Below are 56,473 nucleotides of genomic sequence, written 5' to 3'. Positions count from 1 at the left end.
CGAGCTGACCGCTTTTGCGCCTGCGCGCTCGCGCGGAAGATAAAATTTTTCCCGTGAGAATCTGGACAAGTACATAAGCGCCCTATACAATGCGGCCTCTTTTCCCTGATAGCTCAGTTGGTAGAGCGACGGACTGTTAATCCGCAGGTCCCTGGTTCGAGTCCAGGTCGGGGAGCCAGAACAAGCGAGATGTTATCGCACCACCAGGCAGCGTGATCGAACGCAGCCTGTTGACGCAAGAGTTGTACCTTTCCCTGATAGCTCAGTTGGTAGAGCGACGGACTGTTAATCCGCAGGTCCCTGGTTCGAGTCCAGGTCGGGGAGCCAGAACATGCAGTATCGAAAAGCCCAGCCTTGACGGTTGGGCTTTTTGCTTTCTGTGCCGGTTTTTGCATGCCGGTTTGAGGCGGCAGCGCAACTTGCAGTAAAATACGCACTGAAAATATGGTTACGAGCAATCGTAGCCATTTTTTATTCCCTCTTCAGCCCGCTCTTGACGAAATCACCATGTCCCATGCCCTGCATCATCAGTTCCTGCGTTTTGCCGCTGTCGGCGCTTCCGGCACGGCCGTGCAGTACAGCGTGCTGTGGGCGGGCGTGGAGTGGCTGGGCGCCAGCGCGGCGGCCGCTTCCGGGCTGGGCTATATACTCGGCTCGGTGGTCAATTACATCCTCAATTACTTTTTCACTTTCAAGAGCGAGAAGGGCCATGCCGAGGCGGCCACCAAGTATTTCAGCCTGCTGGGCGTGGGCTGGTGCATTAATACCGGCCTGATGTGGCTGCTCGTGCATCAGTTGCACTGGTACTACTGGCTGGCGCAGCTGCTGGCTACCGGCATCGGCCTGGTCTGGAATTTTGCCGGCAGCCGCTGGTGGGCTTTCAAGCCGGCCAAGTCATAAGAAAACACCAAAAACAAGGGGTAAAGCATGCAGTTCCTGGAACGCTATTTCAAACTGAAGGACAACGGCACCAATGTGCGCACCGAGCTGATGGCCGGGCTGACCACATTTTTGACGATGGCCTATATTATCTTCGTCAATCCCAGCATCCTCGGCGACGCCGGCATGCCCAAGGATTCGGTGTTTGTTGCCACCTGCCTGGCCGCCGCCATCGGCACGCTGATCATGGGCCTGTATGCTAATTACCCGATCGCGCTGGCGCCGGGCATGGGCCTGAATGCGTATTTTTCCTATACGGTCGTCAAGGGCATGGGCATGAGCTGGGAAGTGGCGCTGGGCGCCGTGTTCATTTCCGGCTGCCTGTTTATCCTGGTCAGCCTGTTCAAGATCCGCGAGCTGATCATCAACAGCATTCCACCGGCGCTGCGCACGGCCATCACGGTTGGTATCGGTCTGTTCCTGGCGATTATTTCGCTCAAGAGCGCCGGCGTGGTGGTGTCCAACCCAGCCACCATTATTGCGCTGGGCGACTTGCACCAGCCGGCGCCGATCCTGGCCATTATCGGCTTTTTCATCATCGTGGCACTGGACCGCCTGAAAGTGCCGGGCGCCATTCTGATCGGTATCCTGGTCATTACCGTGGCCAGCTTCTTTGTGGGCGGCAATGTGTTCAATGGCGTGGTGTCGGCGCCACCGGCGATCGAACCGACCCTGTTCAAGCTCGATATCATGGGTGCGCTGTCGTTCGGCATTATCAATGTGGTGCTGGTGTTTTTCCTGGTCGAGCTGTTTGACGCCACCGGCACGCTGATGGGCGTGGCCAACCGCGCTGGCCTGCTGAAAAACGGCAAGATGGCGCGCATGAACAAGGCGCTGCTGGCCGACAGCACGGCGATTGCCGCCGGTGCCTGCCTCGGTACGTCAAGCACGACCGCGTTCGTGGAAAGCGCCGCTGGCGTGCAGGCCGGCGGGCGCACCGGCCTGACCGCCGTGGCGGTGGCGATCCTGTTCCTCGGCAGCCTGTTCTTTGCGCCGCTGGCCCATACCGTGCCGCCATATGCTACCGCACCAGCGCTGCTGTATGTCGCCTGCCTGATGCTGCGCGAACTGACCCATATTGACTGGGAAGACAGCACCGAAAGCATTCCTGCCGCGATTACCGCGCTGATGATGCCGTTTACCTATTCGGTATCGAGCGGCGTTGCGTTCGGCTTTATCACCTACGCCGTGCTCAAGCTGCTGACCGGCAAGGGCAAGCAGGTGACGGTGGTGGCCTATGTGATCGCCGCCATTTTCCTGTTCAAGTTCATTTACCTGGGCGCTGAATAAGCTGCTGGACAGGCATCAGACGGCTGTATATAATACGGCCTCTTTTCCCTGATAGCTCAGTTGGTAGAGCGACGGACTGTTAATCCGCAGGTCCCTGGTTCGAGTCCAGGTCGGGGAGCCAGAACACGTAGTAATCAAAAAGCCCAGCCTTTATCGGTTGGGCTTTTTGCATTGTAAAGCAGGAATGGCCGTTAAATTTCTCGCCAGTCATGCTGGCGCTCGCTACACTGGCGCCATGACAACACACTCCTTCCTGCAGCAAGGCTGGCGTTCGCTGTGGGAACTGCGTGCGCATCACGATGTGCCGCTGTCTGCGCGACTGCTGGCGGCGTCGTTGGTGGCCATTGCGCTGGCGCTGGGCCTGATGAGTTTTGTCGGTATTTTCGGCCGCATCGACCGGCCCGGCTGGTGGTGGGCTTCGCTGCTGCCCAATATCGGCATCTGCCTGTGCATCGTCCATACGCTGTTTGGCGCGCTGCGCCTGGCCGAACGGTGCCTGCCGGCGCACCTGCTCGAGCGCATGGCCAATGTGCGCGACATGCGCGCCGGCATGGCGTTGAGCATGCTGGCGCTGGGCGCCATTATCGTTGGCATGACCATCGGCTTTACCATCGTGCCGCTGCTGGTGGGCTTCAATGTGTGGGGCATGTTCATTTCGCTGCCGGCCGCACTGACCAAATTTGCCGTATTTATCCTGTTCGTGCTGGGCGTCAACTGGGCCTGGTGGCGCGCGCGCTTGCGCCAGCAGCAACTGCAGGGCGAAGTGACGGAAGCGCGCCTGCGCCTGCTGCAGGGGCAGATCGAGCCGCACCTGCTGTTCAATACGCTGGCCAATGTGCAAAGCCTGATGGATTATGACCCGCCGCGCGCCAAGCGCATGATCGAAACGTTTTCCAGTTATCTGCGCGCCAGCCTGTCGCAACTGCGCCAGACCGACAGCACGCTGGAAGCCGAACTCGATATGGCGCGCAACTACCTGACTCTGCTGCAGATCCGCATGGACGACCGGCTGCAGTTTCGCATAGAGGCCAGCGACGATGCGCGCCAGGCCTGCATGCCCACGCTGATGCTGCAGCCACTGGTCGAGAACGCCATTCACCATGGCCTGGCGCCCACGCTTGATGGCGGCAGCGTGCTGGTACGGGCCGAGGTGCATGAGGGGCGGCTGGCAGTGCGCGTGCACGATAACGGGGTGGGGCTCGATGCGCCGGCCACGCAATTGCGCCCCGGCAGCGGCATGGCGCTGGCCAATCTGCGTTCGCGCCTGCAAACCCAGTTCGGATCTGACGCCAGCTTGCAGCTCAATGCGCTGGCAGAGGGCGCCGAAGCAGTGCTCGATCTGCCTTACCGCCGCGCCGGCACGGCTGAACCATGACGGCCGCACCACGCGTGCTGATCGCCGATGATGAACCGCATCTGGCACTTTACCTGCGCGACCAGCTACTGCTGCTGTGGCCGCAACTGCAGATCGTGCATATGTCGCGCAATGGTGTGGATGCCGCCGCGCGCATTGCCGAGCTGTCGCCGGACCTGGCCTTTCTCGATATACAGATGCCGGGCCTGAACGGCCTGGAAGTGGCGCAGTCCATCGAGGGGGCCACGCGGGTGGTGTTCGTGACCGCCTACGATGAATTTGCACTGCAGGCGTTCGAGCATGCGGCGCTCGATTATGTATTGAAACCGGTCAGCGAAGAGCGCCTGGCGCGTACCGTGGCGCGTCTGCGCGCAACGCTGTCCACGCCGCCACCCGACGCGGCCATGGCGCAGGCCTTGCGCCAGTTGCTGGCGCCAGCGGCCTTGCCACGGCTGCGCTATATACTCGCTTCGCAAGGTGAGCGCACGCATCACCTCGATGTGGCCAGCGTGCGTTTCTTCCAGTCCGACGACAAATACACGGTGGTGGCCAGCGAGCAGGGCGAGTTCCTGATCCGCACACCGATTGTCGAGCTGGCAGCGCAGCTCGACCCGGAGCAGTTCTGGCAGGTACACCGCTCCACGCTGATCAACCTGGCCTGGTTGGAAGGCACGCGCCGCGACGAGGCCAGCCGGCTGTTCCTGCGCGTGCGTGGCCATGCCGGCGAGCTGCCGGTCAGCCGCGCCTATGTGCATTTGTTCAAGGCCATGTAGCGGCGCCGCCGGCTTGCCATTCATCGGCCGTGCTGTCGATTCGTCGCAATGGCCGTGCGCTGCAAGGCCGCGACAGCCATGCTGCGTTTTTCTTCAGTGAGACGCCCATGTTCAAATCTTTTTCCTTGCTGCTGGTTTTTTCCCTGGCTGCCTGCGCCGCTGCCGTGCCAGGTTCTGCCCGTCTCGACCGTATCGATGGCCGCCAGCTTGAAACGCTGACTCTTCGCCATGCTGCTGGCGCGCCGGTGGTGGTGTTCGAGGGTGGCTCGCGCGGCACCATCGACAAATGGGGAACGGTGCCGGAACTGGTTGCCGCGCATGCCACGGTGTTTGCCTACAACCGGCCCGGCTATGGCCGCAGCAGCGTTGCCGATACGGTGCGCGATGGCGCCACCATTGTCGAAGAGCTGCGCAGCACGCTGCGCCAGAAAGGCCTGGCGCCGCCGTATGTGCTGGTCGGCCATTCGATGGGCGGGCTGTACATGCAGCTGTTTGCCAGGCGCTATCCGCAGGAAGTGTCGGCGCTGGTGCTGATCGATGCGCTGTATCCGGGCATGATCAAAAAAATGCAGGATTTTCCGTGGACCACGCGCTTGGCTGGCCAGCTGGCATTTTCACGTTCGGTGTGGCGTGAAATCGAACAGATCGATGCCACCGGCGAGATGGTGCTGGCGCTGCCCGCTATCGATAACAAGCCCATTGTGCGCCTGGTCAATCAACCGGTTTCCAGTACCGCCATTGCGGTTGATTTCGGCGCCTTCAGGCTGGACCAGGCAACGCGTGACGCGGCGCGCGCACTGTATCCGAAGGCCACTAACATCGTCGTCGATTCCAGCCACCAGATGGCGCTGACCTCGCCAGAGATCGTTACCAGCGCCATTCTGCAGGTGCTGCCGGTCAATCGCGGCAACACCGTGATGTCTCAATGACGGCGTGCTTCAGGGATCGACAAACACATCGAAGCGCACATTGAGCGGACTGCCCCACGAGATTTCCACCCAGGCGCGAAAGCCGCCGTTGTAGGGCGCGATATTGTAGACGGCCATGCGGGCCGAGCCGACAAAGCGGTCCTGCGCATTGGCGGCGTATTCGCTGATATTGACGAACACGCGTGAGTTGGCCTTGACGTTGGCGTTGCTGAAATTTACCGGATGAATCACGCCGTTGGCGCGCCAGGTGTAATAGGTGGTAAACGAGGCCGCGCTGACGCCCAGTTCCTGTGCCGAGGCATCCTGGGCGGTGTTCTCGCCCTGTTGCATCGGCTCGTCGCCGATTTCCTGTTCCTGGTCACTGCCGCGACTTTCTGTTTGCATTTCCATGGTGTACTCCTGATCAAGTAGTTTGGACACCTTGCCGTTGAGCGCGACGCTGCCGTCGCGTGCCGGCTGGCAAGGAAGCCGGCGCAAGCCAGATCGAGCCTTTATTCTAGGTGGGCGGCACGCCAGGAAAGCGTCACGGCAGGCTGAAAACCGCGCCAACTTTGCGGCAGAACAAACTTGCTGCGGGTGAGCGATGGCGAATTTTCCAAAGGGATATTTTTAAGAGTCAGAGGCGTGGGCCTGCAGACAATGGCACAATGCACGGGCCGACAGACTCAGCAGCCAACTGCTCCAGCCCATGCCATTTTTGAACCTGAATGCCGATGATGATCTGTATTACGAGCTGATCGAGGGCGACCCTGCCCGGCCTTGGCTGGTGTTCCTGCATGAAGGCCTGGGCAGTTGCGCCATGTGGAAGGATTTTCCGGCCCAGCTGTGCCAGCTGACCGGTTGCCGTGGTCTGTTGTATGACCGCCTCGGCTATGGGCAGTCGTCACCGCTGCGCGCGCAGCGGCAAATCCATTACCTGCACGACTACGCGCTGCGCGAACTGCCGCAGGTGCTCGATCACCTGCTGCCGGGCCAGGAGTATTTTCTGATCGGCCACTCCGACGGCGGCAGCATTGCGCTGATCCATGCGGCCCAGCAGCCGCCACGCCTGCGCGCCATCATTACTGAAGCGGCCCATGTGTATGTCGAAGCTGTCACGCTCGACGGCATCCGCGCGGCCGACGCCGCGTTTGGCGCCGGCAAGCTGCGCGCTCTGAGCAAATACCATGGCGAGAAAACCGAGGCCATCTTCAAGGCCTGGTCGCAAACCTGGCTCAGCTATGGCTTCCAGTTCTGGAATATCGAGTACCTGTTGCCGTCAATCGAATGCGCCGCCCTGATCGTGCAGGGCAGCGAAGACCAGTATGCCAGCGCAGCGCAGGTCGATGCCATCGTGGCGCAGGCGTTGAACGCCATGCCGGCCATGATCGAGCAGTGCGGCCATGCGCCGCACCATGAACAGCCGCAGGCATTGCTGGCGTTGATGGACGGTTTTCTGCAGGGGCGCATGAAGACCTGCGCCTGAGGCCGTTCAAGGGCGCGGTTGATCGCGCGCTGCCGGGTTGATTGCGTGGCCATGCGCCACCATGGCGCGCAGCAAGATCACATCGGGGTCTGTCGGGGCGGGGGTCTTGCGTGGCGGTGATCGCCTGGCAGGCTTGTGCGCGGATGGTTGTCGCGCCGTTGCCGGCATGGCGGCCAGTGGCGCTGCCGGCACGCTGATGATGGTGGCCGGCATCTGCACCGGCTGCGCAGGTGGCGCGGGAGTGGGCGATGCTGGCGGCGCAGATGTTGCCGGCGCGCGGGCAATGGCGGGTGGGGCGTTGACGGCTGCCATGCCGGTTTCGGAACTGCGCCAGTGTTGCCAGGCGACTGCCGCGCTCACCAGCACGGCTATCGCCGCCAGCAAGGCGACCGGCAACTTGCGCAGCCGCAGGTGTGCGCGCATCGGCGCAGTTGGCATGGTTCGGCCCTGTCCCTGTTCGAGCTGCGCCAGGATCGACGGCCCGCTCGCTGGTGCGCCATGGCTGGCCAGCAAATCCGGCCTGCCTGGCGTGTGGTTCGATATGTGTCGTGCCATGCTGTACCTCCCGAGCCAGTCGAATTGATGAAGTATTGATCCATGCCGCGTTGGCGGCTGCTTTGCGCCCCTACGATTTGACGAAGCCTGCCGGCCATGCCGTCAGTCGCCCTATCCACGCAGGAGGTCGCCATGTTGATTGCGCTGATACTGATGTACTTCCTGCTTGCCTCGTTTGCCTGCTGGCTGCTGCTGTTTCCAGCCGGCCGCACCGTGCTGCTGCAGGCCATGCTCAACTTGGGCTGGCGCCTGCACCGCCGCACGCGGCGCGTCCGGCACGACGGCGTCATGCACTGGCGCAGCATGCAGCGCAACAGCGGTCATGGCCTGGCCTGGCTGTGGCAGTTGCTGCGCCAGCACCGCTGGCTGGCGCTGGCCGGCGCGCTGCTCATTGCCGTGCCGCCGTTGCTGGCCTGGCTGTCCGGCGAGCGCATGGAACTGGGCGGCTACGAGCAGCGCCAATATGTCAGCAACGAACAGGTCAGCCATCTGCTGCGCGGCGAACAGCTGGTGCCGCCACCGGCCTTGCCGCCGCTACTATTTACCACCGCTGAAGTGACGCAGTTGCGCCCGCTGCTCGGTGGCGCCAGCCGTAACTGGGAACTGCTCGACGCCGGCTTTGCGCAACGATTGCTGCTGGTGTTCAAGATCATGAAAGACATGCACGGCTACGACATGGTGCTGCTTGAAGGCTACCGCAGCCCGGAGCGGCAGAATCTGCTCGCTGCCAGCGGAGCGCAGGTGACCAACGCCAGGGCATTCCAGAGCTACCATCAATACGGCCTGGCGGCAGACTGCGCCTTCATGCGCCAGGGGCAAGTCATTATTTCCGAAAAAGACGCCTGGGCCATGCGCGGCTACCGGTTGTATGGCGTCACGGCCGAGTCGGTGGGGCTGCACTGGGGCGGGCGCTGGACCATGATGGACTTTGGCCATGCCGAACTGCGCCAGCCCGGCGTGCTTGGAAAATAGGGCGTCGCTGGCCATTCTAGCGCGCGCTCGCGCACTGTTGGCATCGGCGTCAGTCGAGCTTGTGCAGCGTCAATGCGCCACTTCAAACCTTGTCGAACATCAACAAATCCCGGGCAGCTTGCTGTCAGCATGGACAGGCTGCGCCACCGCGCGGCGCCTCCATTGCTGACACCACCGACGGGACCGATCATGTTGCGACGCATCTGGCATTTCGTGAGCGACAGCCGCCACCTGACCATCGCCGGTTTCGTGGCGCTGGCCGTGCTCCTGACTGTCGGCGCCGACGCGCTGGAACTGGCGCTGATCTGGGTGGTGGCGCTGATGTCGCTGGCGCTGCTGGCCTGGCTGGTGGTGTGGCTGCTGCGGCGGCGCCGGGCACGGCGCGATGCGCAGGCGCTGGGGCAGGCCATCATCAACCAGGCCGAAGCTGCCGAGGCTGCTGCCGCTGCCAGGACGATGCACGCTGGCGGCGCTGGCCATGGCGAACTCGATGCCGTGCGTACCGGCCTGCTTGGCGCCATCGACACCATCCGCAGCTCGAAGCTCGGTCTTAAATCGGGCGCCGGCGCGCTCTATGAATTGCCGTGGTATCTGATTATCGGCAATCCGGCAGCGGGCAAGAGCAGCGCCATTTTGCATTCGGGCCTGCAGTTTCCGGTAGCAGGGGCCAGCGTGGTGCAGGGCGTGGGCGGCACGCGCAACTGCGACTGGTTCTTTACCACCGACGGCATCGTGCTCGATACGGCCGGGCGCTATGCGGTGCAGGACGAGCATCGCGGCGAGTGGTTCGGCTTTCTCGACCTGCTGAAAAAATACCGGCGCAAGGCACCCATCAACGGCATCCTGATTGCCGTCAGCATTGCCGAACTTGGCGCCAGCCCCGACAGCGCGGTGCAGCTCGCACGCAGCCTGCGCAAGCGGGTGCAGGACGTGATCGAGCGCCTTGAAGTGTTTGCGCCGCTCTATGTCATCTTTACCAAGGCCGACCTGATTGCCGGCTTCGGCGAGTTCTTTGCCGATGCCGAGCGCAGCGAGCGCGAACGCGTGTGGGGCGCCACCATGGCCTACCAGCGCAAGCAGCCCAGCGCCGGCGTGCTGGCGTTTTTCGACCAGAGTTTCGATGAACTGCAGGACGGTTTGAATCAGCTGAGCCTGGCCAATATGGCGCAGCGCCAGCGCAAGACCATGGCGCCGGGCGTATTTACGTTTCCGCTCGAGTTTGCCGCCATCAAGCCGGCCCTGCGCGCGTTTATCGCTACGCTGCTGGAAGAAAATCCGTTCCAGTTCCAGCCCGTGTTTCGCGGCTTTTACCTGACCAGTGCGCTGCAGGAGGGCACGCCGGTCAGCGCCTCGTTGCTGCAGGTGGCGCGCCGCTTCGACCTGGCCAGTGCTCCCGCGCCGGCCGCACTGCCCGGACAGGCGCCGCTGCCCCAGCACGGCTATTTTTTGCTTGAGCTGTTTCGCAAGGTGATTTTTGCCGACAAAGCGCTCGTCTCGCACTACGCCAGCCGCGCCAGGGTGCGTCTCAAGTATGCGGTGTTTTTCGGCGCCACCATCGCCCTGGGCGCCAGCCTGGCCTTGTGGAGCTGGTCTTACCTGGGCAACCGGCAGTTGCTGGCCAATGTGGCGGCCGACATGGACAAGGTGGTACGGCTGCAAGCGCAGCGGCTGGACCTGCAGTCGCGCCTGGAAGCGCTGGAGATACTGCAGGACCGCATCGAGCAGTTGCAGGCCTACCGCGCTGGCAAACCGTGGTCGCTGCGCATGGGCCTGTACCAGGGCGAGCTGCTCGAACGCAAGCTGCGTGCAGAGTATTTCGCAGGGGCGCGCCATGTGATGCTCGAACCGGTTACCGCCAGTCTCGAAGAGCTGCTGACCGAGATGAATGCCCACGCCGAGCTGCTGCAGCCGGCCGCGCGCTCGCCCGTGCTGCCGGTCAGCGCGCCAGGCGCACCGTACCAGGCAGCCAGCGCCACCAATGTGGAAGACGCCTATAACGCGCTGAAAACCTATCTGATGCTGGCCGATAAAACCCACGCCGACAGCAGCCATCTGAACGACCAGCTGACGCGCTACTGGCGCGGCTGGCTGGAGGGCAATCGCGGCAATATGCCGCGCGAGCAGATGATACGCAGTGTCGAGCGCCTGATCACGTTTTACCTGGCGCAGACGGGCGACCCGGCCTGGCCGCGCGTGGCGCCCCGGCTGGCGCTGGTCGATGCGGCGCGCGAGAACCTGCGCCGCGTGGTGCGCGGCATGCCGGCGCGCGAGCGCGTCTATGCCGATATCCGCGCGCGCGCCGCCACCCGTTTTGCCGGCGTGACGGTGGCGCGCCTGGTCGGCGAGCAGGACCAGGCGCTGATCGCCGGCAGCCACGCCATTTCCGGCGCCTACACGCGCGAGGCCTGGCAGCAATACGTGCAGGGCGCTTTTCGCGACGCTGCCAACCGCGAACTGAGCAGCGCCGACTGGGTGCTGAAAAGCGCCAGCACCGATGACCTGACGCTCGAAGGCAGCCCGGAGCAGATCGAAAAGAACCTGGTGGCGCTGTACAAGGCCGACTATGCGCGCGAATGGCTCAAATTCGTGCAGGGCGTAACGGTGGCCGACATGCAGGGTCTGGACGGCGCCGTGCGCGCCATGAACCGCCTGGGCGATCCGCAAACCTCGCCGCTTGCGCGCCTGCTCACGCAAATCGCACAGCAGACCGCATGGGACAATCCGGCACTGCATAACGCACAGTTGCACCAGGTCGAGCGTGGCGTCATCGCCTGGTTCAAGGATACTTTTTTGCGCCGCGCGCCGTCGCAGCTGACCGGCAATGCCGGCCTGAACGCGCAGCCGGGCCCGGCGCGGCTGGACCAGCCAAGCGGCCCGGTGGGCAGCGAATTTTCCGGCGTGGCCAGGCTGGTGGCCGCGCGCGACAAGGACGCGTCGCTGCTGCGTAGTTATCTTGAGGCGCTGTCCAGACTGCGCAGCCGCCTGAACATGCTGAAAAACCAGGGCGACCCTGGCCCCGGTGCGCGCCAGCTCATGCAGCAAACGTTAGAGGGCAGCGGCTCGGAGCTGGCCGATGCGCTCAAGCTGGTGGACGAGCAAATGCTGACCGGCATGAGCGAGGCGCAAAAGCAGGCCATCCGGCCCATCCTGGTGCGACCGTTGATGCAGACCTTTGCCGTGATCGTGGCGCCGGCCGAACGGGAGGTCAACCAGACCTGGGCTGCGCAGGTGCATGAACCGTTCCAGCGCTCGCTCGCGCATAAATATCCGTTTACGCCCAGCGCGCGCATCGAGGCGAGCAACCTGGAGATCGGCCAGTTCTTCGGTCCCGATGGCCTGGTCGCCAAATTTGTTACCAGCGCCATGGGGCCGCTGGTGGTGCGCCGTGGCGATGTGCTGGCGCCGCGCACCTGGGCCGGCATGGGCATCAGCCTGTCGCCGCAGGTGGTGGCGCGCTTTCCCGGCTGGATTGCACCGCTGGGCGCCGGCGGCGTGGCGGCCACCTCGAGCGCGGCGCAGACGGTGTTCCAGGTGCAGCCCTTGCCGTCGCCGGGCACGCAGGAAACGATGCTGGAAATCGATGGCCAGCAGCTGCGCTACCGCAATACGCCGCCGCAGTGGACCAATATGGTGCATCCGGGACCACTGGGCCCGCCAGGCGCGAAGATCAGCGCTGTCACCTTTGACGGGCGCACGGTGGAGCTCTTCAACGAAGCGGGGCAGTTCGGCCTCAAGCGCATGATCGATGCGGCCAGCAAGCAGCGCAAGGACGGTGGCGTGTATGCGCTGCGCTGGACGCGTGGCGAGGTGAGTGTGGCGCTGGAGCTCAAAATCATCAGCAGCGCCGAGACCTCCGGTGCACCGGCCGATGCAGCGCTGCCCGAACGCGGCTTTCGCGGCATGCAGCTGCCCGTGACGATAGTCGGCCATGACGCCACCCCGGCCGCCACTGCCGCTACTGCCGTGGCGGCGGCGCCATGACGCGCCTGGGCTACTTCGGCAAGCTGCCGGCCCATGGCGACTTTGTCCGGCACTGCGACAACCATCTGCTGGTGCAACTGCTCGACGCCTGGCTGGCGCAGGTCATGCAGGCGCTGCCGGTGTCGCCGCGCTGGAAGCGCCATTACGACGCCATGGCGCCGCTGCGCTTTGCCTTTGTCGGTCTGCAAAGCCGTCTTGCGATTGCGGGGCGCATCGAGGCCAGCTGTGATCTGTCGCAGCGCCGCTTTCCCTTCGTGACCATGGGCGCCGTTGCCATCGACGATGCTGCCGCCTTTGTGCCGTGCAGCCCGCTGGCGCTGGCACCGCTGTGGCAGCGCATCGGGCAACTGGCCGATGGGGTAGTGGATAGCGCTGAGCCGGCGGCCGCCTTGCTGGCGCTATCCTGTGAGGAACTCGCGCTGGCGCCTGGCGATGCCGCCCACGCGGCGCGCCTCAATGCTTTTTTGCAGTCGCACGGCGTCGGCGAGCTGCAGGCAATGCTGTCCACTCCTGCCACTCTGCATGAGCTGCTGCTGGCGCTGGGCGTGCTGCTGCGTCCAGTATGGAGCAGCGGCTGTGCCCGGTTGCAGCAAAGCCTGGTGCTGCCGCTGCCATCGTGTGTGCAGGAGCAGGCGCTGGTGGCGAGCTTCTGGCTGCATCTGATCGCGCCGTTCCTGCGCGCGCAGCCGTTCGAGCTGGCGCTGTTCATGGCCACGCTGAACGATGCACCGGTGCTGGCCGTCGGCTTTGGCGGCGCCGACCCGCATCTGCTCCATGCGCTGATTGATCCGCAGGCTGCCGGCGAGCGGCTGATCGTGCTCGACCAATCTGGCTGGCTGGCGCCGCAGCTGGAACAGGACGCGCCACTGCGCCAGCTGTCAGCCTGCCTGCAGCAGCCGCAGTTGTCGCTGCAGACGGCCTGCAGTTTGTTTTTCGACGCTTTTGCCTGCAAAGGAATGCCATGAAACCGGTCTGGCTCGCGCCCTTGTGTCTGTTCTCGATCCTGCCGGCCATGGCGCAGACGCCTGTGCCGGCCACGCCGCAGCCGGGCCAGATACTGGTCAGCGGCATGGTGGCCGACGAGGCGGCCAAGGCGGCCGTGCTGGCCCGTTTGCGCGCCTTGTATGGTGCCGATCTGGTGGTGGACCAGCTTGCGATCGGCGCGGTGGCGGTGCCGGCCAACTGGAACGCCCATGTGCAAAAGGTGCTGGCGCCGCAACTTAAAATGATTACGCGCGGCCAGCTCAGTATCGACGGCACCACCGTCAGCCTGCGCGGTGAAGTGGCCAACGAAGCGCAGCGCCAGCAAATTGCCAGCGACATGGCTACCAGCCTGCCGCCCGGTTATGTGATCAGCAATGCCTTGCGCATCAAGCCGGCCCAGGCCGAGCAGCAGCTGCTCGACGCCACGCTGGCCAGCCGCATTATCGAATTTGACAGTGGCCAGGCCAGCATCACCAGTGCCGGCCTGGCCATCCTTGACGAGATGGCGGCCGCACTGCTCAAGCTCAAACAGCGCCAGGTGGAAGTGATCGGCCACACCGACAACACCGGCCTGCGCACCAGCAACCTGGCGCTGAGCCTGGCGCGCGCTGAAGCCGTGCGCAACTATCTGGCCACGCGCGGTATCGCCAGCACCTCGGTGCTGGTCGCCGGCCTCGGCCCGGACCGCCCGGTCGCCAGCAACGCCAGCGCAGAAGGACGCGCCAGGAACCGGCGCATTGAGTTTCGGGTGGTGCAGTAGGGCTGGCCCCAGTCATGCATCAAGGCAGCGTAATGGTCACATGCGCCTGGCGTGGTGCCAGCTTGACCAGGTCAGCATAGGCTGCCAGCGTGGCTTGCGTATTGCGCGTCAGATGGGTTTTCAGTCCCACATAGGCGCACAGGGCCAGCATCGAGAACATGCTGCACAGGGCCCATAGCGGCACGTCGCTGCGGCGCTTGTTGATGACCTGGTCGGGGCGCTCTGCGCGCGGTGCGAAACCGCGGCTGCGCCCTTTGATGTGGGCGATCTCGTCGCCCAGGCGTCCCGTCAGGTAGCTGAGCTTTTCGCCGCCATCGATGGCGTACTTGCCCTGGAATCCCAGCAGCAGGCACAGATGAAATACCTGCAGTGCCTGGACCCGCATGGCGCCCTTGCCGCGCAGCGCATCGAGACGGTCAAAAAAATGTTCGCCGGCCAGCTGGTCGCCAAAGATCAGCAACTGCAGCGGACGGCGTTCCCACTGTGCGCGCAGCGGGTAGGGCGACGCGAGGACGATTTCATCGACGGCGGCGCAGAACGCATATTTGGCCGCGTCGATGTCGTCGGTATCGACGCGCATTTTCCTGGCGGTGCTCTCAAAATCGGCCAGGAAAGCGCTGATGCGGTCGATAAAACCCTGTTCATCGCCGGGCGCCGAGCCATTTTTAAGCAGGAAGAGCATGTAGAAGCCTTCATGCATCAGGTCGACCAAAGCGCTGCCTGGCTGCGGCGTGGCGCCGCTACGCGCGTTGGGTCCGGACGCGGCACTGCGCCGCTCGATCAAGCCGCCGGGCTGGTTCATGCCGCCACCGCGATCAGTTCGAGCTGCAGGTCGCGGATGCCAGCCGGCACATAGACCGAGATCGACTGCGCCTTGAGCATCTGTTCATACAGGTGGCCGCGATTGTCGAGCGCAAAGTAGTAGGTATCGGGGCGCACGGCGATGGCGGCCGGCACCTGCGGCGCATGCGCCAGTTTCACGCCGGGCAGGGCCGACAGCACGCATTGCTCGACGTCGTCCGGTGCGCCGACCTTGATGCGCAGCGGCGCCACGTCCACCAGTTCAAGCGCCGGCATGGCGGCGCGGATGGCCAGGTACAGCGTGGTGTGCTGGTCGATCCTGTCCGAATCGAGCTTGCCCAGGTGGTAGCACGGTTTGTCTTCGGTCAGCGTGATGGCAAAGTATTTCGACGAGATGACCGTATCGAGCAGTTCGCGGATCACGCCGTCGATGGCCTCGAAGCAGGCGCCTGGGCGCGCGTGATCATAGGCGGGCAGGCTGGCCAGCGTGTAGTGGCGCGAATAGCTGAGCAGGCCGCCGGCCAGCATCAGCAGCGTCTCGTACAGCCGTTCGGGATGCAGCAGCGGGTGGCGTACATAGTGCATCAGCGCAGCGGCGGCCGTGCTGGCCGTGTGCAGCAGCCAGAACGACGAGACATCGCCGGAGCGAAATTCAATCACATTGCGGCTCGGCTCGCGGTGGTGGCCATGCAGTGCGCTGACCTTGGCCTGCAGCGCTTCGAGCAGCAGTTCAAGCAGGTGCTGCAGGCGCGGCGCCGCAGCGATCGACAGGCTGGGCGCCATGAAAGACGGCGCCGGCTCGAAGGCGCCTGTGACGCTGCGACGCAGGGCAATCAGCGGCAGGCAGTCATGGGCGCCGCGCGCTTCGGTATCGGCGATCAGGCGCACGGTTTTTTTCAGGTAAGCCACCTCGGTTTCGGCGGCTTCGGTAAACAAGTCGGGCGTGGCGCGCAGCGCGTGCTGGTAGCGCGCCTGGCTGGCTGCACCGTCGCCGGCGGACGCCAGCCGATAGTTGCTGCCCTCGCTGCTGAGCAGCGGCAGCGCCGCGTAAAACGTTACCTCCTGTACCGTCGGCGGCAGTGCTTCCAGATCGACCGGCGGCGGCAGCAAGTCGCTGCCCGGTGCGTCGAAGACTTCTCCATCGCGAAAGATGGCCGACAGCGCGTTCACGCGCAAGCTGCCATTTTTCAGCGCCGCCAGGTCCCAGTCCAGCTGCGCCACGCCCCACGAGTAGGGCTGCAGCGCTCTGGCGGTCTGATGCAGGCGCGCTTCATGGTACTGGTCCTGGCGCTGGAAGTGCTGCGGCCGCAGGAACAGGCCTTCACCCCACAGGACTTTTGATGCAAGAGCCATCGTGTTCTCCTTGTCGTGACGTTGGAACCGGCTACTCGCAGCGCGGCAGGATGCTATCCATGCCGGCCACGCTGATGGCGCACGCATGCAGGCCGATGGTGAGGCCGTCGCTTTCGGCGTCTTGCGCGGCGACCGTGGCGCGCCAGCGCTGCGCGGCCGGTGCGCGAAACAGGGCGACGACGCCGATAAAGCCCGCTTCGCGGCTCACTTTTTCCTGCAGGTCCAGGCGCTGGCCCGGCACCAGCAGCACCTCCTTGACTTCCAGCAGATCAGGCCCCAACAGCGCTTTTTCCTTCTGCGCGTCGAGAAAGCTGGCATAGGGCGCCTGCTCGAAAGCGGCGCGCTGGCGCAGCTTGTAGATGCGCGCGACCAGCGCCAGCGACTGGCCCTGGGCATCGGTATTGAGGCGCTGGCCTGCATGGAGCTGCAGGTGGACCGTACGTGGCGGCTTTTGTGCATCTGGCACCTCGGGCGGCGGCTTGGTCAGGCCGACCATCTGCAATGCGGCACTGGCCAGGCCGCCGCCGGCGCAGCCCACCAGCAGCAGGCAGGCCAGGGCCGCTGTAAAAGCCAGGCGCAGCGCAGGTGACATGGTCAGTTGCTCCCAAGGATGACGATTGACGCAAAGAAATCGGCTCCCGTCATTTAAGCGCATGGCACCAAAGGCTGCTTGTGCTGGCGCAAACACCAGCGGCGAGGGTGCCATCTCCCTGCGCCAGATCAGCAAGGCACAAGGACTGTGCCAATGGCAGGAAGCCGGCGGCGGTTTTGCTGATCTGGCGCAAAAAGCCAAAGACGGGCTGGTCAATAATGGCCTCCACCACGGCGCCGCCCATCTTTCCCAGCGGTAGCGTCCTGCACATGAAGGAATCGCGATGAAGCCAGAAACTGTCCTGTCCCGCCTGGCCGCCATGGCCTGCGCTGCCTTGCTGAGCGCCTGCGCCACGCCGCCCGTGCCAGCGCCCAAGCCACCTGCCGCGCCCACGCTGGCGCAATGGCTGATCGAGGCCGATGCTGCCGCCAAAATGGGCCAGTACGATCAGGCGACAAGCCTGCTTCAGCGCGGCAGCGCCGCCTATCCCGCCGACAAGGCGCCGTGGCTGCAGCTGGCGCAGATGGCGTTTGATCGCGGCCAGTACGGCCAGGCCGTGCTGCAGTCGCAGCAGGCGCTTGAGCGCGATCCGGAAGACAAGGTTGCCAGCAGCATTATTGCCGTCAGCGGACTGCGCCTGTCGGGCAAGGCGCTGGCCGATTTGTCGCGCCAGAATAATCTCAACGGCACGGTGCGTTCGGAAGCGCAGGAGCTGGCCAGGCTGCTGCGCGCTTCGCTGGGCGAAGAGGTGCTGGTGCCACCAGCCAGGCGTCCGGCTGCGGCGGCGCGGCGCGCAGCAGGCAGCGCCAATGCCGGCACAGCGCCGGCAGCACCGGCAGCGAAGAGCGGCAATAGCGCCGACCCGTTCAGCGGCCTGAAATAAGCGGCCCGCATCCGACTTTCTCACTTTGCAAAGGAGATCCCATGGCCAAGCCTGACAGCGTGCAAAAACGCCTGCAGCAGGTGCGCGCACCGCGCGTGCAGATGACGTATGACGTCGAGATCGGCGACTCGGTGGAAAGCAAGGAGCTGCCCTTCGTGGTCGGCGTGCTGGGCGACTTCGGCGGCAAGTCCGGGGTGGAGAAAAAACGCCTGAAGGACCGCAAGTTCGTTGCCATCGACATGGACAATTTCGACGAGGTGCTGGGCAGCGTGGCGCCGGCGGCGCACTTTCGCGTGCCCAACCGGCTGGGCGAAGAGGGTGGCTCGTTCGAGGTTGATTTGCGCTTTCGCGCCATGAGCGACTTTCGCCCCGAATCGGTGGTGCAGCAGGTCGAGCCGCTGCGCCGCCTGTTGGAGGCGCGCACCAAGCTGGCCGACCTGCGCAACAAGCTGGCCGGCAACGATCGGCTGGAAGACCTGCTGACGGAAGTACTGAACAATACCGACAGCCTGGCTGCCCTGCAGCTGCCACGCCCGAGCCAGGAGGACTGAGATGAATGCACCAATGGCAGCACTCCAGGCTGCACCCGCCGCAGCAGAAGCTGGCGGCGTCGATCTGCTCGACCGGATCGTCGAGCAAAGCCGGGTGGCCAAGTCGGACGTCGAGCATGCGCGTGCGCGCGACCTGATCGCCGAACTGGTGGCGCAGGTGCTCGATGGCACGGTGCTGATGTCGAGCAGCCTGTCGGCCACGCTCGACGCGCGCGTGGCGCAGATCGACCACCTGATCTCGACCCAGCTCAGCGAAGTGATGCATGCGGCGCCGTTCCAGCAGCTCGAGCAGAGCTGGACCGGCCTGCACTACTTGGTCGGCAATTCGGAAACCGGCACCCGGCTGCAGATTCGCATGTTCAACGCCACCAGGCGCGAACTGGTCAAGGACTTCCAGTCGGCGCTCGAGTTCGACCAGAGCAGCATGTTCAAGAAAATCTATGAAGAGGAATTTGGCACCTTCGGCGGCGCGCCGTTTGCCGCGCTGCTGGGCGACTACGCCATTTCGCGCCAGCCCGAAGACATGTATTTCATCGAGCAGATGTCGCATATTGCCGCGGCCGCCCACGCGCCGTTTATCGCCTCGGCCGCGCCCGAGCTGTTTGGCTTGGAAAGCTACGGTGACCTGGGTAAACCGCGCGACCTGGCCAAGGTGTTCGACACCATCGAATACGCCAAGTGGAAGGCGTTTCGCGAGTCCGAAGACGCGCGCTACGTGGGCCTGACGCTGCCGCGCTTCCTGGGCCGGCTGCCGTTCAATCCGGTCGACGGCACCACCGTCGAAGGCTTCAATTTTGTCGAGCAGGTCGACGGCAGCGACCACCAGCAATACCTGTGGTGTAACGCGGCGTATGCGTTTGGCAGCAAGCTCACGCGCGCCTTTTCCGACTATGGCTGGTGCGCTGCGATCCGCGGCGTGGAGGGCGGCGGCCTGGTCGACGACCTGCCCACGCATACCTTCAAGACCGACGAGGGCGATGTGGCGCTCAAGTGCCCGGCCGAAGTGGCCATTACCGACCGGCGCGAAAAGGAGCTGTCGGACCTCGGCTTTATCTCGCTGGTCCATTGCAAGAACACCTCGTATGCGGCCTTCTTTGGCGCCCAGTCGACGCAGAAAAGCCGCAAGTACAACAGCGAAGCGGCCAACGCCAATGCGCTGCTGTCGTCGCAGCTGCAGTACATCTTTGCCGTCTCGCGCATCGCCCACTACATGAAGGCGATGATGCGCGACAAGATCGGCAGCTTTGCCGCCGCCTCCAACGTCGAAGACTTTCTCAACCGTTGGCTGATGAGCTATGTGCTGCTCGACGATAACGCCAGCCAGGAGCAGAAGGCCCAGTTTCCGCTGCGCGAAGCGTCGGTGCAGGTGCATGAAGTGGCCGGTCGGCCCGGCGTGTACCGCGCTGTGTCGTTCCTGCGTCCGCACTTCCAGCTCGATGAATTATCCGTATCGCTCCGACTGGTCGCGGAGCTGCCCAAGTCGACCAATTCCTGATGTTTCATGAAGTCCAACCGAGGAGCACACCATGGCAATCGATGTATATCTGCAGATAGACGGCATCAAGGGTGAATCGACCGATGACAGGCACAAGGACTGGATCGAGTGCAAGTCGGTCAGCTGGAGCGTGGAGCAGCCCAGGTCGGCCACCGCGTCGACCGGCGGCGGCCACACGGCCGAGCGCTGCGAGCACAAGGATATCGTGATCTCCAAGCTGGCCGACCTGTCTTCGCCGGTGCTGCTGCAGACCTGCTCGGCCGGCAAGACCATCCCGAAGGCGCGTTTCGAATTCATGCGCGCCGACGGCCAGGGCGAGCGCGTCAAGTATTTTGAAATCGAAATCGAGAATGTACTGATCGGCGCCGTCACGCCCAACGTGGAAGAGGGCGATATCCTGGGCGAGCATGTCGGCTTCAAGTTCTCGAAAGTGAAGTGGAAATACACGCAGCAAAAGGTCACCGGCGGCGCCGGCGGCAATACCTCGGGCGGCTGGGACCTGGCCGCCAACCGCGTAGCCTGATGCAGCGTGGCGGCGCACCGGGCCAGGTGCCGGTGCGCCGCATTTTTTTGGAGCGGCCCATGCAAGGCTATCTGCCAGGATTGTTCGACCGATTGATGGGTGGCGACAGCGCACCGGCCACGCGCCTGTCGGTCGCGCAGCTCAAGGACGCCATTGCGCGCGACCTGGAAGAACTGCTCAACACGCGCATGGCGCTGCCGGCCGGCGCGTTAGAGCGCTATCCCGAGTGCGCCGCCTCGATTGTCAATTACGGGCTGATCGATTTTGCCGGCATGTGCCTGTCGAGCAGCGACGACCGCGTCCGCATCTGCGCCGCCCTGAAGGCAGCCATCGAGCGCCATGAACCGCGCCTGCGCCATGTGCGCGCGCGGCTCGAACGCGAAGCCGGCACCGTCAACCGCGTGAACTTCGTTATCAGCGCCACGCTGGCTGTGCCGGGCGCCGGCGACACCGTCAGTTTCGACGCCGTGCTGCAGCCGTCGTCGCTGCGCTATTCGATCAACCGCAAGGGAGCCGCCGGATGAGCAACCACCACCTCAAGACCCTGATCTCCAAGCTCAACGACACCAGCCGCGCCGCCGCCACGCGCGCTGCCGCCATCTGCGTGAGCCTGGGCCAGTATGAAGTCGAGATCGAACACCTGTTGCTGGCGCTGCTCGAACAGGAGCGCTGCGACTTTGCGCTGATCGTGCGCGCGAGCGATATCAGCCCGACGGCGCTGCAGGCGGACCTGCAGCGCGAAGTGGCCACCTTCCGCTCCGGCAGCGCACGCACGCCGGTGTTGTCGCGCCGCCTGCCGCTGCTGCTCGAGCATGCCTGGCTGATCGCCTCGCTCGCTGCGCAACCGGCGACTATCCGCAGCCGCCACCTGCTGCTGGCGCTGCTGACCGAGGCGGAGCTAAGCCAGCTGGCGCAGCGCTGTTCGCCGCTGTTTGCGCGCATCAGCATCGAACAGCTCAAGCACCATCCGGACAAGCTGACGGCCGGCTCGCAGGAGCAGGACAGCTCAGCCATGCCATCGAGCCCGCCTGCCGATCCGCTGGCCAGCCTTGCTGGCGCGGCTCGCAGCACGCCGGCGCTGGACCAGTTTACCGCCGACCTGACGCAGCTGGCGCGCGACGGCAAGCTCGATCCGGTAGTCGGGCGCGAACGCGAGATACGCCAGGCGGTCGATATCCTGCTACGCCGGCGCCAGAACAATCCCATCCTGACCGGCGAGGCGGGTGTGGGCAAGACGGCGGTGGTGGAAGGGCTGGCGCTGCGCATTGCGGCCGGCGATGTGCCGGCGGTGCTGCAGGGCGCGCATATCCACACGCTCGACATGGGCCTGCTGCAGGCTGGCGCCAGCGTCAAGGGCGAATTTGAAAGCCGGCTGAAAAACGTGATCGACGAAGTGGCCGCCAGTGCTCATCCGGTGATCCTGTTTATCGATGAAGCGCACACCATGATCGGCGCCGGTGGCCAGGCCGGCCAGAACGATGCGGCCAATCTGCTCAAGCCGGCGCTGGCGCGCGGCGCATTGCGCACGATTGCCGCCACCACCTGGAGCGAGTACAAGAAATACTTTGAAAAGGATGCGGCGCTGGCGCGACGCTTCCAGGTGGTCAAGGTGGAAGAGCCCGACGCCGACATCGCCTGCGCCATGCTGCGCGCCATGGCGCCGCTGATGGAGCGCCATTTCGGGCTGCGCGTGCGCGATGACGCCATCGTGGCGGCGGTGCGCCTGTCGCAGCGCTATCTGAGCGGCCGGCAACTGCCCGACAAGGCCGTCAGCGTGCTCGATACCGCCTGCGCGCAGGTGGCGCTGGGCCAGAACGCGACCCCGGCGCAACTGGAAGACTGCGCCTGCCGGCTGCAGCGCCTGGGCGTGGAGGTGGCCGCGCTGGAGCGCGAGGCGGCCAGTGGCGAAGGCAATGGCGCGGCGCCCGCCCGCCTGGCGCTGCTGCAGGCGCAACTGGCAACCGGGCGTGCCGAGGCCGACGCGCTGGCGCAGCGCTGGCATGCTGAAAAAGCGCTGGTGGCGCAGATTACGGCGCTGCGCGCCGAATTGCGTCACGAGCGTCCGGGCGAGGCCGGTGCGGCGCGCCTGCTGGCGCTGAAAAATGAGCTGGCTGCCTTGCAGGGCGCCGCGCCGCTGGCGCCGCTGGAAGTCGACGGCCAGGCGGTGGCCGGCATCGTGGCCGGCTGGACCGGCATCCCGCCGGGCGCGATGGCCGGTGCGATGGCGGATGATGAACTGCGCGGCGTGCTGTCGCTCGAAGCGGCCTTGCGTGAGCGCGTGCTGGGCCAACAGCATGTTATCGAAGCGGTGGCGCAGCGCATCCGCACGGCGCGCGCCGGACTGGGTGATCCGGACAAGCCGCAGGCGGTGTTCCTGTTTACCGGCCCGTCCGGAACCGGCAAGACCGAGACTGCGCTGGCGCTGGCCGAGCTGCTGTATGGCGGCCAACGCAAGCTCATTACCATCAACATGAGCGAATACCAGGAAGCGCACAGCGTGGCCGGCCTGAAAGGCTCGCCGCCCGGCTATGTCGGCTATGGCGAGGGTGGCGTGCTGAGCGAAGCAGTGCGGCGCCAGCCTTACAGCGTGCTGCTGCTCGATGAAGTGGAAAAGGCGCACCCGGACGTGCTCGAGCTGTTCTACCAGGTATTCGACAAGGGCGTGCTGGACGACAGCGAAGGGCGCCAGATTGACTTTCGCCATACCGTCATTATCGCCACCTCCAACCTCGGTTCGGCCGCCATCATGGCGGCCTGCCTGAACCAGCCGCCGGAAACCCTGCCGACGCCGGCCATGCTGCAGGAACTGCTGCGCGCGCAACTGGTCAGGCATTTCAAGCCGGCCCTGCTCGGGCGCATGACGGTGCTGCCGTTCTATCCGCTGGACGACACAGTGCTGGCGCAGATCGTCGAGATGAAGCTGGCGCGCATCGGCCGGCGCCTGGCGGCCAGCTGCCAGGCGCGCTTCAGCCATGATGCGGCGCTGGCCGATGCCGTGCTGGCGCGCTGTACCGAGGTCGACTCGGGCGCGCGCAATATCGATCAGATTCTCGAGGGCAGCGTGCTGCCGGGCATGGCCTCGGCGCTGCTGGCGCGCCTGGCCGATGCGCTGCCGGTCAGCGAGGTCCATGCCGGCGTCGACGCCGGCGGCCAGTTTGTATGCACGCTCAACTAGCAGACGCGCGGAGGCCCCATGTTCAATCTCGAGCAATTGCTGCAACCGGTCAGTGCAGTCCATCCCTGTGGCGACGATATCAGCTTCAGCCAGGAGCTCGACGCCATTGCGCGGGCGCGCGTCTATGACGAACCGGGTCTCGACCAGGGCGCATGGGTGGCGGCCCTGAAGGAGGCCGACTGGCCGTTCGTGGCGACGCGCTGCGAGCAGCTGATCGCTTCGCACAGCAAGGACTTGCGTCTGGCGGTGTGGCTGGCCGAGGCGCATGCCAGGACGCGCCATTTCCGCGGCCTGGGCGACGGCTACGCGCTGCTGGCCGGCTTGTGCGAGCGCTACTGGGATGGCCTGTATCCGGCGACCGACGACGGCGACATGGAGCCGCGCATCGGCAACCTGTCCTGGCTGCTCGCACGCACGCCGCAACTGGTCGGTGCCATGCCGCTGACCGATGGTCGGGACGGCGCCTGCAGCCAGCAGGACTTTATCGCTGCGCGCCGGCGCGCAGCGGCGAGTCTGGCTGCGGGCGAACAGAACTGGGGCGCGGCGCCGCCCGATGACGCGCCGACGCTGGCCCAGCTGGAGGCGGCGCGCCAGCGCAATACGCGCCAGTTCAACGAGGCGCTGCTGGCGGACGCACAGTATTGCATGCAGTGCCTGCTGGCGTTCGAGCGCTGCGTCGATGCGCGCCTGGGCGCCGACGGGCCGAGCTTTCTGGCGGCGCGCGAAGCGCTGGAAAACGCCATTCATTTTATCGCGCCGCTGTCGCCCGACCAGGTCGCGGCGCACGACCTGCCCGTTGCCGGCGTCACGGCGCATGGCGCCAGCCACAGCGGCGCCATCGTGCAGCGCCAGCAGGCGCTGGCCCAGTTGCGCCAGGTGGCCGATTTTTTCCGCCGCACCGAACCGCACAGTCCCGTTGCCTACCTGGCCGACAAGGCGGCCAGCTGGGGCGAGTTGCCGCTGCATCTGTGGCTGCGCGCCGTGGTCAAGGATCAGGGCACGCTGGCGCAGCTCGACGACATGCTCGGTACCGGCCAGGCCGGCACGTGAGAGCGTGCTGTGCAGGGTGCGCAAATGCTGCGACAGTAAAGCCGCGCCTGCCTTATGATCTTGCTTTGAGCGACGCCTCACTTGCCTGGAGAACCAGATGAAAAAACTGTTAATGCTGTGCGCAGTGCTGTCTGCTGCGCTGCTGGCCGGCTGCGTCAGCCGTCCCGATAACGTCCACCCGGTCGGCAATTTCAATACCACCAAATACCTGGGCAAATGGTATGAAATTGCCCGCCTCGACCATTCCTTCGAGCGCGGCCTGAGCCATGTAACGGCCGACTATTCGCTGCGCGAGGACGGCGGCCTGAAGGTGCTCAACCGTGGCTACAAGGACGCCGATTCTATCTGGAAAGAGTCCGAGGGCAAGGCCTATTTTGTCGACAAACCCGATGTCGGCTACCTGAAGGTGTCGTTCTTCGGCCCTTTCTATGGTTCCTATATCGTGTTTGACCTGGATCAGGAAAACTACAGCTATTCCCTGATCAGTGGACCCGACAAGTCGTATCTCTGGCTGCTGTCGCGCACGCCGACCATGGACGCCGCCGTGCAGGCGCGCCTGATTGAAAAGGCCCGCAGCCTCGGCTTCGATACCTCGAAATTGATTTACGTCAATCAACAATAAGATTGTTCCTGCCCCCTTCGTGCCGCCCGTTCGCGGCGGCACCTGACCTTCCTGATAATGTTCCGGCGGTGTTGCTTTTCTGCATGTGAGTTTCTGTGATGATTCTTGCGTTGCCTCAACGATTGGCACACAATCGGACACAGCGCAGTGCTTCTTACCAGGGACTTTGACCATGAAAAACCTCAAGATCGGTGTACGTCTGGGCGGCGGTTTTGCCGCCGTTCTGTTGCTGTTGACCAGTCTGACGGTGGTAGGCATCGTGCAGATGCAAGATGCCAGCCGCGAGACCGATGCGCTGGTCAACGTCAAGGTGCGCAACGAGCGCCTGATCGGCGAGTGGGCCAAGGTGATCGAAGTCAATGCGGCCCGCACGGCCGCCGCCTGGAAGGTCAGCGACGCCGGCCATCAGAAACAGTTTGAACAGGAAATGGCGGTCTCGTCCGCGCGCGCTACCGAAATCCAGAACGAGATCGGCAAGAGCGAGCTGAACGAGCAGGAGCAGGCCTTGTTCCAGCAGGTGCTCAGTACCCGCAAGGCCTACACGGAAGTGCGCAAGGAAGTCTTCAAGGCCAAGAATGCGGGCGACCTGGAACTGGGCAAGCGCCTGTATGAAGGCGATATGGCGGTCAAGCGCGATGTCTATCTGGCGACCCTGAACAAGCTGGCGCAACTGGAAACGCAGCTGCTCGATGTGGCGGCCGGAGAGATCCGCACACGCTATGAAAACGGCCGCCTGCTGCTGGTGTCGCTGGGCCTGGCCGCCATCGCGCTTGGCATCGCCTGCGCCTACTGGATTACGCGCTCGATCACGCGGCCCATCACGCGTGCCGTGGAAGTGGCCGAAGCGGTCTCTACCGGCGACCTGACCAGCCATATCGTGGTGGAGAGCCGTGACGAGACCGGGCAACTGATGCATGCGCTCAAGAACATGAATGACAAGCTGGTGGGCATCGTCGGCCAGGTGCGCGCCAGCACCGATTCGATCAGCACGGCGTCGAGTGAAATCGCTGCCGGCAACCTGGACCTGTCCTCGCGCACCGAGCAGCAGGCCAGCTCGCTGGAAGAAACCGCCTCGTCAATGGAAGAGCTGACCTCGACCGTCAAGCTCAACGCCGACCATGCGCGCAGCGCCAACCAGCTGGCCATCGACGCCTCGCAGATCGCCAGCAAGGGCGGCGCTGTGGTGTCGGAAGTGGTCAGCACCATGGGCTCGATCAACGATTCCTCGCGCAAGATTGTCGATATCATCAGCGTGATCGATGCGATTGCCTTCCAGACCAATATCCTGGCCCTGAATGCGGCGGTAGAAGCGGCGCGCGCCGGCGAACAGGGGCGCGGCTTTGCGGTGGTGGCCTCGGAGGTGCGCAACCTGGCGCAACGCTCCAGCCAGGCGGCCAGGGAGATCAAGGACCTGATCAACGACTCGGTGCAGAAAGTGGAGGCCGGCTCGCAACTGGTCGACAAGGCCGGTCGCACCATGGATGAAATCGTGCAGAGCATTAGCCACGTGACGCAGATCATGAACCAGATCAGCGACGCCAGCGACGAGCAGCGCACCGGCATCGAACAGGTCAACCAGGCCATCGGCCAGATGGACCAGGTAACCCAGCAGAACGCCGCGCTGGTCGAGCAGGCTGCCGCGGCGGCCGAATCGATGCAGGAGCAGGCCAGCCGGCTGACCGACGTAGTGGGCCTGTTCAAGCTCGATGCGGCCAGGCTGGGCGCCGTGCAGCCCGACAGCGTTGTAATGCCGACCGCCGCGCCGCTGCGCCGTGCGGCAGTCGGCGTTCGCGCCATGGCGCCGGTGGTGCGCCCAGTGTCTGCGGCGAAAGCGGGCAAGGCGCCGGTAGCTTCCGGCCAGGATGAATGGGAAGAGTTTTAAGGTGACGCAGCTGGCGCTGCAGGCGCTACAATCGCGGCCCCGATTGAAGAGCCGCCACCATGACCTTGAGTAATATTTCATCCTCTTTGGCGCCAGCCCGGCGCGCGCGCTGCCAGGCCTGCCTGCGCGCCCAGGCCAGCTGCATCTGTGCGTGGATTGCGCCGGTGTCGCACAGCGTGGAAGTATTGATTCTTCAGCATCCGCTGGAAGTCATGAACGCCAAGGGCAGCGCGCGCTTGTTGCACCTGAGCCTGCCGCACAGTCGCCTGCTCACCGGTGAGCAGTTCGATCCGACCGAGCTGGCCTCGCTGCTGGCCGGCAAGCACAATCTGCTGCTGTATCCCGACACGCCCGACGACCGCTCACTGGGCATGGCGCCGCCGCCGGTGCTCGACGCGGCCCTGCTGGCCGAGCCGTCGCAGCTGCGGCTGGTGGTGCTGGACGGCACCTGGCGCAAAAGCCGCAAGATGCTGTATCTCAATGCCGCCCTGCAGCGACTGCCGCGCCTGCCCTTGCGCGCGGTGCCCCCTTCGCACTACCTGATCCGCAAGGCGCAGGCGCCGGACCAGCTGTCGACGCTGGAGGCGACCTGCTACGCCCTGATGCAGCTGGAACACGATACGGAGCGCTTTGCCCCCTTGATCACCGCGTTTGACGGTTTCGTGGCGCAGCAGTTGAGCTATATCAGACCATTGCTGGAAAAAGACTGAAACGCGGCGCAGACACCGCTTGATATTGCGTCGGCGGCAGCATAGTATACTGTATGTATATACAGTTATCGAGGCTGCCATGAAAGCATTTTTCCCCAAGCATGATGACGTCAGTCCCCCCTCCTACAACCTTACCGCAATATTTCCTAGCCGATTTACGTATCAATTTAGCTTTTTTCGATCTATTCGCAGGATCAGACATCGTCGCCCTAACGGTCATGGCGGATTTTCCGCCACCCCATATAATGAAACATGTAATTCCCGCCGGTCTAGTTAGAGGCGTCAGGGGTGACGCTTGGTAAGATGACGAGAATTACACTACCATTTTCTTGCATCGCTGCAATATATTGCTGGCGAGGGGGCAGCCTTCGCCATCACTACGGTTGTTTCACGTTAAAGCAGCGCGGAAGCTTGTAAATCAATAGTAATCAGTCAATAAATTTGCTTTCCGTTAATTAGTATGGCAGTCTTGAAATTGCACACCATGTCATAGTGTGTAAATTACAAAAGGGGTGCCATATGCCATTTGATCCGCAGATGTATAACAGCAATGCCGTTTACCAAAGCTGGGTAGATCACCCATTTCGTTTTGTTGAACCAAGTGACAGAAATGAGCAACGGGGGTTACGTCGGCCACAACTCGGCGCGTTATATACCTTGCTTGCCCACTTAACCTCATCTTCCAGAGAGGGGCCGGTGACTGTCGTCATGCCTACTGGGACGGGCAAAACCGATACTATCGCGGCTTTATTGCTGGCAGGGCCATTCCCGCGCACCTTCGTGATCGTGCCATCAGATGCACTGCGTGAGCAAATTAGCGGAAGTTTAGCCATGTTAAAAAATTTGCGAGCAATGGCAGCAATATGTGCTGAAGTTAAGGCACCTATCATCCGAAAAATCGACACACGGATGACGGTTGACCAAATAAAGACTTTGAATGAGGCCAATGTAATTATCGCTACCCCTCAAGCTCTTCAAAATTTTTCCGAGGTCGAGTTAGAAGCTTTAGCATCATTCTGTTCACATTTGATCTTTGACGAAGCACATCATGTGGCTGCGCATACGTGGTCAAAAGTTCGGGCCGCTTTTGATGCAAAGCCATGTATTCAATTTACTGCGACCCCATTCCGAGAAGATAAGAAGAGTCTGGATGGTAAAATAATTTATCAATATGCTTTGCGGGATGCTCAAGCTGATGGATATTTTAAGGAGATAGAATTTCACCCAGTTCGCGAATACAATCCCCTTTTTGCAGATGTGGCAATAGCTAAAAAGGCAGTTGAACTCCTGCGGGCGGATTTGGCTGACGGAAGGGATCATCTGATGATGGTCCGCGCAAAGTCTCAGGCAAGAGCAAAAAAGCTCTACGATATTTACAAAGAATTTGATGAAATTCCCTCGATTCTAATTCATTCCAAAGTAAAGAATAAAGATGAAATATTGAAAGATATAAAGCTAAAAAAATATAAAATTATTGTATGTGTAGATATGCTGGGAGAAGGCTTTGATTTGCCTGAGCTGAAAATCGCTGCGATTCATGATCAACATCAAACTCCGGCTGTTACACTCCAGTTTATTGGGCGCTTGACACGAGTTAACGATAATCTGGGAACAGCCAAATTTGTCGCGAATATCGCAAACCAAAAAATGGGTTCTCAAATGGCTGCGCTTTATGAGGAAAGTGCTGATTGGAGCGCCATTATTCGGGAGGTAAGTGAAGAAAAAATTGATCGAGAAATCTTACGTGAGGAGTTTGCAGAGCAGTTTGATGATCAAGGCGGCAAGTCTATATTGGCATTAAATCCAAGTCCTAACATAAGTGCCAGAGCATATAAGTTAAGGAGGGATGATTGGTTGCCCGGAAATATTCAATATTTTTCAGGTTTTAATGAAGACGTGGAATTTTATTCAGTTAGCGATAAGAAGAATTTAGTTATCCTTGTTACTAGGGCAGATGTTTCAGTTCCTTGGGCAAATACTTCGGAAATATCTAATGTGGTCTGGGTTCTGTATTTGGCTTATTACCACGAAAAAAAGGCAACCTTATTTATTCATTGTTCCGGTGATGATGGTCAGGCAAAAAATTTTCGCTCTCTTATATCCAAGAATGCTCAATTAATTGCTGGCGAAAAAACATTCCGGACTTTAGATGGATTGAAGCTCTTAAAATTGCAGAATGTTGGGCTATCTAGAAATCAAAAAAATATAAGGTTTACGATGCATGTTGGGCGAGATATTAATTCAATTATCGGTGATCTCGAAAACAATACTGCTATAAAATCTAATATTTTTGCGGCTGGCTATTTGGACGGCGAAAAATCCAACGCAGGCTGTTCGCACAAAGGGAAAATTTGGGAGATGGATTCGGGGCCCATAGATGATTGGGTAAATTGGTGCGATAGAGTTGCAATTAAACTCAATGACGACACTATTGATGTTCAGAATATAATTAATAATGTCATGCGTTCTGAGCAAATAGTAAACACCTGGCCTACCGGTTTATTTTATGCGGATTGGCCCGAAAGTTTGCTCATTGAGAATGAGAGCAAAATAGTTATAAAATCAGGAGAACTATCTTACAATTTACTTGATTTGGAATTGGGGTGTCCGACGTTGGCTTCTCCTACCGAATTAAAGATTCCATTGCTTTTTGAGAAAAATTCTGATGAAAAGATAATTTTGTCAATTATTACTCTACGGTTGGTTAAGGATGACTTTTCTTATTCGTGTGGGGATTTAAAAATATCTGTTCAAGGAGAGATTAATCTTTCTGATTATCTTTATGAGAATCCTATTAAACTTTTGAAACAGGATGGGTCTATGGTTTTTGGGAACTATAGATACTACTCACCCGCCACGCTAAATATTCTTCTTCCGCAAAGATTGCTTACTGTCTGGGACTGGAAGGCGACCAAAATCCAAGCTGAATCAATGAGGCGGGATAGAGATCTAGATACCGTGCAGGGCTTCACATTTCAGAAAATTTCAGAAAAATATACCATTATTTTCAATGATGATGGCGCTGGCGAAATTGCTGATTTAGTCGCAATAAATGTGCGTGGTGGCGTAATCGAGGTGGATTTATATCATTGTAAATATTGCGTGGCAAAGGATGGTATTGCAACGCCAGGCGGGAGGGTAGATGACACATATGTGGTATGTGGTCAAACTTCCCGCTCGACCAAATGGATGCACTCCGGAGAAGCTCTGTTTAATCGATTAATTGGTAGGTATCAAAAATCAATCGTGTCAGGATTTGATCGGATGCTTAAGGGTAAGATAGACGATGTTGATTTGGCGCGCCATAAATCCGTTGACCACGAAATGATTCTGGGCTTTTATATTGTACAGCCAGCCATTTCTAGAGCGCAGATTACAGATGAACAACTTGCAGTTTTGGGGACTAGCTATACTTACGTAAAAGCAATTTCCGGTTCGGATCTTAATGTAATTATTAGTAAATAATATTTTAAATTTTACTGACGTAGATTGTCTAACCAAAAGGGGGGGGCTGTTATGGGAAAATCGGCGACTACTCTTAATTCCGGAGCAAACTGGTAACGCTAGGAGCCTCATGTGCATGCCCCAGGCACAATTTTAAATGATCAGTTTAAAGGAGATTGGGCCTGGTTACCTTGATGCGCTTGAAAATGCTGAACCTCCAATCAGAGTCATCGGCTGTAACTGATTATTATGTGTTTGATACTTACTAACCTTCAAGAAAGTAGTCCCAGTTCCTGTATACTGCTTGAATGAAATGTAAACGAGCTTCTGACGGCCGCAAACTGGATCACCACACGCTTCAAGTGCTACGCCAACAAGCGGTGAAAGTTGTGTGCGGGGGCCAAGCGGTAGCGGACGTGGCCCATGCGTTTGTTCTGAACATCCGCACTGTGTATGAATGGTTGGCGAAGTTCGCGGATGGTGGCCAGAACGCCTTGCTGGCAAAGCAAATTCCAGGCCGTCCGCCGAAAGTGAGCGCAGAGGAAATGCGGTGGATTGCCCAAGTGGTGAAGGACAATACGCCGCAGCAGTTCAAGTTTGAGTTTGGTCTGTGGACGCTGTCGATGTGACGCCAACTGATCAACCGCGAGTTTGGCAAATCGCTGTCGTTGGAGTCGGTTCGGCGCGTGATGAAATTGCTCGGCTTCTCCGCGCAGAAACCGCTGTACCAGGCTTGGCAGCAAGATCCGGCGCGTGTCCAGCAGTGGGAAGGAGAAACATACCCAGCCATCAAAGCGGAGGCGAAAGCCATCGGTGCGAGTATCTATTTCGCTGACGAGGCCGGCATTCGCTCCGACTATCATACAGGCACGACATGGGCGCCAGTGGGCGAAACGCCGGTCGTGTCGGTAACTGGGCGTCGATTTTCCTTCAACATGATTTCAGCGGTCAGTCCACGCGGCGACTTGCGATTTATGATCCATGAAGGTACGGTCGATGCTGTTGTGTTCAAGGAGTTCCTCAAGCGCCTGATGGTTGGCGCTACCAAGCCTGTCTTTGTCGTCGTCGATGGTCATTCGATTCACAAGTCCAAGCTGGTCCGTGAGTATGTCGACAGCCTCGTCGGCATGCTCAAGCTGTTCTGCTTGCCGCCGTATTCGCCGCACCTCAATCCGGATGAGCTAGTGTGGGCTCACGTAAAGCGCCAGGTCAGCAAGCAATTCGTGCAAGAGAAGGCTGACATGAAGAAGCTCGCACTGAGCGCCTTGCGCCGTATTCAAAAATTGCCGGATCTGGTCAAGTCGGTTTTCCGCCAGCAAGAGATTCGGTATGCAGCTGACTAATGGGGCTACTTTCTAGAAGGTTAGTAACTGAAAATTTCGGAATCCGCGCCGAGCTAGCTGAGGTGTTGACGGCAATGCTGCTGCCTAGGCTTTGTTGCATAGCGCTTGGCTTGTGGCGCAGCAGTTGAGCTATATCAGACCATCGCTGGAAAAAGACTGAAACGCGGCGCAGACACCGCTTGATATTGCCTCGGCGGCAGCATAGTATACTGTATGTATATACAGTTATCGAGGCTGCCATGAAAGCATTTTTCCCCAAGCATGATGACAACGACGCCAGCCAGGTCATGCTGCCGCCGGCGTCGCTGAAGGCGCAAAAGGGACGTGGCGCCGTTTCCAACCTGCAGGGCCGCCATGAAGTCCATGCGCGCAGCAGTTTCGACGACGGCTGGGGCGCGCCTGACGACGCGGTTGGCAGCAGCGACACGGCAGCGTGGAAAACGCAGGTCAGCGAAGAGATGGCGCGCAGTATTTTAAGCCGCAACAGCTCGCCGGATTTGCCGTTTGGCGTCTCGCTCAATCCCTACCGGGGATGCGAGCACGGCTGTATCTACTGCTTTGCGCGCCCCACCCACAGCTATCTGGGCCTGTCGCCAGGGTTCGATTTTGAAAGCCGCATCGTGGCCAAGGTCAATGCGCCCGAGTTGCTGCGGCGCGAACTGGCCAGGTCTGCCTATGTGCCCGAGCCGATTGCGCTGGGCGTCAATACCGACGCCTACCAGCCGTGCGAACGTGAGCGCCAGCTGACCCGGCGCGTGCTTGAAGTGCTGCATGAATGCAATCATCCGGTTGGCCTGATCACCAAGTCGTCGCTGATCGAGCGCGATCTCGATCTGCTGGCGCCGATGGCGGCGCGGCGCCTGGCGTCGGTGGCCATCACCTTGACCACGCTGGGCCCGGCCATCTCGCGCACGCTTGAACCGCGCGCGGCGGCGCCGGCACGGCGCCTGCGCACCATCCGCACGCTGACCGACGCCGGCATCCCGGTGGGCGTGAGCATTGCGCCGATTATTCCTTTCGTCACCGAGCCTGAAATCGAACGGCTGCTCGAAGCGGTGCGCGACGCCGGCGCCATCAATGCCCATTACGTGGTGCTGCGCCTGCCGTGGGAGGTCAACCCGTTGTTCCGGCAATGGCTCGAAGCGCATTTTCCCGAACGCGCGCAACGGGTGATGAACCGCGTGCGCGAAATGCGCGGCGGCAAGGATTACGACAGCAGCTTCGGCTCGCGCATGCACGGCGAGGGCGTGTGGGCCGATCTGATACACCAGCGCTTCGACAAGGCCATGCGGCGGCTGGGCATGCATGGCAGGGGCGGGCGTTTCAGGCAGCTCGACTGTACCCAGTTCCGGCGGCCACTGGCAGTGCCGGCGCCGGTGCCCACGTCCCGTGATCGCAATGCGGGTCAGCTCGACCTGTTTCAGAGCGGCTGACGGCTGCGTGGCGAGGGCGCCCACCAATAATGGCTACTGATATAATACCTTCATCGACATTCACACGACTTTACCGACCCGGTAGCTCTCGCCCTTTTCCGCGCACTGCAAGTTCCGCCCATGAGCTCCCTTTTCGACTACGAGATCATCGAACAACTGCACAGCGGACCGCGTTCGCAGGTCTGGCGCGCCAGGGCGGCCGATGGTGCGGCGCTGGTTGTCAAGGTACCCAATCAGCAGTTTCTTTCGTTTCAGCAATTGACCAGTTTCAAGCGCGAGTATGCCGCAGCGCGCCGTTGCCGCCACCCCGGCGTGGTGCAGCCACTGGCGCTGCAGCGCCATGGCGGGCGCTGGACCATGCTCCTGGAAGACGGTGGCGGCAGCGCGCTCGACGCCTTGCTGCGCGAGCAACTGGCGCTGCGTGGCGCGCCGTCGCAACCGGTGCTGGCGCTCGATGACTTTTTCGAGATCGCGCTGCAATTGTGCGCGGCGCTGGAGGCGGTTCATCTGCAGGGCCTGGTGCACCGCGATATCAATCCGTCGAATCTGGTCTGGAATGGCCAGCGCCGCCAGTTGCAGCTGATCGATTTCGGCATCGCCTGCGAACTGCCGCCGGCAAGCCAGGCAGAGCACACTGAGCACGGCGGCCACCCGCCTGAGGGTACGCTGCGCTATATGGCGCCGGAACAAACCGGGCGCATGAACCGGCGCATCGATTACCGTGCCGACTTTTACGCGCTGGGCGCGACGTTCTACGCGTTGCTGACCGGCCATGCTCCGTTCGAGGCCGACGACGAGATGGAACTGGTGCATTGCCATCTGGCGCGCAGCCCGGACTGGTCGCATCCGGCGCTGGCCGCCTTGCCGGGACCGTTGTTGCCGATCATACAGCGCCTGCTGGAAAAAAATCCCGAGCAGCGCTACCAGAGCCTGCAAGGCTTGCGCGGCGACCTGGCCGCTTGCCGCGCGCCGCTGCCTGTCCCGCAACGCACGCTGTCCGCGCATGATGGCCGTTTTGTGGTGCCCTCGACGCTGCGTGGACGCGACGAGGCCGTCGCCAGCGTGCTGGCGGCGTTTGAGCGCAGTACGGCCGGCGCATGCGAGATGCTGCTGGTGTGCGGTCAGTCAGGGATAGGCAAGTCGGTGCTGGTGGCCGAAGTGCAAAAGCCGGTGCTGGCCCGTGGCGGCTATTTTTTGTCCGGCAAGCTCGACCTTTTGCAGCGCGACGTGCCCTATGCGGCGCTGGTGCAGGCTTTCCAGGCGCTGGTGCAGCAGTTGCTGGGGCAGCCGGCAGAAGCGCTGCAGCAGTGGGCCGGCAAGTTGCGCGAGGCGCTGGGCAGCGGCATGGCCGCCATGGTCGAATTGATTCCACAGCTGGAACTGGTGGTGGGCGAGGCCGAGGCAATGCCGGAAACCAATCCGGTCCAGCTCCAGTCGCGCCTGGATCGTCTGTTTCCCCGCTTCGTTAACGTCTTTGCTTCGGCAGGGCCGCCGCTGGTGCTGTTTCTGGACGACCTGCAATGGGCCGATGCCGCCACGCTGAGGATGCTCGAACTGCTGTTGGTGGCGTGCGACCAGAGCGGCATGCTGATTATCGGCGCCTATCGCGACAACGAGGTCGATGATGCGCATCCACTCGCTGCGCTGCGCAGCAAGCTGCTGGCCCGCGGCGCGCGCGTGAGCACGCTGGCGCTGCAGGCGCTGAGCGAGCAGCAGGTGGCGCAGGTGGTGTCGGCCGCCGTGCGCGTGGACATGCCCCGCTGTGCCGACCTGACCCGCATTTGCTATCGCAAGACCGCCGGCAATCCTTTTTTCCTCAGGCAGTTTCTTGCAGCGCTTCATGACGACGGCCATTTGCGCTATCGCGCACCTGACGATTGCTGGGAGTGGGATCTGACAGCCATCGAGCAGGCCAGGTATACCGACAACGTGGTCGAGGCGCTGCTGGGCAAGATCCGCCGCCTGCCGCTGGCAACGCAGCAGCTGCTGCAACTGGCCGCGTCCAGCGGCAACCGCTTTACGCTCGGCACGCTGGCGCTGGCAGTGGCGCGCACGGCCGCCGGCGCGCGGCAGGACCTGGCGCCGGCGCTCGACGCCGGCCTGATCCAGCCGCTGCCCCATGCTGACGAGGCGCCCGGACACGATGCGCGTTACCAGTTCCTGCACGACCGGGTGCAGCAGGCGGCCTATCTGGGCGTGGATGCGCCGGCGCGTGCGGCCAATCATCTGCTGCTGGGCCGCTTTCTGCTGGCGCAGGGCGACGGCCGGCAGCGCGACGGCAGGCTGTTTGAAATCGTCGAGCAGCTCAACGCCGGCCGCGCGCTGATTGGCGACCGGCACGAGCGCCTGCAACTGGCGGCGCTGAACTTGCAGGCCGGCGCCAAGGCGCGCCGCTCGGCCGCGTTCCAGGCGACGCTCGAGCATATGCGCACCGGGCTTGCGTTGCTGCCGACCGATGCCTGGCGCAGTGACGCCAGCCTGTGGCTCGACTTGCAGCTGGGGGCGGCCGAAGCAGGCTACCTGTGCGGCCAGTTCGACGCTGCCGAAGCGATCTACGCCCTGCTGCGCGCGCGCCCGCTGGCGCCGTGCGAGCAGCTGCGCTGTATCGCGATCCAGGCGCACCAGTATCAGTTGCAGGGCCGCCTGCCGGACGCGATTGCCGTGCAGCGTGAAGCGCTGGCGCAACTGGGCATGCCGGTGCCGCACGAGGTGGCGCAGATCAAGGCGCGCTTCGATGCCATTCGCGCCGAAATCGCACACCTGCCGTGCGCCCGTGCGCCGGGCGTCCTGCTGGCGGCCGTCGAGATGGACGATCCGCTGGCGGTGGCCGCGATGCAGATGATGCACGGTCTGTGGATGGCCAGCTACTATGCCGGCCAGCAGGATCTGAGCGCGCTGATGGTGGTGTCGATGACGCGTTTGTCGATGCAGCGCGGCAGCAGCGATTTCAGTGCTATCGCCTATGTCGGCTATGCCTATATGGTGGCGCTGTACGAAGGCGACGCCGCGCGTGGCTACCAGATCGGCGCCATGGCGCTGCAACTGGCCAGGCGCCGTGCCAGCCTGCAGGCGCGCGCGCAGGTCGGCCTGATGTTTGCTGCGCTGACCAGCCACTGGACGCAGCCGCTGCGCCATTCCGATGCGCTGTACGAAGAAGCGCTGGGCTGGGCGCTCGAGATCGGCGACTTCGTCCAGGTCGGGCTGGTGGCCGCCGTGCGCGCGACCGAGCGGCTGATCCTCGGTGACCATCTGCCGCACCTGCTGCTCGATATTGAGCACGATTTGGCGCTGATGCGCGCCAACGGCCAGCAGGCGATGGCCGATTGCTGCGTGGCCGGCGCCGTCGCACCGATCAGGTGCCTGATGGGTCTGTCGCCGCGCGCCGACAGCTACGACGATGCGGCGTTCAGCGAGGCCGCCTTTCTCGCGCAATACGGCCACTCGCAGCTGTACCACGCCTATTTCCTGCAAGGGAAAATCCGCAATGCCTATCTGTTCGACAGCGCCGACGCCGAGCAGCTGGCGGCCCGGCTGCACCTGGTGACCGGCATCATGCGCGGCCAGGCCAAGGTGGTCGAATCGAGCTTTTATGCGGCGCTGACCTGGCTGCGCGCCTTGCGCCGCGACCCCGGGCGGGCCGATGCGGCCGAGCTGCTGGAGCAGATCGCCACGCTGTGCACCAGCCTTGCCGCCTGGGCGGCGCAAGGCGCGGATCATAGCGGCGCCAGGCATCTGCTGGTGCAGGCCGAACTGGCGCGCCACCACAACGATGTGCAGGCAGCGACCGATCTGTACCGGCAGGCGATCACTGCAGCCGGCCTGGCCGGCTATGTCAACGTGCAGGCGCTGGCCAATGAATTGTGCGGCGAATGCTGGCTCGATCAGCAGCAGCCGCGCGTGGCGGCCGTGTTCCTCGACGACGCCATCGCCCATTACGAGCAATGGGGCGCGCACGGCAAGGCAGCACAGCTGCGCGCGTGCCATGCCGCGCCGCTGTCGGCAGCGCAAGCGCATGCCGTGCGAGCGCATGCCGGCGTGCGCACCAGCGGCGTGGCGGCGCTCGATATGGTCTCGCTGATGAAGGCGGCCACCATCCTGTCGAACGAAGTCGGGTTGCGCAACGTGCTGGCGCGCCTGATTGCCATCGCCTGCGAAAACGCTGGCGCTCAGGTGGCGCGCTTGCTGCTGCTGACCGATGGCGCCTATCAGGTCGAGGCCGAGATCGACGGCGCCGCGATTGCTGTGCTGCAGTCGCGCCGGATCGACCTCGACGCTGCCAGCGACCCGCAGTTGCCGCTGTCGCTGTTGCGCTACGTGATCCGCACGGGCATCGAAGTGATCGAAGACAGCGCTGACGGTGCGGCGCGCTTTGCCGCAGACCCTTATCTGCAGCAGCACGCGCGGACCGTGATGTGCCTGCCGATCCGGCACGGTGGCCGGATCGACGCCATCCTGTATTTTGAGAACCGGCTGGCTGCTGCATCGTTTACCCACGAGCGCGTGACCTTCCTGCGCATGCTGGGCATCCAGGCCATGATCTCGATTACCAGCGCCAGGCTGCACGACAATCTGGAGTTGCGCGTGGCCGAGCGCACGCAGCAACTGGAAGAAGCCAACCGCAAGCTGGCCACCCTGTCGATTACCGACGGCCTGACAGGGCTGGCGAACCGGCGCCATTTCGACGAGGTGCTGTTGCGCGAACAGGCGCGTTCGGCGCGCGCCGGCCAGCCGCTGGCGGTCATCATGCTCGATGTCGATCATTTCAAGCAATATAACGACCGCTATGGGCACCAGGCCGGCGACGCCTGCCTGAGCCGTATTGCACAGGCGCTGCAAGCCGGCATGCGCCGCGCAGGCGACCTGGCGGCGCGCTATGGCGGCGAAGAGTTTTCCATCGTGTTGCCCAATGTCGGGGCGCAGGAGGCGCAGCAGGTCGGCGCCGCGCTGCGCGCCGCCGTCGAGGCGCTGGATATCGTCCATGATGCTGCGCCGGCGGGGCGAGTGACGATCAGCGTCGGCATTGCCGTCCAGCCGGCGCCGGGCGGCGCCGATGGCGACGCGCTGATGCGCCTGGCCGATGCCGCCCTGTATGGCGCCAAGGGGGCCGGGCGCAACCGCGTGGTGCTGCGCGAGCTGCTGCCTGGCTGAATCTGTGCCGGCCGCGCTTTCGGTACTGTTGCGGCGTCAGCGAGGCAAGTTGCTTGCGGGCGCCAGCTGCGCCAGGTGCTGTTCGATGGCAAACACATGCGCATCAGTCTTGCCCAGTTCGCGCAGCGCGCTGGCCAGGTGCAGCAGGTATTCGCTGTTAGGGCCGCTTGGGCCGCTGGCGCCGGCAATCTGGCGCGCGATATCGGATTCGGATGCGGCGCCCAGGAACGCGGCGTTTTCTTCGTTGGCGATATAGACCAGGCCTTCGGCGCTGTCGCCGTCGTCAAAGGTGATGTGCGTCGCCAGGCGCAGGTAGCCGTTTTTTTCCCGATGATCGAGGTGGGCAAACACCTGTGGCGTGATCAGGTAGGCCATGCCGTCGCAAACGGCGCCCGCTTGCGGCACCAGCGTGGCCACGCGGCCGGGCGCGGCCGGCGTGCCGCGATGGTCGTGCGAGCCTTGCCAGAAGCGCCGCGTCCAGCCATGGATGCTGGCGGGGCGGCGTTCGATAAACGCAAAGTCGGCTTTGTAGATCAGCGAGCCATAACCGAACAGCCAGACCTGCTCATGGCCGTCGAAGCGGTGCATGCGCTGGTTGCGGGCAATGGTGGCGGCGTCCTCGGGCGTCAGCACATAGGCATGCTCATCGGTCGCGGCGGGCGTGGCATCGGAAGGAAAGGTGTCTTTCATGGGGGCTTTGCGAAAACAGTCTGCCAGCGATTATAGCGGCGTGCCGGCCACGCTGCTGCCGATGTTCCATTCGTGCGTTTCCACGTATTTGAACAGGAAAGCCATAAAGCTTTCGGCGGCCGGCGACAGCGAACGGCCGGTCTTGGTGTAGACAAAAAAGCGCCGCGTCAGCTCCGGTTCGTGCAGTCTGCGCATCTGCAGCCGGTAGAGCTTAACCATCGGTTCGGCGTACGGCAGGCAGGCGGTAATGCCGAGATTGGCGCTGACCATCGCCAGCGCGGTGGTCATGAACGTCACTTCGTTGTAGGGATTGAGCGACAGCTCGCGAAAGCTCACATGCATGTCGCGCAGCAGCCGCTCGGTAAATTGGCCCTGCAGCGAAATGAACGGGTAGTTGGCGACGTCGGCCCAGGTAACACGCGGCTGCGATTGCAGCGGGTGATCCTGCGGATAGACCAGCACGAAGGGCATCTCGAACAGCACCTGGGCAGCAATTTCCGCCGTCGGATCGCGCTCGGGGCCGATACCGAAATCGACTTCGCCGCTGAACACGCGACCCGATACGCTTTCCACCGGGCAGTCGACCAGGCGCAGCTGCACATCGGGATGCGCCTGGCGGTAGGCGGCAATCACTTCCGGCAGCAGGGTGCAGGCCATCATCTGCGGCGCGGCAATGCGCACCAGGCCGGTCTTGAGCGCCTTGCGCTGGGCGATGCCGGCCATGGCCCCATCGAGGTCTTCGATCAGCTTTTCAAACAGCGGAAACAGCTCGCGGCCGATCTCCGACAGTTGCGCCTTGCGCGTGCTGCGCTCGACCACGCGCACGCCGAGCACGCTTTCCAGCTCCTTGATCAGGCCGCTCAAAGCCGATTGCGTGACATGCAGGTATTCGGCGGCCAGCGTAAAACTGCCGGTCTTGGCCAGCGCGACCAGCGCGCGCATCTGGCGCAAACTAGGACTCATAAGATTATCCGATAAATCAACCAATAAATATTGTTTGCATGATAGACCCATCGGGATTCTAATGGTGAAAAAACCGCTACCGGAGACACCGCATGAAAATCAAGCAGATCCACCACGTTGCCTACCGTTGCATCGACGCCAAGCAAACCGTCGACTGGTATGTCAAGCACCTGAACATGAATTTCGTGCTGGCCATTGCCGAAAACGAAGTGCCGTCCACCAAGGCACCCGACCCGTATATGCACGTGTTTCTCGACGCCGGCCACGGCAATGTGCTGGCTTTTTTCGAGCTGCCGACCCAGCCGGCCATGGACCGCGACCGCAACACCCCGGCCTGGGTGCAGCATCTGGCGCTGGAAGTGGCCAGCATGGACGAACTGCTGGCAGCCAAGGAGCGCCTGGTGGCAGCCGGCATCGACGTGATCGGCCCGGTCAATCACGCCATCTTCAAGTCGATTTATTTTTTCGATCCGAACGGCCACCGGCTGGAACTGGCGGCCAATATCGGCACGCCGGAAATGATGGAAAAACTCGATGCCGTCAAATGGGACATGCTGGAAGAATGGTCGCAAACGCGCCGCGCGCCCAAGCATGCCGCCTGGATGCACGCACCAGAGCAGGCGTAAGCCGCCGCCCCGCACACTATAGCTAAGGAATTGCCATGAAATTTGCCACCTTGAAAAACGGCAGCCGCGACGGCGCGCTGGTCCTGGTCAGCCGCGACCTGCAGCATTGCCTGCCGGTGCCAGCGATTGCCGTCACCCTGCAAGCCGCGCTCGACAATTGGGACGCGCTGGCGCCGCAGCTCGAACACGCGTATGCCGCCCTGAACGCCGGCCAGGCAACTGGCGCACAGCCGTTTGACGAAACGCGCTGCCATTCGCCTTTGCCGCGCGCCTACCAATGGGCCGACGGCTCGGCCTATATCAACCATGTGGAGCTGGTGCGCAAGGCGCGCAATGCCGAAGTGCCGGCGTCGTTCTACACCGATCCGCTGATGTACCAGGGCGGCTCGGACAGCTTTATCGGCCCGCGCGACCCGGTCTTTGCGCTGTCCGAAGAGTGGGGCATCGACCTGGAAGCGGAGGTGGCGGTGATTACCGGCGACGTGGCGATGGGCGCCAGCATTGCCGAGGCGGCCAGCGCGATCCGGCTGGTGATGCTGGTCAACGATGTGTCGCTGCGCAACCTGATTCCGGGCGAACTGGCCAAGGGTTTCGGCTTCTTCCAGTCCAAGGCAGCCAGCGCCTTTTCGCCGGTCGCCGTCACGCCCGACGAGCTGGGCGCCGACTGGTCCGATAGCAAACTGCACCTGCCGCTGCTGGTCGAACTGAGCGGCCGCCCGTTCGGCAAACCGAATGCAGGCGAAGACATGACCTTCAATTTTGCCCAGCTGGTGGCGCATGCAGCGAAGACGCGCGAGCTGGCCGCCGGCACCATCGTCGGTTCGGGCACGGTGTCGAACAAGCAGGGCAACCTGTTCGGTTCGAGCATCGAGAACGGCGGCGTCGGCTACTGCTGCCTGGCCGAAGTGCGCATGTACGAAACCATCGAGCACGGTGCGCCGAAAACGCCATTTTTGAAGTTCGGCGATACGGTGCGCATTGAAATGCGCGATGCGCAGGGCACCAGCATTTTTGGCCGCATCGAACAGACGGTGGTGAATTATGCCGGGGCGGATCACGGCAGCCGGCGCGGCTAGGGAGCGCGCATGAAGCTTCATACCTATTTTCGCAGTTCGGCCGCGTATCGCGTGCGCATCGCCCTCAATCTCAAGGGCCTGGCTTACGACAGCGTGCCGGTGCACCTGCTGCGCGATGGCGGCCAGCAACTGTTGCCGGCCTATCGCGCGGTCAATCCTGCGGCGCTGGTGCCCACGCTCGATGACGATGGCGCATTGATCGGCCAGTCGCTGGCCATTATCGAGTATCTCGATGAAGTGCACCGGCAGGTGCCGCTGCTGCCATCCGATGCACTGGGCCGTGCGCGCGTGCGCATGCTGGCGCTGACAGTGGCGGCCGACACCCACCCGCTGGGCAATCTGCGCGTGCTCAAATACCTGACCGGCGAAATGGGGCAGGGCGAGCCGGTCAAGCTGGCCTGGCAGCGGCACTGGCTGCAAACCGGCATGTCGGCGCTGGAGGCCTTGCTGGCCAGTAGCAGCGACACCGGCCGGTATTGTCACGGCGATACGCCCACGCTGGCCGACTGCTGCCTGGTGCCGCAGGTGTTTTCGGCGCAGCGCTTCGGCGTCGATACGGCGCCGTATCCAACCATCATGCGCATCCACGCGGCCTGTTCGGCTTTGCCTGCATTCGAGCAGGCGCATCCGGCGCAGCAGCTTGATGCCGAGTAAGTGCGGGGCTGCAGTTCGACGGTACTTTCACCCCAAATGCAGTTCGCCGTTGGGGGTGAATTTGTAAATGCCACCAATACACCGAGTGTGGTGCAATCAGTTCATGCAGCCGCCTCCACCCGATCGCGCCCCCCATTCTTGGCGCGATACAAGGCCTGGTCGGCGCGGATCAGCAGATCGGTCAGCACATCGGGCCCCAGCCGGGCGGCGGTGCCGACGGTCGGTGTGATGGCCGCCACGCCTACGCTGATGGTCAGGCGTATTGCCTGGCCGTTGCCGGCGTCTACCTGCAGCGAGGCAACCGCCAGGCGCAGGCGTTCGGCGGCGTCCAGCGCCACTGCCAGCGGCGTCTCGGGCATCAGTAGCACGAATTCCTCGCCGCCAAAGCGCGCGGCCGTATCCATGCCGCGCGTGGCCTTGTGCAGTACCTGCGCCACGGCCACGATGGTGCGGTCGCCGGCGTCGTGGCCGTGGCGGTCATTGATGCGCTTGAAATAATCGATATCGATCATCAGCAGCGACAGCGTATGACCGCCGCGCTGGGCGCGCTCGATCTCTTCGGCGATGCGCAAGGTCATCTTGCGCCGGTTGCCCAGCTCCGTCAGCGGGTCGGTGGTGGCCTGCTGTTCCAGCCTGGAATTGGCTACCAGCAGTTCCAGCGTGCGCTGCAGCACGCGCTCTTCCAGTTGTTCGCGCTCTGCGTTCAGGGTGCTCAGCATGCTGCGCCGGCCGCGCAGCGCCAGCACCAGCGCCGTAATCAGGCCGGCCTGCAGCACGATCAGGGCCAGGCCGGCGATAATCTGCCAGTGATAACGTTGCCATAGATCCTGTGGCCGGTTCAGGATGCGCGCATCGGGTGGTAGATGGTGCAGGGCGAAGCGTTCGATGGCGCTGTTGTCGATAATCGTTTCCTGCATGCCGCCCTGGTCCGGCACGCGTCCCTGCAGGATGCGCGCAATGGTGCGCCCGACCTTGTCCGCGCTGACCACATGGCCGCCGACCACGCCCGGCAATATCAGCGACTCCACGCTGGTAAAGATCGGTACGGCGCTGCGCGCGCTGATATCGCGCGTCATCTCCGGCGGCGCCACGCGCACGCCCAGGGCGTCGCGGTAATAGGGCAGCAGCAGGATGGCACTGCCGGCGCCGAGCGCCTCGGTGCGCCGCAGCACTTCCTCCAGTCCCAACTGGTCCCAGTATTCAAAGGCAATCGTGTGTTGATAGGGCGTCGCTGCCGCACGCACGGCCCGCAGCCAGGCCTGGCCGCGTTCGCTGCCATCGACGATGACCGCAATGCGGCGCAGGTCCGGCGTGATCTGCGCCATCAGTGCCAGGGCGCGGCCGAAGTCGTGCGGCGCATCGAGGTTGGCACCATCGGCTGGTTGCCAGTCGCGGCGCCCATGGTTGACGTAAAAGCGTGGCACGCCCGGAAACAGCTTCGGGTGCTCGCTCAGGAAACGCGCCGCCAGATAGTTTTCGGTAATGATGGCGTCGAGGCGCACATTGGCGTACTTGGTGCGCAGATAAGCTTCCAGCCCGGTCACGGCGGCTTGCTCGCCGACCCGCCAGGAATCGAGCCTTTCCTCGAAGATGCCTGGCGTCACCTGCCACGGTTGATTGCTCAGTTCGGCATTGAGGCCACGCCGTATCAGCGTTTGCCACAGCGAAGAAGCGTCGCTGCCAAGCGAATACAGCACCAGCACCTGGCGCGGCGGCTGGCGCTCCGTTGCGCCAGCGCCATCCTGTGCCTGCGCAAGCGGCAGCATGCCGCAATACAGCAGCAGCGGCAGCAGGAGCCGCAATATCAGCAACAGCAGCAGGCGGGCGGCGGGGCGTAACAAGGTAAGGGAAGTGGGTAGGGTGGCTCGGTTGGCAAGCGCTTGCTGCCACTTGCATTGCTGCTGGCAGTCTATCACCACTAAATTACCTTGCCGCACGAAGTCTGCATTTTTTGCTAATTGTGTTGCAGGCGTGCTATTGGTTTTCTGGACTTCAATTTTGCCCATTCTGCAACGGATGGCCGCGGTGCGCTACAATTTCCCTTTTGCCCGGCCCGGTGTCACTTGCGCACGTACTGGCAGGAACCCGATATGGGCGCTCTTCCTGAAAATATGCTTATTAGTAATATTGAACAACTGACAGCATGGCTGGCCACTGGCGGCCAGCCTGATTACCTGTACTTCTGGGGGCATACTCCGGCGCAGCCGCAGGTGGCCGATAAAAGCTGCCTGAGCCAGTGGTTTCCTTCCACTTTGCACCTGGGCGGAGTCAGTTACCCCACTGCCGAGCACTATATGATGGCGCAAAAGGCCGCGCTGTTTGGCGACCGCGCGGTGCAGGCGCGCATTATTGCCGCCGAGCGCCCGTCTGAAGTCAAGCAACTGGGGCGCGAGGTGGCCAATTTCGATGCGGCGACATGGGCTGCGGCACGCAGCAATATTGTGTTCGAAGGCAATATGGCCAAATTTTCACAGAAGCCGGCGCTGCGCAAGTTCCTGCTCTCGACGGGCGAGCGGGTGATTGTCGAGGCAAGTCCCGTTGACCGTATCTGGGGCGTGGGCCTGGCGGCCGACAATCCGCGCATTACCGATCCGGCCAGTTGGGATGGGCTGAACCTGCTGGGTTTTGAATTGATGAGAGTGCGCGCCGCGCTGCGTGGCCAGGGCCGCTGAGTCGTTGGCTGAGCTCGACTGTTGTTTTCCTGCCGCCGCAGCGTCGCCTGCGGCAAGCTGCCTGCCGCTGTGGCCTGGCCAAACCGGGGGCGCTCTGACAAACCCCGCCGAATTTGATATACTTGACTAATTCATTCAACTACTCGGACTTTGATGCTCTCATCGAGGAAATGAGGAAGTTGAAAAACCGCAATATTTTAAACCAGATTCACCGGTTCAGCAGAGGATGTATGCGTCTGACTACAAAAGGCCGTTTTGCCGTCACAGCCATGATTGATCTCGCCCTGCGCCAGGGCAAGGGTCCGGTCACGCTGTCAGGCATCAGCCAGCGCCAGTCGATTTCCCTGTCTTACCTGGAGCAGTTGTTTGGCAAGCTGCGCCGCCACGAGATCGTCGAGTCGATCCGCGGCCCTGGCGGCGGCTACAGCCTGGCGCGTCGCGCCGACAAGGTGACGGTGGCCGATATCATCATCGCCGTCGACGAGCCGCTGGACGCGACCCAGTGCGGCGGCAAGGATCATTGTCACGGCGCCGACGCTTCGACCGGCGCGCGCTGCATGACGCATGAGCTGTGGTCCACGCTCAATGAAAAAATGGTTGATTATCTGGATTCTGTGTCGCTGCAGGACCTGGTTGACCAGCAGAGACAAAAGAACGCCGAGCAAAGCGTGATGGTGATGCCCCGCAGTCACGCCGCCCTCGGATAAAAAGACAAGAATTAGTTGCTGATCGCATTGGAGTTATTGATGAACGCCCCAGAAAAAAACGTAGGCCAGGTGCATTTCGAGACCGCGCCGCATTTCCCGATCTACATGGACTATTCGGCCACCACGCCGATCGATCCACGCGTCGCCGACAAGATGATTCCTTACCTGCGCGAGCAGTTCGGCAATCCTGCGTCGCGCAGCCACATGTATGGCTGGACCGCGGAAAAGGCCGTGGAAGAGGCGCGCGGCCATGTTGCCGCCCTGGTCAATGCTGACCCGCGCGAGATCATCTGGACCTCCGGCGCCACCGAAAGCAACAACCTGGCGATCAAGGGTGCAGCGCAGTTCTACAAAACCAAAGGCAAGCACATCATCACCGTCAAGACCGAGCACAAATCGGTACTCGACACGGTGCGCGAACTGGAACGCATCGGCTTTGAAGCGACCTACTTGGAGCCGCAGGACAATGGCCTGATCACGGTCGAACAGCTGGCTGCTGCCGTGCGTCCGGACACCATTCTGGTATCGGTGATGTTGGTCAACAATGAAATCGGCGTGATCCAGCCGATCGATGAAATCGGCGTATTCTGCCGCTCGAAAGGCATCATTTTCCATTGCGACGCTGCCCAGGCAACCGGCAAGGTGGTGATCGACCTGCAAAAGACCAGGGTCGACCTGATGACCTTTACCGCACACAAGACCTATGGCCCGAAAGGCGTCGGTGCACTGTACGTCTGCCGCAAGCCGCGCGTGCGCCTGGAAGCGCAGATGCACGGTGGCGGTCACGAGCGCGGCCTGCGTTCTGGCACCTTGCCGACTCATCAGATCGTCGGCATGGGCGAAGCGTTCCGCATCGCCAAGGAAGAGATGGACAGCGAAATCGGCCGTATCCTGGCATTGCGCGACCGCCTGGCCAAGGGCCTGCAGGAAATCGAGGAAGTCTATATCAACGGCGATATGGATCACCGCGTGCCGCATAACCTGAACGTCAGCTTCAACTACGTCGAAGGCGAGTCGCTGATCATGGCGATCAAGGACATCGCAGTGTCATCCGGTTCGGCCTGCACCTCGGCCAGCCTGGAGCCATCGTACGTGCTGCGCGCGCTGGGCCGCAGCGACGAACTGGCGCACAGCTCGATCCGCTTTACCATCGGCCGCTTCTCGACCGAGGAAGACATCGACTTTGCGGTCAACCTGCTGAAATCGAAAGTACACAAGCTGCGCGAACTGTCGCCGCTGTGGGATATGTTCAAAGATGGAATCGATATCAACTCCATTCAATGGGCAGCCCACTAAAAGTACCTGTCAAACCTACTGCGCGGCGCGCTTTGCGGCCTGCGATGCTCGCTGTGCTCAAGCACAGCTCCGCTTCTCGGCCACAAATCACTGCCGCTCGCGACGGTTTTACAGGCACTTTGTAACATTTTGACCCCATTCGGGTCCGCAAGAATATTAAAGGAGCAGCAAAATGGCTTACTCGGACAAAGTACTCGATCACTACGAAAATCCACGCAACGTGGGTGCTTTCGACAAGGGTGATGAAACCATCGGCACCGGCATGGTGGGCGCGCCTGCCTGCGGCGACGTGATGAAACTGCAGATCAAGGTCGGCGCCGATGGCCTGATCGAAGATGCGAAATTCAAGACCTACGGCTGCGGTTCGGCCATTGCGTCGAGCTCGCTGGTGACCGAATGGGTCAAGGGCAAGACGCTGGACCAGGCGCTGTCGATCAAGAACACGCAGATCGCCGAAGAACTGGCGCTGCCACCGGTCAAGATCCACTGCTCGATCCTGGCCGAAGACGCCATCAAGGCGGCCGTGCTGGACTACAAAACCCGCCATCCAGCCGCCTGATTTTTGCCGTACCAGATAGCTGCTGCGCCCGATGGCGCGGCAGCGGAGAACTCAATGATTACACTGACCGAAAAAGCGGCAAAGCATATCAACCGCTATATCGAACGGCGCGGCAAGGGCCTGGGCCTGCGCTTTGGCGTGCGCACCACCGGCTGCTCGGGACTGGCCTACAAGCTCGAATATGTCGATGAAGTAGCCGATGAGGACAGCGTGTTCGAGTCGCACGGCGTGAAAGTATTTGTCGATCCGAAAAGCCTGCCGTATATCGACGGCACCGAGCTCGATTTCGCGCGCGAAGGCCTGAACGAAGGTTTCAAGTTCCACAATCCTAACGAAAAAGACGCCTGCGGCTGCGGCGAATCCTTCCGGATTTAAGCAACCCTGCTGGCTGGTCGGTGCGCCGTACTCATTGCGTGGTACCCATCGCGCGGTACATCGATGAGGCCCGGCAGGCACCGACACTCTATGCAAAACCACTTCGATCTCTTCCAGCTGCCGGCGCAATTCGCGCTTGACCAGTCCGCCCTCGACGCCGCCTACCGCGACGTGCAGAGCCAGGTCCATCCCGACCGCTACATCAATGCCGGCAGCGCTGAAAAGCGCGTGGCGATGCAGTGGGCCACGCGCGCCAACGAAGCCTACCAGACCCTGAAAAGCCCGCAAAAGCGCGCGCAGTACCTGTGCGAGCTCAATGGCGTGGACCTGCAGACCGAGTCCAACACCGCCATGCCGGTCAGCTTCCTGATGCAGCAGATGGAGTGGCGCGAAGAGCTTGGCGACGCGCGCGCGGCCAAAGACGGTGACGCGCTCGACGCGCTGGACCGCCAGTTGCGCAGTGAGCGCAAGAGCCTGCTTGCCCAGGTCGAGGCGCAGCTCGATGCGCTTGACTATATCAACGCCGCCCAAAGCGTGCGCGCCCTGATGTTCCTCGACAAATTCGGCGAAGAAGTCCGCTTTGCCTTCGAGGCCATCGAATAAAAAGCGGGGTCAGTTCCGCCAATGCGACACAAGCTCGTCAATGACGCTGCATTCCCTGGTTCGACGGCAGGGGCTGTGTAGCAACGGCCGACCTGACCCCGGATTTGCATCTTATAATGCGGGCTGAAATCAGCAGTAATACGCAATAAATTAATCGAGGCACGAATACCATGGCACTTCTGCAAATTTCCGAACCGGGCATGTCGACCGCGCCGCACCAGCATCGGCTGGCCGTCGGCATCGACCTGGGCACCACCAATTCGCTGGTCGCCACCGTGCGCAACAGCATTCCCGAAGTGCTCAACGATGACGAAGGCCATTCGTTGCTGCCGTCCGTGGTGCGCTACCTGCCCAACGGCCACGCCAATATCGGCTACAAGGCGCTCGCTGCGCAGACCACCGATCCGAAGAACACCATTGTCTCGGTCAAGCGCTTTATGGGCCGCGGCCTGGGCGATATCGCCTATGCGGAAAACCTGCCGTACGATTTCCAGGATACGCCCGGCATGGTGCAGCTGAAAACCGTGGCCGGCGTGAAAAGCCCGGTCGAAGTGTCGGCGCAGATCCTGGCAACCCTGCGCCAGCGCGCCGAAGATTCGCTCGGTGACGACCTGGTCGGCGCCGTCATCACGGTGCCCGCGTATTTCGACGACGCCCAGCGCCAGGCCACCAAGGATGCGGCCCAGCTTGCCGGCCTGAACGTGCTGCGCCTGTTGAGCGAGCCGACTGCCGCTGCGATTGCTTATGGCCTCGACAACGCCTCCGAAGGCCTGTACGCCGTGTATGACCTGGGCGGCGGCACCTTCGATATTTCCATCCTCAAGCTGTCCAAGGGTGTGTTCGAGGTGCTGTCCACCGGCGGCGATTCGGCCCTCGGTGGCGACGACTTCGACCGCCGCCTGTTCTGCTGGATCAGCGAGCAGGCCAAGCTGGCGCCGCTGTCGGATGAAGACACGGCGATCCTGATGGTCAAGGCGCGCGAGATCAAGGAACTGCTGTCGACCAAGCCGGAAACCTCGATCGACGCCAAGCTCAATTCGGGCGAGGAAGTCCACTTGCGTATTACGGCGCTGGACTTTGCCGCCATGACCCAGCATCTGGTGGGCAAGACCATGAACGCCATCAAGAAGGCCTTGCGCGACGCGCAGGTCGATAGCGATGATGTGGACGGCGTTGTCATGGTCGGTGGCGCCACGCGCATGCCGCATGTGCAGCGCGCCGTCAGCGAGTTTTTCCATACCATCCCGCACGCCAATATCGACCCGGACAAAGTGGTGGCGCTCGGTGCGGCGATCCAGGCCAATCTGCTGGCAGGGAACCGCGCCGCCGGCGACGACTGGCTGCTGCTGGACGTGATTCCACTCTCCCTGGGCATCGAGACTATGGGCGGCCTGGTGGAAAAAATCATTCCGCGCAATTCCACCATTCCCTGCGCGCGCGCACAGGAATTTACCACCTTCAAGGACGGCCAGACCGCGCTGGCCGTGCATGTGCTGCAAGGCGAGCGCGAACTGGTGTCGGACTGCCGTTCGCTGGCACGGTTTGAACTGCGCGGCATTCCGCCGATGGTGGCCGGTGCGGCGCGCATCCGCATTACTTACCAGGTTGACGCCGATGGCCTGCTGTCGGTCTCGGCGCGCGAACTGCGCTCCGGCGTGGAAGCGTCGATCAGCGTCAAGCCGGCCTATGGCCTGGCCGACGACGAGATCGCGCGCATGCTGCAGGACTCCTACACCTCGGCCGACGTCGACATGCTGGCGCGCGCGCTGCGCGAAGAGCAGGTCGAAGCTGAACGCATCGTGCTGGCCACCCAGTCGGCGCTGGACGAAGACGGCGCCTTGCTCAGCGACGAAGAACGCGTCGCCGTCGATGCACTGATGCAGCAGGTGCGCGAGGCGATTGCCGGTTCACAGGCCGGCAGCGTCGACCACCAGGCATTGAAACGCGTGATCGAGCAGCTGGCCGACGGCACCGAGGAATTTGCTTCGCGCCGCATGGACCGCAGCGTGCGCTCGGCACTCACAGGTAAAACACTCGACCAGGTCGGGTAAGAAAATCAGCCTGGCGCAGTTGCTGCGCCGGCAATTATTGAAATCAGAGGAAATATGCCACAAATCGTTATTCTGCCGCACGCCAAGCTTTGCCCGGACGGCGCCGTACTCGAAGCCCCTGCAGGCAAGTCCATCTGCGACGTCCTGCTTGAAAACGATATCGATATCGAGCACGCCTGCGAAAAATCGTGCGCCTGCACCACCTGCCACGTGCTGGTGCGCGAAGGCATCGAGTCGCTCAACGAGGCAACCGAGCTGGAAGAGGACATGCTCGACAAGGCCTGGGGCCTGGAAGCGGTATCGCGCCTGTCGTGCCAGTCCATCGTGGCTGACGCCGATCTGGTGGTCGAGATTCCGAAATACACCATCAACCAGGTCAGCGAAGGCAGTCACTAAGATGGCCAGTGCAACCAAGCGCGCCAGGGCGGGCGCTCCTGCCGCCGCTGCAGCAGCTGCGCCGAAAGACGTGATCACGGCAGCCAGCAATATGCCCGAGATCAAGGATGGTCAGTCGATCGCGCTGCTGCAGGAGCTGCATATCCTGACGCGTGACGGCAAGATGAACCAGGACAGCCGCCGCAAGCTCAAGCAGGTGTATCACCTGACCCAGTTTATCGAGCCGCTGCTGCGCGAACTGCAGCAGGACCATCCCAACGTGTCGCTGGTCGACCATGGCGCGGGCAAGTCCTACCTGGGTTTTATTCTGTACGACCTGTTCTTCAAGAACGGCAATGACGGTTCGCATATCTACGGCATCGAAACGCGCGAAGAGCTGGTACAGCGCTCGCAGGAACTGGCAAAGAAATTCAACTTCCCCGGCATGTCCTTTTTGCCGCTGTCGGTGGCCGAATCGACCGAGTCGACGCTGTTGCCGGAACAGATCGATATCGTCACCGCGCTGCATGCCTGCAATACCGCCACCGATGATGCGATTCATTTTGCGCTTAAGAAAAAGGCGAAATTCATGGTGCTGGTGCCATGCTGCCAGGCCGAAGTGGCGTCGGTGCTGAAAAAGAACAAAGGCAAGAGCCTGGGCAAGAACGTGCTGACCGAGCTGTGGCGCCATCCGCTCCATACGCGGGAATTTGGCAGCCAGATCACCAACGTGCTGCGCTGCCTGCAGCTCGAAGCGCATGGCTACCAGGTCAGCGTGACCGAACTGGTGGGCTGGGAGCACTCGATGAAAAACGAGCTGATTATCGCCAGCTACAAAAACCTGCCGCGCCAGCGTCCCACCGAACGCCTGCAGGAAGTGCTGCAGACGATGGGGCTGGAAGAAATGGGGCATCGGTTCTTTGCCGAGCAGCTTGCCAACGCACATATTGCGTAGGTCGGATTAGGCCCCAAGGGGCCGTAATCCGACAACACCGCTCGCGCCAACAATGTTGTCGGATTACGGCCTGCGGCCTAATCCGACCTACCGCCTAATCCGGCATGCCGCCTCGGTTACAATACTGCCTTTCCTCTCCGTTCCTTCCGCGCCATGACCTCTTCCATCGAACTGCCCACCATCCGCCTGGCCAAGCGTCTGTCTGAAGACCTGCCGTGCTCGCGCCGCGAGGCCGAGCTGTATATCGAAGGCGGCTGGGTGACGGTCGACGGCGAGCTGGTCGAAGAGGCGGGCGCGCGCGTGACGGACAAACAGCAAGTGGTGCTGCTGCCCAACGCCACGCTCGATGAAATGCCGCCGGTGACGATCCTGCTGCACAAGCCGGCTGGTATCAACGCCGGTGTCGGCAGCGACGGCAAGCCGGCCTTGAGCTGCCTGAAACCCGAACAGATTTATGTGCCCGAGAACGTACAGGAGAGCGCAGCGACGCGCTTTTTGAAGCGTCACCTGATCGGCCTGAAGCTGACCAATCCGCTGGAAACCATGGCCTCAGGGCTGGTGGTGATGACGCAGGATTTCCGCGTGGTGCGCAAGCTGGTCGACGATGCGCGGCTGGTAGAGCAGGAATTCGTGGTGGAAGTGAGCGGCCAGATTGCCCCCAACGGGCTGGCGCTGCTCAATCATGGCTTGAATTTCAATGGCAAGCCTTTGTCGCCGATCAAGGTCAGCTGGCAAAATGAAACGCGGCTGCGCTTTGCGCTCAAGGATCCCAAGCCGGGCCTGCTTGCCCATATGTGCGAGCAGGTCGGCTTGCAGGTGGTGGCCATCAAGCGCCTGCGTATCGGCCGCATGTCGATGGGCGCCCTGCCGGTCGGCCAGTGGCGCTACCTGCAAGGTTACGAGCGGTTTTAAGCGGCCGGCGCGTCTTCCAGGGCGCCGTGCGGCGTTTCGTTTTCCGGAAAATGGTTCTCCGCAAAGCTCTTCCACAGGCGCTCGGCGATGCGCAGCGCAATGCTGTCGGCCTTTTCTTGCAGGGCGGCATTGCCCATGCTTTCGGTGGTGGCAAAGAACAGCGTCAGCCAGCGACGGAACATGCACGGCGTCAGGTTTTCCATCTGCGCGTGCTGCGCCAGCGGCTTGCCGTGGTAGCGCATGGTGCCGCGCAACAGGCCTGACCAGAAGTCGACCAGCGTGGCCAGGTGTTCATCCCAATTCTTGACTTCGCGGCCAAAGACGGGCCCGAGCATGGCGTCGTCGCGGGCGGCGGCGTAGAAGGTGTGAACCAGGCGCGTGACTTCTTCTTCGGTGCAGATGTCGGTACGCGATTTGAGGACGTGGACGTGGGATGGGGGAGCGGTTTTCATGGTGAGCCATGATCGCAGAGCAGGGCCGGATGCTTCAATGACGCAGGTCAAGGCAGGCGAAAAACGCTGAGTAGGTCGGATTAGTCGAGCCGCGCAGGTCGCGTAGCGGCGTAATCCGACAATGCGGCTGCGTATTACGTCGGATTACGCCGTTCCGGCTAATCCGACCTACTTGTTAATGGCTAGGCCACTACCTTCCGCGATTTCTTTGTCGGCGCCGCCAACTGCACGATCTGCGTGCCGATCAGCTTGTCATGCAAAAACTGACCATTGCCGGTGAACAGCGCCGTGGCTGACCACAGCAGCCAGCCCGCGCCCAGCGCCGACAGGGCGCTCCAGTGTTGCAGCTCGAATGCCCAGGAGACGATCAGCGCCGGCAGCAGCCACATCCAGGCCAGCACGTAGCGGCAGGCCGCCACGCGCAGCGGAACGTGGGCGTGGCCCGGCATGACCAGTTTCAGGCGCCAGGTTTTCATGGCCAGGGTCTGGCCCTCGCGGCTCCATTGATGAATGAAGTACGCACCCATCACGAGGAAAGCCAGGCACTGGCGCAGGTGCTCGGTCAGCGGCGTATGCGCGCCCTGCACGGCCAGCTCGAACAGCAGGAAGGGCAGGAACAGCACGGCCAGCGCCAGCAGCGACTCATACACCATGGAAATCAGGCGGCGCTTGATGGTGGGCGTGGCCGGGGCGATCGTGCTGGCGGATTTATTTGACATCGTTGACAGCCGGTGGCGTGGTAGCAGGAGCAGGCGGAACAGCAGCGGCCGGCGCTGGCGCCGGCACGGCAGGGGCCGCCGGCACGGGAGCCGGCAGCGACAACGGCAATTTGCGCGTGGTCGAATCGACTGCCGGTATCCGGTTCAGCGGTTTCTTTGCCGCCGCTTCGGCCGCCAGTTTCTGTTTTTCCTCGTCGGACAACTGCTGGTACTGTTGCCATTGCGCCGATTTCTGGCCCGGGTCGATGCGTTTGCTGCGGGTATAGTTCTCGCGCACCTGGCGGCGCTGTTCAGGCGTGAGCTTGACCCAGTCCCGCATGCGCTCCTGCACCCGCGCCTGTTCGCCGGGTTTCATCGATGCATAGCGATTGGCAATATCGAGCCATTTCTGACGGCGTGGCGCATCGAGCTTGTCCCATTCGCCGGCCAGCGGCTGCAGGGCGGTTTGCTGGGCGCGCGTCAGCTTGTGCCACGGCGAGTTTTTTGTCGATGCGGGCACGGTCGGTGCCGCAGCCTTGGGCGCGGCGGCCGTCGCTGGCGGCGGTGTGCTGGCCGGATGCTGGTCGGCATACACCCAGGCGGCGCCGGCCAGCGCGCAGGCGCAGGTGCCGGCGGCCAGGGTGGCGGTCAGCCAGCGTCTGCGCACGGGAGAGTGGGCCATCGGGGTAGCCATTACTGCGCGCGTTCCGTCAGGTAGGTGTTAAAGCCATGGTCCATATAGGCCGACAGCGGCAGTTCGTCCGACAGCACGGCGGCGTCCAGTTCGGCCAGTTCGGCAATGCGCTGCTCCTGCTCGAAGTGGTACAGGCCGGTGGCGCCGGCTACCAGCAGCAACAGCGGGATCATCACGCTCATGCGGCCCAGCCAGGCGCGCGGTGTCAGGAAGAACTGGCTGGCAAAGCCGGCAAAGACTTCGCCCTGGACGGTGGCGCGCGCCGGCGCATCGGCTTTCTTGCGCGCCATGGCAGCCTTGCGGGCGGAAGCCAGGCGGTCGGCCGTCGACGCTGGCAGGTCGTCGAGTTTTTCGTTCAGTGCGTGACGCACCTTGTAGGCGAAATTGAGATCGTCGGTATTCATAATTGTATTCCCCTGGCTTTCAGCGATTCAGCGAGCGTGTGCGTCGCTCTGGAGCAATGTGTCTTGACGCTGCCCTCGGAGCAACCCATCGCTTCCGCTGTTTCAGCCACATCCATATCCTGCCAGTAACGCATGAGGAACGCTTCGCGTTGACGCGCAGGCAGTTTTTGCACTTCTTCGTCAATCAAATCAAGGATTTGCGCCCGCTCGACCTGGTCAGCCGACGATTCGGCGCCGGCGGAGCCCTGATCCGACTGATAGGTGTCGAGCAATTCGAAATCGTCGTGCTCGTCGCCGGCCGGTTTCAGGCCGGAAAACAGTGTAACCCAGGTATTGCGGACTTTTTCACGCCGGAAATAATCGAGTATGGTGGTCTGCAAGATGCGCTGGAACAGCATCGGCAATTCGGCTGCCGGCTTGTCGCCGTATTTCTCGGCCAGCTTGATCATCGCGTCCTGCACGATATCGAGCGCCGATTCTTCCTTGCGCACGGCGTAGACGGCCTGCTTGTAGGCGCGCCGTTCGACATGCTCGAGGAAATCATTTAATTCTTTGTCTGTTGCCATGCGGTAGAGAGCGAGCTGACGGCCTGCGGGTGGGCGAAAGGAAAGGCTTATGCTTTGAAAAACTGTGCGCATGCTAGCAAAGAATGTGCATTTATGCAGGTTTTTTGCACCCCAATCGCGCAAAAAAGCACTGTCCAT

General features: G+C 62.2%; 51 protein-coding genes, 3 tRNA genes and 1 pseudogene (1 of these 55 running past the window's edge). 42 read left to right on the top strand and 13 right to left on the bottom strand.

Annotated features, from left to right (window positions below; translation table 11 throughout):
- From GCM43_RS13055 to GCM43_RS13015, 9 genes are all read left to right on the top strand, one after another.
- Nucleotides 1-8 carry the 3' portion of a Dabb family protein gene (locus tag GCM43_RS13055; RefSeq protein ID WP_152244908.1) on the top strand. 310 nt of this gene lie to the left of the window's left edge, so only the last 8 of its 318 coding nucleotides appear in the window; its start codon lies beyond the left edge, outside the window; its stop codon occupies nt 6-8.
- A 94-nt stretch (nt 9-102) separates the two neighbouring features.
- Nucleotides 103-178 (top strand) — tRNA-Asn (locus GCM43_RS13050).
- A 73-nt stretch (nt 179-251) separates the two neighbouring features.
- A tRNA-Asn gene (locus tag GCM43_RS13045) sits at nt 252-327 on the top strand.
- A 180-nt stretch (nt 328-507) separates the two neighbouring features.
- A complete protein-coding gene (locus GCM43_RS13040) occupies nt 508-900 on the top strand; it encodes a GtrA family protein (RefSeq protein WP_152244906.1) in 393 nt (130 codons plus the stop codon).
- Nucleotides 901-927: 27 nt separating this feature from the next.
- Complete coding sequence (locus tag GCM43_RS13035) at nt 928-2,229, top strand: NCS2 family permease (RefSeq protein WP_152244904.1); 1,302 nt, start codon at nt 928-930, stop codon at nt 2,227-2,229.
- 45 nt (nt 2,230-2,274) lie between these two features.
- Nucleotides 2,275-2,350 (top strand) — tRNA-Asn (locus tag GCM43_RS13030).
- Nucleotides 2,351-2,464: 114 nt separating this feature from the next.
- A complete protein-coding gene (locus GCM43_RS13025; RefSeq protein WP_152244902.1) occupies nt 2,465-3,604 on the top strand; it encodes a sensor histidine kinase in 1,140 nt (379 codons plus the stop codon).
- The gene (locus GCM43_RS13020; RefSeq protein ID WP_152244900.1) at nt 3,601-4,356 is read left to right on the top strand and encodes a LytR/AlgR family response regulator transcription factor; all 756 of its coding nucleotides are present in this window, start codon (nt 3,601-3,603) and stop codon (nt 4,354-4,356) included. The genes GCM43_RS13025 and GCM43_RS13020 overlap by 4 nt, the downstream gene beginning before the upstream one ends.
- Nucleotides 4,357-4,463: 107 nt before the next feature.
- Nucleotides 4,464-5,285, top strand: a complete 822-nt coding sequence (locus GCM43_RS13015; protein ID WP_152244898.1) for an alpha/beta fold hydrolase — start codon at nt 4,464-4,466, stop codon at nt 5,283-5,285.
- 9 nt (nt 5,286-5,294) lie between these two features.
- Here the strand turns inward: GCM43_RS13015 and GCM43_RS13010 are convergent, their stop codons facing one another.
- The gene (locus GCM43_RS13010) at nt 5,295-5,675 is read right to left on the bottom strand and encodes a hypothetical protein (RefSeq protein WP_226929472.1); all 381 of its coding nucleotides are present in this window, start codon (nt 5,673-5,675) and stop codon (nt 5,295-5,297) included.
- 298 nt (nt 5,676-5,973) lie between these two features.
- Between GCM43_RS13010 and GCM43_RS13005 the strand changes: the two genes are divergently transcribed.
- Entirely contained in the window at nt 5,974-6,750 is a 777-nt protein-coding gene (locus GCM43_RS13005) for an alpha/beta fold hydrolase (RefSeq protein WP_152244896.1), read from the top strand.
- Nucleotides 6,751-6,756: 6 nt separating this feature from the next.
- Here GCM43_RS13005 and GCM43_RS13000 read toward each other — a convergent pair whose 3' ends face one another.
- Complete coding sequence (locus tag GCM43_RS13000) at nt 6,757-7,305, bottom strand: hypothetical protein (RefSeq protein WP_152244894.1); 549 nt, start codon at nt 7,303-7,305, stop codon at nt 6,757-6,759.
- Between the two features lie 132 nt (nt 7,306-7,437).
- Here GCM43_RS13000 and GCM43_RS12995 point away from each other — a divergent pair, with 132 nt between their 5' ends.
- The 4 genes from GCM43_RS12995 (at nt 7,438) to GCM43_RS12980 (ending at nt 14,002) form a co-directional block, all read left to right on the top strand.
- Complete coding sequence (locus GCM43_RS12995; RefSeq protein WP_152244892.1) at nt 7,438-8,277, top strand: M15 family metallopeptidase; 840 nt, start codon at nt 7,438-7,440, stop codon at nt 8,275-8,277.
- 189 nt (nt 8,278-8,466) lie between these two features.
- Nucleotides 8,467-12,258: a type VI secretion system membrane subunit TssM gene (gene tssM, locus GCM43_RS12990; RefSeq protein ID WP_193315612.1), complete on the top strand. Its 3,792-nt coding sequence runs from the start codon at nt 8,467-8,469 to the stop codon at nt 12,256-12,258.
- The gene (gene tagF / locus GCM43_RS12985; RefSeq protein WP_152244890.1) at nt 12,255-13,223 is read left to right on the top strand and encodes a type VI secretion system-associated protein TagF; all 969 of its coding nucleotides are present in this window, start codon (nt 12,255-12,257) and stop codon (nt 13,221-13,223) included. The genes tssM and tagF overlap by 4 nt, the downstream gene beginning before the upstream one ends.
- Nucleotides 13,220-14,002 (top strand): OmpA family protein, encoded by a 783-nt coding sequence (locus GCM43_RS12980; RefSeq protein ID WP_152244888.1) that lies wholly within the window; start codon nt 13,220-13,222, stop codon nt 14,000-14,002. Before tagF ends, GCM43_RS12980 begins: the two co-directional genes overlap by 4 nt.
- Nucleotides 14,003-14,021: 19 nt before the next feature.
- Here the strand turns inward: GCM43_RS12980 and icmH are convergent, their stop codons facing one another.
- Genes icmH through tssJ form a run of 3 tightly spaced genes read right to left on the bottom strand, consistent with a single transcriptional unit; the run spans nt 14,022 to nt 16,748 of the window.
- The gene (gene icmH / locus GCM43_RS12975; protein WP_152244886.1) at nt 14,022-14,804 is read right to left on the bottom strand and encodes a type IVB secretion system protein IcmH/DotU; all 783 of its coding nucleotides are present in this window, start codon (nt 14,802-14,804) and stop codon (nt 14,022-14,024) included.
- Complete coding sequence (gene tssK / locus GCM43_RS12970) at nt 14,801-16,156, bottom strand: type VI secretion system baseplate subunit TssK (RefSeq protein ID WP_152244884.1); 1,356 nt, start codon at nt 16,154-16,156, stop codon at nt 14,801-14,803. Before tssK ends, icmH begins: the two co-directional genes overlap by 4 nt.
- A 31-nt stretch (nt 16,157-16,187) precedes the next feature.
- On the bottom strand, nt 16,188-16,748 hold the full coding sequence (gene tssJ, locus GCM43_RS12965) for a type VI secretion system lipoprotein TssJ (RefSeq protein ID WP_152244882.1): 561 nt from the start codon (nt 16,746-16,748) through the stop codon (nt 16,188-16,190).
- A 25-nt stretch (nt 16,749-16,773) separates the two neighbouring features.
- Between tssJ and GCM43_RS12960 the strand changes: the two genes are divergently transcribed.
- From GCM43_RS12960 to GCM43_RS12890, 15 genes and pseudogenes are all read left to right on the top strand, one after another.
- Nucleotides 16,774-17,007: a hypothetical protein gene (locus GCM43_RS12960; protein WP_152244880.1), complete on the top strand. Its 234-nt coding sequence runs from the start codon at nt 16,774-16,776 to the stop codon at nt 17,005-17,007.
- A 24-nt stretch (nt 17,008-17,031) separates the two neighbouring features.
- On the top strand, nt 17,032-17,631 hold the full coding sequence (locus GCM43_RS12955; RefSeq protein ID WP_152244878.1) for a tetratricopeptide repeat protein: 600 nt from the start codon (nt 17,032-17,034) through the stop codon (nt 17,629-17,631).
- Between the two features lie 41 nt (nt 17,632-17,672).
- A complete protein-coding gene (tssB, locus tag GCM43_RS12950) occupies nt 17,673-18,182 on the top strand; it encodes a type VI secretion system contractile sheath small subunit (protein WP_152244876.1) in 510 nt (169 codons plus the stop codon).
- Between the two features lies 1 nt (nt 18,183).
- Complete coding sequence (gene tssC, locus GCM43_RS12945) at nt 18,184-19,677, top strand: type VI secretion system contractile sheath large subunit (RefSeq protein ID WP_152244874.1); 1,494 nt, start codon at nt 18,184-18,186, stop codon at nt 19,675-19,677.
- Nucleotides 19,678-19,708: 31 nt separating this feature from the next.
- Complete coding sequence (locus GCM43_RS12940) at nt 19,709-20,200, top strand: Hcp family type VI secretion system effector (RefSeq protein WP_152244872.1); 492 nt, start codon at nt 19,709-19,711, stop codon at nt 20,198-20,200.
- Nucleotides 20,201-20,259: 59 nt separating this feature from the next.
- Nucleotides 20,260-20,724 carry a type VI secretion system baseplate subunit TssE gene (gene tssE, locus GCM43_RS12935; protein WP_152244870.1) on the top strand — a complete coding sequence of 155 codons (465 nt, stop codon included), beginning with the start codon at nt 20,260-20,262 and terminating at the stop codon, nt 20,722-20,724.
- Complete coding sequence (tssH, locus tag GCM43_RS12930) at nt 20,721-23,375, top strand: type VI secretion system ATPase TssH (RefSeq protein WP_152244868.1); 2,655 nt, start codon at nt 20,721-20,723, stop codon at nt 23,373-23,375. Before tssE ends, tssH begins: the two co-directional genes overlap by 4 nt.
- Nucleotides 23,376-23,393: 18 nt before the next feature.
- A complete protein-coding gene (tssA, locus tag GCM43_RS12925) occupies nt 23,394-24,425 on the top strand; it encodes a type VI secretion system protein TssA (RefSeq protein ID WP_152244866.1) in 1,032 nt (343 codons plus the stop codon).
- A gap of 97 nt (nt 24,426-24,522) precedes the next feature.
- Entirely contained in the window at nt 24,523-25,047 is a 525-nt protein-coding gene (locus tag GCM43_RS12920; RefSeq protein WP_152244864.1) for a lipocalin family protein, read from the top strand.
- Between the two features lie 172 nt (nt 25,048-25,219).
- Nucleotides 25,220-26,929, top strand: a complete 1,710-nt coding sequence (locus GCM43_RS12915; RefSeq protein WP_152244862.1) for a methyl-accepting chemotaxis protein — start codon at nt 25,220-25,222, stop codon at nt 26,927-26,929.
- 59 nt (nt 26,930-26,988) lie between these two features.
- On the top strand, nt 26,989-27,639 hold the full coding sequence (locus GCM43_RS12910; protein ID WP_152244860.1) for a tRNA-uridine aminocarboxypropyltransferase: 651 nt from the start codon (nt 26,989-26,991) through the stop codon (nt 27,637-27,639).
- Between the two features lie 519 nt (nt 27,640-28,158).
- Nucleotides 28,159-31,104: a DEAD/DEAH box helicase gene (locus GCM43_RS12905; protein ID WP_152244858.1), complete on the top strand. Its 2,946-nt coding sequence runs from the start codon at nt 28,159-28,161 to the stop codon at nt 31,102-31,104.
- 287 nt (nt 31,105-31,391) lie between these two features.
- Nucleotides 31,392-32,426, top strand: a pseudogene (locus tag GCM43_RS12900) (IS630 family transposase).
- 287 nt (nt 32,427-32,713) lie between these two features.
- Nucleotides 32,714-33,859, top strand: coding sequence for a PA0069 family radical SAM protein (locus GCM43_RS12895; RefSeq protein WP_152245206.1), 1,146 nt, complete (start codon nt 32,714-32,716; stop codon nt 33,857-33,859).
- A gap of 120 nt (nt 33,860-33,979) precedes the next feature.
- The gene (locus GCM43_RS12890; RefSeq protein ID WP_152244856.1) at nt 33,980-39,007 is read left to right on the top strand and encodes a diguanylate cyclase domain-containing protein; all 5,028 of its coding nucleotides are present in this window, start codon (nt 33,980-33,982) and stop codon (nt 39,005-39,007) included.
- Between the two features lie 36 nt (nt 39,008-39,043).
- Here GCM43_RS12890 and GCM43_RS12885 read toward each other — a convergent pair whose 3' ends face one another.
- Together GCM43_RS12885 and GCM43_RS12880 are read right to left on the bottom strand one after the other, a co-directional pair.
- Nucleotides 39,044-39,595: a gamma-glutamylcyclotransferase gene (locus tag GCM43_RS12885; RefSeq protein WP_226929483.1), complete on the bottom strand. Its 552-nt coding sequence runs from the start codon at nt 39,593-39,595 to the stop codon at nt 39,044-39,046.
- A gap of 132 nt (nt 39,596-39,727) precedes the next feature.
- Entirely contained in the window at nt 39,728-40,660 is a 933-nt protein-coding gene (locus GCM43_RS12880; RefSeq protein WP_152244852.1) for a LysR family transcriptional regulator, read from the bottom strand.
- Between the two features lie 92 nt (nt 40,661-40,752).
- Here GCM43_RS12880 and GCM43_RS12875 point away from each other — a divergent pair, with 92 nt between their 5' ends.
- From GCM43_RS12875 to maiA, 3 genes are read left to right on the top strand one after another with little or no spacing between them, the layout of a single operon-like run.
- Nucleotides 40,753-41,286, top strand: coding sequence for a VOC family protein (locus GCM43_RS12875; protein ID WP_152244850.1), 534 nt, complete (start codon nt 40,753-40,755; stop codon nt 41,284-41,286).
- A 35-nt stretch (nt 41,287-41,321) separates the two neighbouring features.
- Nucleotides 41,322-42,362, top strand: coding sequence for a fumarylacetoacetate hydrolase family protein (locus GCM43_RS12870; protein WP_152244848.1), 1,041 nt, complete (start codon nt 41,322-41,324; stop codon nt 42,360-42,362).
- A gap of 9 nt (nt 42,363-42,371) precedes the next feature.
- A complete protein-coding gene (gene maiA, locus GCM43_RS12865) occupies nt 42,372-43,016 on the top strand; it encodes a maleylacetoacetate isomerase (protein ID WP_152244846.1) in 645 nt (214 codons plus the stop codon).
- Between the two features lie 101 nt (nt 43,017-43,117).
- On the opposite strand, the gene GCM43_RS12860 is transcribed toward maiA, so the two are convergent.
- Nucleotides 43,118-44,857, bottom strand: coding sequence for a diguanylate cyclase (locus GCM43_RS12860; protein WP_226929471.1), 1,740 nt, complete (start codon nt 44,855-44,857; stop codon nt 43,118-43,120).
- Between the two features lie 249 nt (nt 44,858-45,106).
- Between GCM43_RS12860 and GCM43_RS12855 the strand changes: the two genes are divergently transcribed.
- From GCM43_RS12855 to GCM43_RS12810, 10 genes are all read left to right on the top strand, one after another.
- Nucleotides 45,107-45,688 (top strand): NADAR family protein, encoded by a 582-nt coding sequence (locus tag GCM43_RS12855; protein ID WP_226929470.1) that lies wholly within the window; start codon nt 45,107-45,109, stop codon nt 45,686-45,688.
- 230 nt (nt 45,689-45,918) lie between these two features.
- Nucleotides 45,919-46,395 (top strand): Fe-S cluster assembly transcriptional regulator IscR, encoded by a 477-nt coding sequence (iscR, locus tag GCM43_RS12850; protein ID WP_152244844.1) that lies wholly within the window; start codon nt 45,919-45,921, stop codon nt 46,393-46,395.
- A gap of 39 nt (nt 46,396-46,434) precedes the next feature.
- Entirely contained in the window at nt 46,435-47,691 is a 1,257-nt protein-coding gene (locus tag GCM43_RS12845; protein ID WP_152244842.1) for an IscS subfamily cysteine desulfurase, read from the top strand.
- Between the two features lie 172 nt (nt 47,692-47,863).
- A complete protein-coding gene (gene iscU, locus GCM43_RS12840; protein WP_152244840.1) occupies nt 47,864-48,250 on the top strand; it encodes a Fe-S cluster assembly scaffold IscU in 387 nt (128 codons plus the stop codon).
- A 54-nt stretch (nt 48,251-48,304) separates the two neighbouring features.
- Nucleotides 48,305-48,625, top strand: coding sequence for an iron-sulfur cluster assembly protein IscA (gene iscA / locus GCM43_RS12835; protein WP_152244838.1), 321 nt, complete (start codon nt 48,305-48,307; stop codon nt 48,623-48,625).
- A gap of 90 nt (nt 48,626-48,715) precedes the next feature.
- Nucleotides 48,716-49,228 (top strand): Fe-S protein assembly co-chaperone HscB, encoded by a 513-nt coding sequence (hscB, locus tag GCM43_RS12830; RefSeq protein ID WP_152244836.1) that lies wholly within the window; start codon nt 48,716-48,718, stop codon nt 49,226-49,228.
- Nucleotides 49,229-49,398: 170 nt separating this feature from the next.
- Nucleotides 49,399-51,279 carry a Fe-S protein assembly chaperone HscA gene (hscA, locus tag GCM43_RS12825; protein ID WP_152244834.1) on the top strand — a complete coding sequence of 627 codons (1,881 nt, stop codon included), beginning with the start codon at nt 49,399-49,401 and terminating at the stop codon, nt 51,277-51,279.
- A 54-nt stretch (nt 51,280-51,333) separates the two neighbouring features.
- On the top strand, nt 51,334-51,675 hold the full coding sequence (gene fdx, locus GCM43_RS12820) for an ISC system 2Fe-2S type ferredoxin (RefSeq protein WP_152244832.1): 342 nt from the start codon (nt 51,334-51,336) through the stop codon (nt 51,673-51,675).
- 1 nt (nt 51,676) lies between these two features.
- A complete protein-coding gene (locus tag GCM43_RS12815) occupies nt 51,677-52,609 on the top strand; it encodes a class I SAM-dependent methyltransferase (protein ID WP_413770955.1) in 933 nt (310 codons plus the stop codon).
- A 153-nt stretch (nt 52,610-52,762) separates the two neighbouring features.
- Complete coding sequence (locus GCM43_RS12810) at nt 52,763-53,521, top strand: rRNA pseudouridine synthase (protein ID WP_152244830.1); 759 nt, start codon at nt 52,763-52,765, stop codon at nt 53,519-53,521.
- Here the strand turns inward: GCM43_RS12810 and GCM43_RS12805 are convergent.
- From GCM43_RS12805 to GCM43_RS12785, 5 genes are all read right to left on the bottom strand, one after another.
- Nucleotides 53,518-53,973 (bottom strand): group III truncated hemoglobin, encoded by a 456-nt coding sequence (locus GCM43_RS12805; RefSeq protein WP_152244829.1) that lies wholly within the window; start codon nt 53,971-53,973, stop codon nt 53,518-53,520. The genes GCM43_RS12810 and GCM43_RS12805 overlap by 4 nt on opposite strands.
- A 182-nt stretch (nt 53,974-54,155) precedes the next feature.
- Complete coding sequence (locus GCM43_RS12800) at nt 54,156-54,692, bottom strand: RDD family protein (RefSeq protein WP_152244827.1); 537 nt, start codon at nt 54,690-54,692, stop codon at nt 54,156-54,158.
- Nucleotides 54,682-55,353: a DUF3106 domain-containing protein gene (locus GCM43_RS12795; protein ID WP_152244825.1), complete on the bottom strand. Its 672-nt coding sequence runs from the start codon at nt 55,351-55,353 to the stop codon at nt 54,682-54,684. The genes GCM43_RS12800 and GCM43_RS12795 overlap by 11 nt, the downstream gene beginning before the upstream one ends.
- A gap of 11 nt (nt 55,354-55,364) precedes the next feature.
- Complete coding sequence (locus GCM43_RS12790) at nt 55,365-55,769, bottom strand: DUF3619 family protein (protein ID WP_152244823.1); 405 nt, start codon at nt 55,767-55,769, stop codon at nt 55,365-55,367.
- Entirely contained in the window at nt 55,766-56,335 is a 570-nt protein-coding gene (locus GCM43_RS12785; RefSeq protein WP_152245198.1) for an RNA polymerase sigma factor, read from the bottom strand. The genes GCM43_RS12790 and GCM43_RS12785 overlap by 4 nt, the downstream gene beginning before the upstream one ends.
- Between the last annotated feature and the right edge of the window lie 138 nt (nt 56,336-56,473).

This window comes from Janthinobacterium aquaticum (assembly GCF_009208565.1).
Lineage (GTDB): Bacteria > Pseudomonadota > Gammaproteobacteria > Burkholderiales > Burkholderiaceae_D > Janthinobacterium.
This window is presented reverse-complemented; position numbering and strand designations above follow the sequence as displayed.

Excerpts from the sequence above, each read along its gene's own strand:
- GCM43_RS13020 (WP_152244900.1), top strand. The coding sequence starts at position 3,601 with ATGACGGCCGCACCACGCGTGCTGATCGCCGATGATGAACCGCATCTG.
- tssH (WP_152244868.1), top strand. The coding sequence starts at position 20,721 with ATGAGCAACCACCACCTCAAGACCCTGATCTCCAAGCTCAACGACACC.
- tssJ (WP_152244882.1), bottom strand. The coding sequence starts at position 16,748 with ATGTCACCTGCGCTGCGCCTGGCTTTTACAGCGGCCCTGGCCTGCCTG.
- tagF (WP_152244890.1), top strand. The coding sequence starts at position 12,255 with ATGACGCGCCTGGGCTACTTCGGCAAGCTGCCGGCCCATGGCGACTTT.
- iscU (WP_152244840.1), top strand. The coding sequence starts at position 47,864 with ATGGCTTACTCGGACAAAGTACTCGATCACTACGAAAATCCACGCAAC.
- GCM43_RS12815 (WP_413770955.1), top strand. The coding sequence starts at position 51,677 with ATGGCCAGTGCAACCAAGCGCGCCAGGGCGGGCGCTCCTGCCGCCGCT.
- GCM43_RS12880 (WP_152244852.1), bottom strand. The coding sequence starts at position 40,660 with ATGAGTCCTAGTTTGCGCCAGATGCGCGCGCTGGTCGCGCTGGCCAAG.
- GCM43_RS12845 (WP_152244842.1), top strand. The coding sequence starts at position 46,435 with ATGAACGCCCCAGAAAAAAACGTAGGCCAGGTGCATTTCGAGACCGCG.
- GCM43_RS12980 (WP_152244888.1), top strand. The coding sequence starts at position 13,220 with ATGAAACCGGTCTGGCTCGCGCCCTTGTGTCTGTTCTCGATCCTGCCG.
- maiA (WP_152244846.1), top strand. The coding sequence starts at position 42,372 with ATGAAGCTTCATACCTATTTTCGCAGTTCGGCCGCGTATCGCGTGCGC.
- GCM43_RS13025 (WP_152244902.1), top strand. The coding sequence starts at position 2,465 with ATGACAACACACTCCTTCCTGCAGCAAGGCTGGCGTTCGCTGTGGGAA.
- GCM43_RS13040 (WP_152244906.1), top strand. The coding sequence starts at position 508 with ATGTCCCATGCCCTGCATCATCAGTTCCTGCGTTTTGCCGCTGTCGGC.
- tssM (WP_193315612.1), top strand. The coding sequence starts at position 8,467 with ATGTTGCGACGCATCTGGCATTTCGTGAGCGACAGCCGCCACCTGACC.
- GCM43_RS12800 (WP_152244827.1), bottom strand. The coding sequence starts at position 54,692 with ATGTCAAATAAATCCGCCAGCACGATCGCCCCGGCCACGCCCACCATC.
- GCM43_RS12910 (WP_152244860.1), top strand. The coding sequence starts at position 26,989 with ATGACCTTGAGTAATATTTCATCCTCTTTGGCGCCAGCCCGGCGCGCG.
- tssB (WP_152244876.1), top strand. The coding sequence starts at position 17,673 with ATGGCCAAGCCTGACAGCGTGCAAAAACGCCTGCAGCAGGTGCGCGCA.
- GCM43_RS12940 (WP_152244872.1), top strand. The coding sequence starts at position 19,709 with ATGGCAATCGATGTATATCTGCAGATAGACGGCATCAAGGGTGAATCG.
- GCM43_RS12885 (WP_226929483.1), bottom strand. The coding sequence starts at position 39,595 with ATGCACCGCTTCGACGGCCATGAGCAGGTCTGGCTGTTCGGTTATGGC.
- GCM43_RS12995 (WP_152244892.1), top strand. The coding sequence starts at position 7,438 with ATGTTGATTGCGCTGATACTGATGTACTTCCTGCTTGCCTCGTTTGCC.
- hscA (WP_152244834.1), top strand. The coding sequence starts at position 49,399 with ATGGCACTTCTGCAAATTTCCGAACCGGGCATGTCGACCGCGCCGCAC.
- tssK (WP_152244884.1), bottom strand. The coding sequence starts at position 16,156 with ATGGCTCTTGCATCAAAAGTCCTGTGGGGTGAAGGCCTGTTCCTGCGG.
- GCM43_RS12890 (WP_152244856.1), top strand. The coding sequence starts at position 33,980 with ATGAGCTCCCTTTTCGACTACGAGATCATCGAACAACTGCACAGCGGA.
- GCM43_RS12895 (WP_152245206.1), top strand. The coding sequence starts at position 32,714 with ATGCTGCCGCCGGCGTCGCTGAAGGCGCAAAAGGGACGTGGCGCCGTT.
- GCM43_RS13000 (WP_152244894.1), bottom strand. The coding sequence starts at position 7,305 with ATGGCACGACACATATCGAACCACACGCCAGGCAGGCCGGATTTGCTG.
- iscR (WP_152244844.1), top strand. The coding sequence starts at position 45,919 with ATGCGTCTGACTACAAAAGGCCGTTTTGCCGTCACAGCCATGATTGAT.
- fdx (WP_152244832.1), top strand. The coding sequence starts at position 51,334 with ATGCCACAAATCGTTATTCTGCCGCACGCCAAGCTTTGCCCGGACGGC.
- GCM43_RS12955 (WP_152244878.1), top strand. The coding sequence starts at position 17,032 with ATGAAGCCAGAAACTGTCCTGTCCCGCCTGGCCGCCATGGCCTGCGCT.
- GCM43_RS12785 (WP_152245198.1), bottom strand. The coding sequence starts at position 56,335 with ATGGCAACAGACAAAGAATTAAATGATTTCCTCGAGCATGTCGAACGG.
- tssC (WP_152244874.1), top strand. The coding sequence starts at position 18,184 with ATGAATGCACCAATGGCAGCACTCCAGGCTGCACCCGCCGCAGCAGAA.
- GCM43_RS13035 (WP_152244904.1), top strand. The coding sequence starts at position 928 with ATGCAGTTCCTGGAACGCTATTTCAAACTGAAGGACAACGGCACCAAT.
- GCM43_RS12875 (WP_152244850.1), top strand. The coding sequence starts at position 40,753 with ATGAAAATCAAGCAGATCCACCACGTTGCCTACCGTTGCATCGACGCC.
- GCM43_RS12870 (WP_152244848.1), top strand. The coding sequence starts at position 41,322 with ATGAAATTTGCCACCTTGAAAAACGGCAGCCGCGACGGCGCGCTGGTC.
- GCM43_RS12905 (WP_152244858.1), top strand. The coding sequence starts at position 28,159 with ATGCCATTTGATCCGCAGATGTATAACAGCAATGCCGTTTACCAAAGC.
- GCM43_RS13005 (WP_152244896.1), top strand. The coding sequence starts at position 5,974 with ATGCCATTTTTGAACCTGAATGCCGATGATGATCTGTATTACGAGCTG.
- GCM43_RS12810 (WP_152244830.1), top strand. The coding sequence starts at position 52,763 with ATGACCTCTTCCATCGAACTGCCCACCATCCGCCTGGCCAAGCGTCTG.
- GCM43_RS13015 (WP_152244898.1), top strand. The coding sequence starts at position 4,464 with ATGTTCAAATCTTTTTCCTTGCTGCTGGTTTTTTCCCTGGCTGCCTGC.
- GCM43_RS12805 (WP_152244829.1), bottom strand. The coding sequence starts at position 53,973 with ATGAAAACCGCTCCCCCATCCCACGTCCACGTCCTCAAATCGCGTACC.
- icmH (WP_152244886.1), bottom strand. The coding sequence starts at position 14,804 with ATGAACCAGCCCGGCGGCTTGATCGAGCGGCGCAGTGCCGCGTCCGGA.
- hscB (WP_152244836.1), top strand. The coding sequence starts at position 48,716 with ATGCAAAACCACTTCGATCTCTTCCAGCTGCCGGCGCAATTCGCGCTT.
- tssE (WP_152244870.1), top strand. The coding sequence starts at position 20,260 with ATGCAAGGCTATCTGCCAGGATTGTTCGACCGATTGATGGGTGGCGAC.
- GCM43_RS12790 (WP_152244823.1), bottom strand. The coding sequence starts at position 55,769 with ATGAATACCGACGATCTCAATTTCGCCTACAAGGTGCGTCACGCACTG.
- GCM43_RS12855 (WP_226929470.1), top strand. The coding sequence starts at position 45,107 with ATGGGCGCTCTTCCTGAAAATATGCTTATTAGTAATATTGAACAACTG.
- GCM43_RS12915 (WP_152244862.1), top strand. The coding sequence starts at position 25,220 with ATGAAAAACCTCAAGATCGGTGTACGTCTGGGCGGCGGTTTTGCCGCC.
- GCM43_RS12920 (WP_152244864.1), top strand. The coding sequence starts at position 24,523 with ATGAAAAAACTGTTAATGCTGTGCGCAGTGCTGTCTGCTGCGCTGCTG.
- GCM43_RS13010 (WP_226929472.1), bottom strand. The coding sequence starts at position 5,675 with ATGGAAATGCAAACAGAAAGTCGCGGCAGTGACCAGGAACAGGAAATC.
- tssA (WP_152244866.1), top strand. The coding sequence starts at position 23,394 with ATGTTCAATCTCGAGCAATTGCTGCAACCGGTCAGTGCAGTCCATCCC.
- iscA (WP_152244838.1), top strand. The coding sequence starts at position 48,305 with ATGATTACACTGACCGAAAAAGCGGCAAAGCATATCAACCGCTATATC.
- GCM43_RS12795 (WP_152244825.1), bottom strand. The coding sequence starts at position 55,353 with ATGGCCCACTCTCCCGTGCGCAGACGCTGGCTGACCGCCACCCTGGCC.